We start from the raw sequence: 57671 nt of genomic DNA on the forward strand, positions 1-57671 counted from the left end.
TAGCGTGACGGAAGCGGCAAAGTTGATGGCGGTGACGCAACCGGCCGTAAGCCGATTGCTGCGCGACTTCCAGGCGCTGCTGAAAATGGAGCTGTTCGAAAAGCGCGGCACCGGACTGGTGCCGATGGCTGCCGCGATGGCACTCTACATGGAGGTCGAGCGGTCCTTCGTCGGTCTCGAACGGATCACAGCGGCAGCCGAAGAAATCCGCAGCCGCCGGACAGGAACGCTGCGGATAGCAGCCCTGCCGGCGCTGTCCAACGGCTACCTGCCGAGGCTCTCCGGGCGATTCCTGATGGAGCGGCCGAACCTCAATCTATCGTTCTTTGGCGTGATCTCGCCGATTGTGGTCGACTGGGTGTTGAACAACCAATGTGACATCGGCTTCGCGGAAGTGCCGATCGCCCATGCGGGCCTGCCGAGCGTTCGGCTGCCGGCGCCCGCGCGCGTAGCAATCCTGCCCGCCGGACACCGGCTGGCCGCCAAAGCAATGCTGCAGCCGCGCGATTTCGAAGGAGAGACCTTCGTGTCGCTGACGGCGGGATCGACCGGCCGGCATCTGATCGACCAGGCATTCAACCGCGACGACGTCCGCCGGGTGCTTCGGGTCGAGACCAGCCTATCCGAAATCATGTGCGGATTGGTGTCATCCGGACTCGGCGTGGCGATCTGCGATCCCTTTACGGCGCAGGAGTTCGAGGGCCGTGGCGTCGTGGCGCGCCCTTTCCTGCCGCGGATCGATTTCGAATTCGCCGCCGTTTTTCCACCGCAGCGCAGTCCCTCGCCTGTGGCATTGGATTTGGTCGAGGTCGTGCGGCAGGCGCTATCCGACGGTCATTAGACTAGATGGATCATCTTCTTTTTCCCCTAGGTGCCGAGTTCCTGAATGATTTTATCGGTGGACGCAGTTCAGTTTCGAGAAACAACTTTGCGCCTGCTGGCGTCACCGCATGGTCGACGCCAACATCAAAGTCGAGGGGGGCGCGCTCCCACCTCCGGAGAATTTAAAGCGCGCGCAATCTCGGGCCTGAGTTCCTTGATGATATCAGTGGGCGGCCGTCCTTGTCAGAGAGGCCATTGATAGGATGGCCAGCTACTCGAAGGGCTCCTAATATAATTGACGGGTACCTCCGGCTCTGCCCTCTCCCCCCAACCAAACGATTAGTTGGTTGTTTGGGCATTCATCACTGGCACCGCTGCCAAATTGTTCGCTTGCCTTTGGTGAGGACTCTGCTCAGCCTGGCCCTGCCCTTTGCGGGTGCGCCGGTCCTCAGGATTCCGAGGAGCAGCATCGGACGAGTCCCTCACTCCGTTTGCCCGGCGGACTCGCCGGAAATCCGCATCGCCGTCTAGAATTGCCTCCAGCATAAACGGTACGAGATCGGCTACCTCTTCCCGAACGCCATAGGTTTCAGCGTAAAAATCTGCGTACTCGCGAAGCCGCGCCTCCAGTTGAGGCGGAAGCGTCGTCGTAAGTTTGACCGGCGTCCGATCCGGAAGTTTCCACAGTCTCATCCAATCACTTTGCCTTGCGGGCCGTTTCCATCTCGTACGGCTTCATCACCAAATCCTTGGAAACAATCACACGCAGCGGCCAGCCGGGCCGCACTGTGATGGTAGGCTGTACGTCGAGTTGACGCTCGATGAGCCGCTGACCCGCTCTATTGGTCGTCTGTTGAACGCTTTCGCGCAGCGCCTTGACCAAATCGCTTTCGTCGTTGCCGAACGACAGCTGGGTCCCCACACCAATCAGTGTTGCCAGGCCAATCCCCTTGAGCAACTGCCAGGTATGGAAATCAACCTCGTCCTCCAGACCAGCGTATCCCGCGACGTCTGTCGCCGGCAGATTCTCGATGACGATCGAATTGCCATTCGGCAGGATTAGTCGTGTCCAAACCACAAGCGCTCGCTTCTGGCCGAAAGCCACGACGCTGTCGTATTTTCCGAAGAGCCGCGTCCCCTGTGGGAGGAGGAGATGCTCGCCGGTCACGGTATCGTAGACGTTTTCCGTTACCTGCGCGATCGTCGATCCCGGCAGATCGGAATTTAACCCAGTGATAAGGCTGGCCGGAATGATCGATCCCGCCATGATTGCATAGGGCGACGGCGCAGCCGCCAGTGCGTGCGGATTGGTCGTTTCCTTGTCGGCTTTGGAGCCAACGAAAGCGAGCTTGCGCGCCTGGGACGATGGAATGATTTCACTGGAGCGATCGTTCAAGCCTTGAGCCTTCGCTAGGAGATCAGCCGTCGTGGAAGTGTTATCGGCCTGTGCCGGACGGAATGCCGAAGGCGGTTCATTGGCTGTGACCCCATCCACCGGCTGTTTGCGCCGGTCCTGCTTGTCGGACAGCCGAAACAGCAGGCCCGACTCCTTGGCCTGTTGCGCAATACGGGCCTGACGGATGCGCTCTGCCCGCTCAACATCCCGTTCCGGATCAGCCTGGAACGGAGTTTCAGGCGGACCTCCTCCTATTTTCTTCTCACTCTCGGCGAAAGCGCGACCGATATCGCCGGGCGACGGTGGGCCCAGCTTCGGCGGCAAGTCCTGGTAGGACTTGGGCAGCTTGGCGAGCCCGTCAGCCGTCTGCTTGCGCTCGGTATTGTACAATTCGGTTCGCTCAGTGGGTTTGAACATCCGGGGCGGACTGAGCGCGATGATCGTCGCCCCCGCGACGAACAACGCGGCGACCGCGCAGCCAATCATGAGGGTACGCTTGTTGAGACGGCGGATCGGCCGCGGCCGTGCCCGCAATTCCAGCCGTTCCGGTGGCACCTTATCGGAATCCTCGGTCACGAGGCGCCCCCGGTGCTGAAGATCTGTGAGACCGGGCGCGCATCGGTGCGGATAATCCGGACCGTGCGCTGGGGATTCTCGCCAAGGCGAAGCTCGGCGGCGCCGAACATCCGGTCGACAATGTAGTAGGAACCTCGCACGCGATAATTGACAAGGTTGGGCCGGCCATCGGCGCCGGCGACGAACAGCGGCGGCGCTTCGCCCTGCGAGAGACCCGACGGCATCTGAATGAAAACCTTGTGGCCATCGTCGAAGGCACGAAGCGGCCGCCACGGCGGATCGTCCCCCTCGATGCGATAGCGGAAGTTCAAGCTGTCCAGCCGCACACCGCGATCAGCGACACGTTCCGTGGCTTCCTGCGCCGCCTGGTTTTGCTTGTGAATCGCGACCAGGCTATCGGTCGGATAGGTCCAGGAGATCGAGGCCATGTAGGTTTGTTTGGTGGAGACTAGTTCGAGGTGGTAGGCGCGCCGGTCGGTCAGGACCACAAGATTGGTCTGAATATCCGGCAGCGTCGGCTTGACCAGGATATGAACGCGCCGTGTGCTCCCCTGCCCGCTGATGGTGTCAGCGATGACCCACCGCACGGTGTCGCCGGTCGAAACGTCGATCAGCTCTTCGGCTGGCTGCAGCACGATGGTGGAGACCTTTTCCGGGCTGGCGTAGAGCCGATAGAGTGCACCTTCGGTCCAAGGATAGACCTGAATGGCATTGATATAGCCTGCCCGGGTTGGTTCGATCCGCGCAGCCTTGTTGGCCGTCGAAATGGCTTGCTCCGGCGGAACCTTCTCGCCTTTCTTGCCTTTGGTCGGCCAAGGCTTGAGTTGGCCAGGTAGCGGCAACACCTTGGATACCTCGACAACCTGAACCGGCGCCGGCGGATCAGTCTCCGGAAGAGCCTTCTCGAAGCTCAACTCGTCGTACGGCGCCTCGAGATTCAATTTTGTGGCGCAGCCCCCAAGCGCAATCGCCACCGCGAAGATGCTCACCGACGCGCGGCTCTTTTTGGCAAAAGACATCATTTTGCTTCTCCGATCAGGTCGCGCGACCAGTTGAGGGAATGAACGTAGAGACCGAGCGGATTTTTCCGCAACGTCTCGGCGCTGGTTGGAGGTTTCAGGATGACCGTCACGACGCCGGTGAAACGCTCGGTCTTTGTCACCGCGCCGTTCTCGTAAGAGCTCTCCATCCAGCGAATCTCGAAACTATCGCCGGATGCACGGACGACCGAGATCACGTCGGCGGTCGCGGTTTTGGTCCCGATCTTGGTGAAGGGGTCGGTTTCGCGGGCATACTCGTTGAGCGCCTGTGCGCCGCGATCGGTGACAAAGTCATACGCCCGAAGCCAGTTCATTCGCACGATGACCGGGTCGATCGACAGCGAGCGGACGTTTTCGATGAAGCGCGCCAGGAAGTGCGCGATCTGCGCATCGGACGGCCGGTAGGTCTCGAATGCCGGACCAACCGCGCGCACCTCGCCGAGGCGATCAACCTCGACCACGTACGGCACGACGCTGGACCGGCCGATCAACGCCGACAGCGTGAGACCCAACACCGTTGAAAGCGCCGTGGCCGCCAGCGCAGCAAGCCGCCAGTTGCTGGCCTGGACGCGGGCCGAGCCCATCCGCTCGTCCCAGACCTGCTGCGCCTTCTGGTAGGGCGTAACAGGTTCCGGCGTATTGCCGTAGCGCACGGACGGACGCTGGAAGGGGTGGAACGCCATGCTGTCAGTCCCCTCTCAGCTTGGGACCGGAGGACTGGCTGCCTTTGTCACCTTCTTTCAGGCTCTGGCTGACGACTCGCGCCGCTTCCTTGACGTGCTGCGCCCGCCGGAACTGGCTAGCAAGACCCGACGGCCTTCCACTGGTTGAGGCGGAGCCGTCACCGCCCGGCCCGCCCGAATTCGCTGGCTGAGAACCCTGGCGGGCGGCATCTGCCACCGAACCAGCCCCACTTGCCGACGTGCCGGCAAGCGAAGCCGCGGAACGCAGCGCGCCCATTGATCCGCCCGCCGCCATCCGCAAACCGCCGAGCGCCAGCGCACCGCCACCGATCGCGACCGCTGCGGCCCCCGCCACTGTGCCGGCAGCTGCACCCGCCCCAAGTTGAGGCGCGCCCGACACCAGACCTGCGGCAATGCCTGGCCCAAAGATGCCGAGCCCGAACAAGGAAAGCGCGGCGAGCAGCAGGCTCATGGCGGAAACAATATCGACCGGCCGGGTCAGCGTCGTGGAAAGCTCGCCGAAGATGGTCGATCCGATGCCGATGATGATCGCAAGCACCATCACCTTGACGCCGGATGCAATCACATTGCCGAGCGTCTTTTCCGCCAGAAAAGACGTCTTCCCCCAGAGCGCAAACGGCACCAGGATGAAGCTTGCAAGCGTCGTCAGCTTGAACTCGATCAAGGTGACGAACAACTGGACCGAGAGGACGAAGAATGCGAGGACGACAACGATCCAGCAAAACAACAGGATCAGGATCGTGGGCAGATTGGTCAGCATGTCGAAGCCGGAGAACTGGCCGGTTTCCTCCAGCAGCGGATGCGCTGCGGTGAATCCCGTCGAGGCCACGAAGCCTGGCCGCATCAGATCCGCCGCGCTCAGCGACCCGCCGCTTGCTTTCAGCCCGATACTAGAGAACGAGCTGAAGACGATGCCGGCAAGCGACTTGAAGTTGCCAATGATGAAGGCGAAGGCCCCGACATAAAGCACCTTCTTGGCAAGCGTCACCATGATGTGATCGTCGGCGCGCAGGCTCCACGCAAGGCCGGCAAGCGTCAAATCGATGACAACCAGCGTCGAGCTCAGAAACGCAACGTCGCCGCCGAGAATTCCGAACCCGGAATCGATATAGCGCGAGAACGTATCGGTGAAACGGTCGATGACCGCGAGATCCGCCATGGCCCCCTCCTCTAGCGTCCGGTGTAAGCGCGGCCGTCTCCGATAAAGCGGGTAAAGCGTTCGCGCCCGGCCGCCGCTGAAGCCTGCTGCTCAACCGCTCGCAAGGCTTCGGCCCGGGCTTGGGTCGCGACCAATGCCTGGGCCTGCAACGACTGCTTGACCTGGAGCGCCAGCAACTCGTTGCCGGACTGCTGGGCCTGCAGCGACCCGACGGCGCCCGAAGAATTCGCCATCAGGATCCGGAGCGTCTGCCCGTCCTGGTCCAGCGCGGAGGCAATCGCGGCCTGTGTCACCAGCGTTTGCTTCAGCGCCTGATAGGTGTTGTCCCAGCGGGCTGTTGCGTCCTGCACCATCCGATCTGAAGACACGGCGGCGGTATACTGGCGAGGATAAAACCGTTGAAAGTCGCCCTGGGTTTTCTGAACGTCGAACGAGATGCCCTTGGCCTGGGCGATCAGGCTGTTGATCTCGTTAATCTTCGAGGTGAGTTGGCCGACGACGCTGCCTGGCAGGCTCGTCAGGTTCCTGGCGCCGTTGATCAGCATCTGCGCCTCGTTTTCGAGGCTCCTGATCTGATTATTGATCTGATCCAACGCCCGCGCGGCGGTCAGAATATTCTGGCTATAGTTCGAGGGATCGAACACGACGATCTGCGCTCCGGGTCGTCGTGACCCACTCACCGTAACCATCAGTGCCAGTCCGATTGCGACGACGCTGGTCGCCAGTTTTCGTGGAGCGGTTTTGCCGAACAGCTTTTCCAGCATCAGATGGACTCCGGACTTGAGGATAAGGATTGCAGGCAGCGCGTGGGATCACGCGTCTCTGACCTGTTCGAAGGTGCTGATCAGATTGGCTGCCCACTGCAGATCGCGGGCAGCGAGGTAGCTTTTCGCAAACTGGCTGGGGCCGAATTTTGCGAATAATGCTTCAATCAGGCGCTGATCTTCGGGCGATGAAGCCGCCGCAAAGGCAAGCGCAACTGGACCGAGCCCAAGCTCAAACAGGCGATTGCCGGCGCGCGATTGCAGGTAATAGTCCCGCTTCGGGAAGGCTTCAGCGATCAGGCGTACTTGCGCATCGTTAAGACCGAAACGGCGGTAGGTTTCCGACTGGGCGGGCTCAAGCGCCCGGGGGTTCGGCAGGAAGATCCGGGTTGGGCAGGATTCAATGATCGCCGGCGCGATCTTACTGTCGGCAATGTCGCTGAGCGACTGGGTCGCGAAGACAACAGCGACATTCTTCTTGCGGAGCGTTTTCAGCCATTCACGGATGCGATCGGCGAACAAGGGATCGTCCAGGAACAACCACGCCTCATCCAGGACCAGAAGCGTCGGCCGGCCATCAAATCGCGCCTCGAGTGCATGAAACAGATAGGTCAGCACGGGCGCCACCAGCCCCGGCAGCGCCATCAGTTCCTCCATCTCGAACGTCAGCACATCGGCGCCGGACAGTTTGTCCGCGTCGGCATCAAGAAAGCGTCCGTAAGGCCCTTCAAGCGTGTAAGGCGTCAGCGCCTGGCGCAGGGCGTCGCGTGCCAGCAGCGCCACCAGGCCGGTCATGGTGCGCTCGGCAATGGGCGCCGAGCCAAGGCTCTTCAAGGCCGACCAGATCGTCTCCTTGACCTCGGGCGTGATGAGAACCCGTTCATGGGCAAGGACGCCACACAACCAGTCAAGCGTCCAGAGCCGCGCTCCCTCGTCGTCGACATCCCGGAGTGGCTGGAACGCCAGCCCACCCTTCACGCCCAGCTCATACCAGGCGCCGCCGAGCCCAAGCGTCGCCGCGCGAGCCGAGCGACCCTTGTCGAAGATCGCAAGCTGGGATCTTTGGTAGCGGCGGAATTGAAGCGCCAGCACCGACAGAAGGACGGATTTACCCGCACCCGTCGGGCCAACGATCAGGCTGTGGCCGACATCGCCGACATGCAGTGTCAGGCGAAACGGCGTTGCACCCTTGGTCTTGGCCAAGAGAAGCGGCGGTCCATCCAAGTGTTCGCAGCGCGCCTCGCCTGCCCAAACGGCAGACAAAGGACACATATGAGCCAGGTTGAGGGTGTGGACAATCGGCTGACGCAGGTTGGCGTAGGCCTGCCCGGGCAGGCTGCCGAGCCAGGCTTCCACCGCGTTGACGTTCTCCCGAATGGTCGTGAAACCGCGGCTGTTGATGACGCGTTCCACCGCGCGGATCTTTTCGTCGGCTGCGTAGGAGTCTTCATCGTGAACGGTGACTGATGTCGTGATGTAGCCGAACGCCACGAGGTCATCGCCGAGTTCCTGGAGCGCCGCTTCCGCGTCCACTGCCTTGTTATCCGCATCCGTGTCCAGCAAGGCAGCCTGCTCGTTGAACATCACCTCCTTCAGGATGGCGCCCAAGGATTTGCGCTTGGCGAACCATTGCCGCCGGTAGCGGGAAAGGGCGGCCTGCGCTTGCGTACGGTCGAGTGGCAGGAAGCGCGTGGCCCACCGATAGGCGACGCCAAGCCGGTTCAAATCGTCTAGCACCCCCGGAAACGTAACGGCCGGAAAGCCCAGAACGGTTACGGTGCGCAGATGGCTACGCCCGATCGCTGGCGAGAGACCGCCGGTCAGCGGCTCATCGCAAAGGAATGCGTCAAGATAGGCCGGAATTCCCGGAACTTTGACGGGATGCCGCTTCGTCGACACGCAGCTGTGCAGATAGGTCAGCGTGTCCTGGTCGTCGAGCGGGGCAATTTCCGGCAGAACCGACGAGAGCAGATCGACGGCTCTGTCGGTCTCCTGAATGAAGCGCTGGAGATGCTCCTGGTAGCCGCTCTTCCGTGCGCCGGGTTGCGGCGGTTGACCGTCGCTTGAGTGATCACTTCCCGGCAGATTGTGATCAGCCCCGTGGCGCGAGCGATGGGTCCATTTCCCAAATAGGCGAGACAGCGGGCTCAAGCCGACCGTTTGGTTGCCCGGACTTTCCAGAAACATAGCTTCCAGCCGTGAGACCCGCTCCACCGGCGGCAGGTACATGAATGTAAGATGCGCGGTGCTCTCAAAATGTTGGCCTTTGTGGTGCGAAGGGTCGTCCCATGCCGCGTCGACTGTTCCTTCAAAGGATGCGCGTCGCTCCTCGTCGACCAGCCAGGACACCGCATCGGGAAATTGCGACCGCGGATATTCCGAGGCCGGCACCCGGGTGGCATCAAAGAACAGGGCCCAGCCCGAGCCAAACCTTTTCAGGACATTGTTGACGCGGGATACGGCGCTCATCAATTCCGCTTCGGTCGCGCTATCGAGATCTGGACCGCGGTAACGAACCGTTCGCTGGAAACTGCCATCCTTGTTCAGGACAATTCCAGGCGCAATGAGACAGGCCCAGGGCAACCAGTCGGCCAGCCGATGGGCGTGGGAGCGGAATTCGCGCAAATTCAGCATGCAAGCCAACCCTTGTGCTTGGTGTGGCGGACAGCGACGTCGACAAAGGCTGGATCGCGCTTGCCTAACCAAACTGCGATGCCGTGCCCGACGATCCAGAGCACCAGGCCCGCGAGCCAGAGCCTCAAGCCGAGGGCAAGTACGGCCGAAATCGTGCCAAGCAGGATTGCGGCGGCGCGCGGCGCGCCGCCGATCAAAATCGGCTCGGTCAGCGAGCGGTGAAGAACAAGCTCAAAGCCGTCGGGCCGCATCAGATCAGCGCTCCACCGCCGAACGAGAAGAACGACAGAAAGAACGAGCTGGCCGCAAAGGCGATCGACAGACCGAACACGACCTGAACCATCTTCCGAAACCCGCCGGACGTATCGCCAAAGGCAAGCGATATCCCCGTCACCGTGATGATGATGACAGCTACGATCTTGGCGACCGGCCCTTGCACGGATTCCAGAATGCGCTCGAGCGGCGCTTCCCACGGCATGCCAGAGCCCGCCGCCCATGCGGTCGATGCCGTAAGCAGGCTGACGATGGCGCCGGCGCCGAAGTCGACGATGACAGGTTGGACAGCATGGCCAAGCCGTCCAGAGCAACCAAGCGTGGCTGAGACCTGAAGTCTGAATGTCATGAACTTTCTCCGGATCCTGTTCAGGGGTGATTGACGAGGTTCGGCAGGCCGGGCGGTATCTCCAGGACATAGTCGCCGGAAAGATCGAGACCTCTGACCTCAACGGCTGTCTCGATGCGGCGTCCTGGACCCCGCCCCTTGATGAAGACCACGAGATCGATCGCCTCGGCGACCAGGCGGCGTGGAACGGTCGTTACCGCTTCCTGGACCAGTTGCTCGATCCGATAGAGCGCCGCGCGCGCGGAGTTCGCGTGTACGGTTGCGATCCCACCGGGGTGGCCGGTGTTCCAGGCTTTCAGCATGTCGAGGGCTTCCGCTCCCCGGACCTCACCCACGACAATCCGGTCGGGGCGCAGCCGCAGGGTGGAGCGCACGAGATCAGCAAGCGATGCAACGCCGGGCTTAGTCCTCAGCGCGACCGCGTCCCTGGCGTCGCACCTGAGTTCGCGGGTGTCCTCGATGATGATGACGCGCTGGTCGAGACCTGCGAGCTCGGCCAGCAGCGCATTGGCGAGCGTGGTCTTGCCCGAGCCGGTCCCGCCAGCGACCAGGATATTTCGCCCCTGTGCAATCGCCTCGCTGAGTATCCTGGCCATCGCGGGCGACGCGATCTGCGCTTTGACATAGTCCGACAGACGGAACGTCGTGGTGGCGGGCTTGCGAATGGCAAAGCAGGCCGCAAGCGCCACCGGTGGCAACAGCCCCTCGAACCGCTCGCCGGTTTCGGGCAGTTCAGCCGAGACGATCGGAAACGACCCGCTGGCCTCGGCGCGGACGTGACTTGCAACGAGACGGATGATCCGCTCGGCCTCGCTGGGTGTCAGGACCACTCCGGTGTCGGCCCGCCCGGAACCATGGCGATCGAGCCATAGCCGGCCATCGGGATTGACCAGAACTTCAACCACGTCCGGTTCATCGAGCGCCAAAGCGATTGCCGGCCCCATGGCGGTCCGCAGCATGTTGCGGCGACGCTGTCGGGTCTCGGACGAGAGGAGATCAGACATTGCCGATCCCCTCTCGTCCTTCCGGAGAATGCTCCGGCGGCTCACCCGTTGCCTTAACGGCACGGGAATCGGCTTGGGTTGCGGCTGTCGCCTGGCCCAGCGGCGCCCCCTCCTCCAGATTCCGCATGAACAGATCAGGATTGAAGCTGTTGACCCGCTCCATCACGTCGGCCACGAGCCGGCCACCCGCGGCGACGCGTTTGCCGATCTGTGCGACGAACATCTCGAAGCGTTCGCGCCCCAGGGCCCGCGCGGCGTCCTGGTCGCCCGACGGCAATGGCGGCGTAATCGTGAGGTAGTAGCGGACAAAAAGCGCAATGGTTTCAGCCGTGATCGAGAGATCGCGCTCGATCTGGCCGAACTGCCGGCTCATGCGGTCGAGACGCCGCACCAGGGCTGCATCGCCGCTTGGATCGCGCTCCGGATTAAGAAAACGATCGAGTGCTGCATCGACGATTGCCGACTTGTTGGTTCCTGGTCGGCTCGCCGCCAGCGCGAGGCGTTCGGCAACATGGTCGGAGAGATAGACGGATAGTTTCGGTTTCATCGCCTGGCCCATCAAAAAGCTGGAAGAAGATCGTCGTCGTCGCGCGTCACCGCATGGGCGCGACGAACCGTGGCCGGACCACTGGCGGCGCGCTGGATTTGGTCGCGATCGGAGGCAGCGTCGGAATCGTCTTCGAAGAGGCGTTCCTCGCCAGAAGAAATCTCGCCTATGCCAGGCGCCGGCTCATCAAAGGGAGTCAGCTGCTGCTTGAGCCCACCCTCCACCTCGGAGTCCTGCGTCAGCTCACGTATCGGAAGCGTTGCCGTCCGAAGATCGACTTGCCTTCGCTGATCCTGCCAATCATGAGGTCTCGTTGGTGGGCAATCGGGATAGAAGCCGCTAGCGAGCCGTGGCGCCGGAAGCACCCGCGTGGCGAAATTTGCGTCCTCATAATGCCTCAGCTTCTGGGCGCGGACAGGCGCAAGCCCTGACACGAGAACGATTTCCTCGCCATGGGGGAGTTGCATCACCTCCCCTGGCGTCAGCAGCGGCCGTGCAGTCTCCTGCCGGCTGACCATGACGTGCCCGAGCCAGGGCGCGAGCCGATGGCCGGCATAGTTTCGCTGCGCCCTGAGCTCCGTGGCGGTTCCGAGTGCATCCGAGATGCGCCTGGCCGTACGTTCATCATTGGCCGCAAACGCGATCCGCACATGGCAATTGTCGAGGATGGCGTTGTTCTCGCCATAGGCCTTGGCGATCTGGTTGAGCGACTGCGCGATCAGGTAGGCACGGATGCCGTAGCCCGCCATGAATGCCAGCGCGCTCTCGAAGAAATCAAGCCGCCCCAACGCGGGGAACTCGTCGAGCATCATCAACAGCTGCCGCCGCCTCGGCGCTCCGCCATCTGTGTTCAAGGTTTCGGTAAGGCGGCGGCCGATCTGATTGAGGATCAGCCTGATCAAGGGCTTGGTGCGGCTGATGTCGGAGGGCGGCACCACGAGATAGAGCGTGACTGGCCTGTCGGCGGTAACGAGGTCGGCAATCCGCCAGTCGCAGGCCTCCGTATTGCGGCCGATGGTCGGATCCCGATAGAGGCCGAGGAAACTTACCGCAGTCGACAGCACGCCGGAGCGTTCATTCTCGGACTTGTTAAGCAATTCCCGCGCGGTTGCCGCGACCACGGGATGAACCTTCGGTGCCTCCTTCGTGCCAAGATGGTTGGTCGCCATCATGAGCCGCAATGTCTTCTCGAACGACCGGGCGGGGTCGGCAAGGATTTCGGTGACGCGGGTGAGTGTCTTGTTCTCCTCGACGTAGAGAACGTGAAGGATCACCCCGACAAGCAACGCGTGGCTGGTTTTTTCCCAATGGGTACGACGCTCAAGCGCGCCTTCCGGATCGACCAGAATGTCGGCGATGTTCTGAACGTCCCGGACTTCAACAGCCCCCTTGCGTACCTCAAGCAGCGGATTGTACCGGGCGCTCCTGGTGTCTGTCGGGTCGAACAACAGGCAATGCGAAAACCGCGACCGCCAACCGGCGGTCAGGTGCCAGTTCTCGCCCTTGATGTCGTGAACCACGGCTGACGAGGTCCAGCAAAGCAAAGTCGGCAGCACCAGACCAACGCCCTTGCCCGAGCGCGTTGGCGCAAAGCACATCACATGTTCCGGACCGTCATGACGGAGATATTCGCCATCGATGCGACCAAGGAAAACGCCTTTGGCTTGGAATAGGCCGGCGGCCGCGATCTCCTTATGTGTCGCCCAACGGGCCGACCCGTAAGTCGTGACCAGCTGATTTTGGCGGGCGCGCCACACGGAATTGACGACCGCAAACAGCGCACCTGCGATTCCTCCACCGGCAGACATAGCGCCGGCGCGTTCGAAGATCTCGGGCGCGTACGCTTCGTACGCGTACCACCACTCGAACAGCCGCCACGGCAGATAAACCGGATAGCCCGACAGCGTGAACCAGGACGAGCCTAGACCGTCCTGATAGCCGAGCGCGCTGGCCGTCCACTGCGTCGCGCTCCATGTAGAGGCAACGACGAGGCCGAAGACGACGGCGATCTGTCCCACGTAGATTTTTGCCGGAAACATTCTTGGTCCCATTCACAGCGCGACGTGAACGGCGCAATGAAGAGGGCGAGAACGCTGCACATTCAATCGAAATAAAATTTGCGCTTCGCAACGAAATCCACGCTGATCAAACGCGACCTGACGTGATCATGCGCACTACGTTTTCAGCCTATGTCAGGAAACACTTCAACAGCTTGTCAATGGTGTGACGACGTTGGCTCACGCTTCCAGCATTGAACTGGCACGCACGATGACTCACAGAGCATTCCGATCGGAACATCGCGACTCGGCGATCTCCATGCCCCGGTGTTCCTCCGATTCTAGCACGGCAATCCTGGATCTTGAGCCTATTTGAAAGGTGCTGGCAGCTCGCGGAATACTCGGGACCATACCCCCGCGTCATTTTGGGCGGAGCGTCGCGGCATCGGTTTGCTTGTCGGCAAGATCGTAATCGGCAAGCTTAGAGCCGAGTTCGGTTACGCCCTTGGCAAGTTCAGCTCGAAGCAAATTCTGGAAGTCATCGTCGTAGATCGCGATGCTTGTGCGGATTGCGGCTCTCCATTGATCGCCGCGGTCCCAAGCTTCTGTAAAAGCAGAAGCAAGATCGGCATGCTGCCGGTTCGCGATCATCGCTTCGATCATTGACCGGGCCTGAAGCCGGTCCTTCGAGCTCTTGGCGGTTGCGTCGCGATCCTCCTTCCGGCGGGATCCGACAATGAGTTTATGAATGGCGTACCGCTCCGGTGACGGGATGAGGACTGGCACACCGGGACCGTGCAGCAGCACAGCGCGGATGGGCTCGTAGATCAGGTAGTCGAGAAAACGCAGCGGGAATGCGGCCGCTCCGCCCAGCGATGGCATCGGAACGGGCTTGCCTGCCTGGTCGTCGGACCACTGATTGGGCGTCAGGAATTCCACCTTGAATTTGTCCCTTGAGACGAACTGGGTGGAGACCCTGCCGTCGACCCGGCTCGGAATCTCGCGAAAGGTCGGATCGACCTGTCTAAGCACGTCGAGAATGGGTGGTATGGAATCCTTGATGGCCACCGAGATTTCGTGGAATTGCGCAAAGTCGGCATCGCCAGTCTGCATGGCGGTCGCGTCAAGGCGCGTCCCGAGAACGGCCGAGTAACATTGGTAGGCAACGGTGCCGACGAGCACGCCCCTCATGCGGAAGAAGCCGGCCTTTCCCAGGCCTTCCACGACCTGACCTGCCATCGGCAGCGGACGCGGCAGGTAAGCCTCGCGCGTCAGCGTGGAGACGAGACGGCGGCGCCCTCTCAGGTCGGCCTTCAAATCCTTGAACGCCTCGACCCTTTTGGTGATTTCGGGATCGTCAACCGGACCGACGTAGCGGCGGTCCTGCGGGCCGCCCTCGGGCTTGGGAGAATCGAAGTACCAGTATTTCTTGCCCTTGACCTCCACGGCCACAAACCGGCCGTTGGAGGAAAACTCCGAGGTGAAGCTCTCGTCGAGGCTGCGCTGGACCAATTCGGAATAGAGCGTCTGGTAGGTGACATCGAGGCGCTTTGCAGTAGCCATGTCGGACAGTCCGATATACTATTTTCGCAAGAATAGTATAACTCCTGGAACCCTATTGCAAGCTACGTTATACTAATATCGCTAAAATAGTATAATCCCTTAAATATCAACACCTTGCCCGTATTAATTATCACGGCAGCGAATTATAAGCCCAAGCCGCGCTTCACTCCGATCGACCAGGAGATCCCTTCGCCGCCGACGACGCCGGTGACCGCCTGCCCCTTGGCCCGCTCAAGCACTGGCCGCCAGGGCACGAGATTGAAATCACGCGCGCGCTCAATCAGCGCGAAGCGACCGCTGCTGAGGGTCAGCATGCGGCGATAGGTGCCGGTGACCCGATCGCCCGGCTTGGTCTCGGTGTAATCAAGACCGGTCTCGCGCGTCATGCGCACCGCGACCTCGGCCAGCTCCCGCCGCTCCAGCGTTTGGAGCAGATTGCGCGCGTACGCAATCCGTCCGCCCTGCTCGCGCGCAAGGCCCTGCTCCAGCAACCATTGCCGTCGCAAACGAAGCGCCCCCTCAAACTCCGATCCCGGCCCGGTCGACGCGATCACCTCCGGCGACCTGGCAACGAGTTGCCGATCGAGCCAGGTCGCGCCAGACGCGCCGGGCAGTTCGCCAAGGCTCTGCCAGGACAGCACGTTGATCCGCGCGGGGTTGCGCGATCGCTGCGCGGCCTCGAACCGGGTTGCGCGCTCAAGATGGTCCGCACCAACGGACCAGTCCTCGCTCGCAGAGCGCTCGACCAGACCTTGCCGCCGCATGGCTTCCAGCCGGCGAACATGCGCCTGAATATATTCCCGGGAAGCCTTCGGATCGAAGGCTAGATGCAGTTCCGTACTATAGACGCCGTGGTTGCGGCGAGCGACGTCAGCGATGGTTCGATCGACGTTGCGTGGGCTGACGTCGCGCGCGCGAACCTCGACGATCGTATTTCGGATCAGGGGTTCGTCGGCGGCTTGCCGTACGCCGAGATCGGCGTAATGCGTTCGCCCGTCGATCCCATCCACGATCACATACCGGCGGTCGTGCAACTCGTCAGAGATCCCTTCCGCGACCAGCCGCCCGGTTATCCGCGCGACGCCGGCTTGTCCGTCGAAGATCACATGGTCAGCGGCCGCGCGGTGAATTCCTGCGGCGGCGAGATCGCGATGCATCGTCTTGATGATGTCGCCCCGCTCGCCCATCCGCCGCAGCGTCGGCTCCATCTCCGGCATGACCCGCCAGACGCCGGGCGCGGTCTCCTCGGCCAGGCCCATCTGCTCCAGCGTTCGCAACCGCCCCATGCGCATGGCGTCCTGTCGCGGATCACTCTGCAGTCTGGCGGTGAGTCGGAAGGTTTCACCATCCACCTCCCGCAGTATGGCGCGATCAAGCCGGGTGAACCGCTCGGCGCCGACTTCGTTTTCGAGCTTTCGCAATGCGCCCAGTTCGCTCTCCGGGCCCAGCTCGCGGGTAACAAGTTCGCTGGCGCGCGCGCGCATGCCATGGGCGATGTAGTCGCGTGCGATCACAAGATCCTTGCCCCCCTCGTCCTTGCCGCGCACCACGATATGGCTGTGGGGGTGACCCGTGTTGAAGTGATCGACCGCCACCCAATCCAGCCGGGTGCCGAGGTCGGCCTCCATCTGTCGCATCAGGTCCCGCACGAAAGGCCTGAGCTCGGTCATCTCAGCACTGTCTTCGGGAGCGACGATGAACCGGAACTGGTGGCGATCCTGCTCACCTCGCTGCGCGAATGCCCCGCCATCGGCCTGGCTACTGCCGGCATCATACAGCTCGCCCGGCTTGCCTTCACGGGTCACGCCGTCGCGCTGCACATAGCGCAGATGAGCCCTGACGGCGCCGCCTTCGCCGGACTTGATACGGACAATGCGCGCCTTGACGACCACGCGGCGTGCCCCCGCCGGACGTCGGCTCGCGGAAACCGTTCCTTGGGCATGACCGCGGCCGATCCGCGAGCCGCTGAAGTCCGCGCTACGACGCGGCCGCGCGGCGCCAGCCTTCGCCGCGAGCTTGCGCACACGTCCGAGGTAGCCAACGGCCTTGCGTTCGCGGCGGTTGCCGATGCGCCCGAGCCTGACCCTGAGTTCATCGTCGGTGTCCGACACTGCCGCCCTCCAAGATCGTGCTTGAGCATGTGCGTACTCTCTCACCGTGCCGCAAGACGCAGACATATTTCGCTATTTGCGCCAATGCACAGCGGCTCCGTTAGCGGCAATCAACCGGCGGTTTGCACACAAACTCCTGTGCCATCTCCGAGGCTGCCATCCGGACTGGGCTTCCCGGTATGCGTCATAGGCGCCATTCTCGCGCAACCGCGACTAGATCACCGTGAAGCCGTCTCCTCGTCATTGAACAGGCTCGCGTAGACAGGAGAGCCAGCGATGGGCTTCCAGCACGAGCACTAGAACATGCGCGGGCCGTGCGAGGCAGGCATGCGCTGGGACAACGATCCCGCGGCTACGTCAAGACCCAGGATCCACGCGGCACCTTCATCACGGACGCGAACGGGCGCCGGCCGGGTATCTATATTTACTTGTCAGGGTTTCCGAATTTCTGAAATAAGCACCGCTCGATGAGCGATAGCGAAAAAGCCACGCATGCTAAGCGGCTTGTCTGCTTATGCCACGATGGTGGACCACCGTCTTATGGCCGGACGCCGTCAGCTTTGACCCAGGGCAGGCAGCAAGCCGCGGTCGTATGATGTAGAAAATCGGCAGTTCAGCCGACAGGCTCCAGTGTCCAAGCTCGTGCGCGAGCTGCGGTCAAGGTCTGCCGGCGACCTGCGACGCTTTAAGCCGTGCGTAGCTCTCCGATGCCACGCAACAAAGGATCGCGGCCGTCTCTGATCCGATCTATGCGAACACCGCGAGCGACGTCGAAAAGGGACAGTACCGTCGCCCGTTTCAGTACACTCTCGAAACGGAGCCTTCGCCAAACCTGCGCTGGCAATGCGCGATAGGGGCCGGCTGCATTTCATCGACGGGCATCATCGGCTCGCCGCGCTCACGGATTTGACCACGGCACCGAGCCCGCCGAGTTGCCCGGCTCGACGCGCCCCCGAACACTTCACATGAGCGCCAGCCGGGGCAGTAGTCCCTTCCCTCTCGCGACCTCGACCATGTTAGCCACTCGCGCATGCCCCCCGAAAACGTATAGTGCACATTGAGGGGTGTTAGCCGGGCCAAGCGGTTGATTTTGCTCAACCGTTGTAAATCTGCTGGGATCGCCAACTATAGATCATTCAATACAGATACTTAGCGCAAAATCGTTTTGTTCTCTTACTGGAATTCGTGCTGCCGCATGCTGCGAACCGCTACCAACAATTTCAAGCGGTTACCCCAGGGTGCCAACAGTTCCGAGCAGCACGGAAACAGCATGAACCTTCTGGATTCGTTCTGTGCTCCGGTTGCTATCCATTCAACCCGGCCACCTGAGCGGATAAGTATAACCCCGCCAAAGCCGTGAAATCGTGGCGACGAGCGGGACCGACATTGACGGGCAGAACCATCCGCGCACCTCAAGTGCGGCGGTGCGCGGCTCGCGATATCAGTTTTGGTGCTACATCCACGGCGCTTGCGTCGCGATCCACCACACCAAAGAGTAACGCCTTAACTCCGTCATGCCGGTTGAGCGCATCGTCATTGTGTTGGTCTGACGTTGCTGTATGGCAGCGGCACACGATCACCGTCCGCGAGGCCAAGCTCATGGATTTCCAGATCGAGTCGCCACGCCATAGTGCCTCGGACTTTTGGTGAAAGATTGGGAATGTTGTCTATGGCCGCATGCATGGCCGAGCGCATCTCGGAGATCGAGCAATCGGTACGACCGGCTCTCCGCTGTGCCATCGCCCATTGCTTCCAGTGATTATCGAACGCGCGGTGAGTCGACGCGTTAAGCAGCAGCGTCGGCGCGGCCGACCGGCTATAGCCCGGCGCTGTTCGGACGAAAGCAGTTGCATTGATGTGTGCTGATTGGCGCTGCGCGCCCGTAACTCCATACTGGCCGCGCACGTCCGACGCTGAGCCGTGCGCCTGGAAAGCTACGTCGACGGTGCCCGGCGCGCCTTGGTGTCCGATGAGCCCGGCCGCTGCCGCATCCGCCACGGCGCCTCGCACGCCGGGTAGCGTGCTTTGCGCGGGAGTGCCGAGACCTAATTCAGCCGAAATTTCTGCAAACACTTCCGGCCCAGCGATCCGGGCAGTGGACGACGGTTGCGTTGCCTGCGAGGCGGCCGTCTGTTCGGCATGTGTCGTGGGTTGGGTTGTTTGCGTGGCAGTCTGCCCCCGGTCTGCTGCTGCGTTAGAGCCAGCCTGCGCGACCTCTGCGGCCTTGACAGGCCCCTCATTCGTTGACGTCACAGGCCTTGTCGGCGCTTCGGTGATCATGCGACCGCCGGATAGGGGCTGGCCGATCACCGCGCCAGGAGCGGCACCAGTTCCGCGCAAAGCCGGAACGTCAGCCATTCCGAGCATCGCAGAAGCAGCAAGGTTGACGGCCTCACGTTTGGCTGACTTACCGACGTCGGCAGCCCACCTTTCGCCGGTGCTGGTTCCAGTTGGATGCTGGCGGGCGGCCGCCACGCCACCGGAGACCGCGATCGAGTTGGCACCGGCCAGCGCGGCTTCGCGCAGGCTGCCGGTCTCGGCATAGGCGACACCAGCATTCAACCCGACGTCGCCGCCGATGGCGGCGGTCTGCCGCAGAACCGGATTGGATATCGTCGAACTGGCGCCGCCGATCGATCCACCAGCGCCGCCCAGCACGAGTCCTTCGCCGGTCCTCTTGAGGATATCGACCACACCGCGTTGTTCAATTATCCCGCGCGCCAGCTCGCTGCTGCCGCCGCCGCCGCTTCCAGCCGCCATACTGCGCGCGACGGTCTGTGCGCGGCTGAGCTGTTGGGCACCGAGCCCCAGCGCGCGGCCGGTCGACAGTCCGACCCCGCCGCCCACCCCACTGACAAAGCCTTCTTTCGCACCCCGCTTGCCTTCCTGCCAGCCGACAGAAAGGGCTTGCTCGCGCGAATGTCCGGCCGCCAGCTCCCCTACTGCCGCCGAGCTGCCGCGCAAAGCAAAACCTCCTGCACCAACCACGGTGCCGGTTCCTACGCCAGTAGCGGCGACAGCGCCCGCACCGGTCAAGCCAAGTCCGCCAGCGCCGACGCCCGCGGCCACGACCGGCGCTGCCACGACGGCGCCGATGCTCAGCGAGACCGCGAATGAGAGGTCGCGTGTGACCTTCAGTCCGGTCACGATGTCGCCGGCGGCGCCCACAGCCCGATCGACACCTTTATCCAGCGTGACGCGCGCATGCTCGGCGCCCTCGACACCCTCCAGCAGTATGGCGGCGCGACTGGCCAGCGGCGCGCCTGCTTCGGATTGCTGGCGATATCTCGTCAGCGTCGAGTTCGACGTCGCAACCATCGGCTGGACACGGTCGTACAGTTCGACAGGCTCCTCGCCGCAGACGACGCTGACGGCAAAGCCGACGTAAGGTTGCTCCTCGTAGTTCAATTTCATGTGGTCGTTGAGCCGTCCGAACGTCGTCTCGTTGAGGCCGCGTGCTTGCTTCGCCGCGGTGTCCAGCGACTTCCCAGCGTTGGTGCGCAGCTGGGCGACTTCTTGACTCGTCAGCACGATCTGCTCGCTGCCCCGCATAAGGGCGAAGTATCCTGGTCGATCCGGCAGAGCAACGATGCCATCGATGCGGCGGAGCGAGTCCAACACCTGCGCCTTGGCATCAGAGAGGCCGGACGACGGCGCCAAGGCCTGCGTGATGACTTGGGTGCGCCGTTCCTCAGCTTGCTGCTGGCGCCCCTGTTCGAACTGCGGTGCCAGATTATCGAGTTCGGTCTGCAGCAGGCGTCGGTCGGAAGGACTGACATCGCTGCGTTGCAGCCAGGCGGCGATGCGGTCTAGCTCAGCCCGTGCCTCATTGGGGCTCCCGTACTGGATGCTGGTGCGCTCGCGCAGCATACGTGGCATTGCGTCCGACGACGCCTGTTCCCGAGCAGGGCCCTTGCTCGTTGCCTTGCCCTTTGGCGCGCTGCCTGCCTTGCGCATGCCGTCCTGGCGCTTCGTCAGCTCCGACTGCAACTCCTGCAGCCTCTCGGTATTCCGGTCCATCTCGGGCGAGGAGGTTGTCTGGCGCGATATCCACTCCTTGGTTTTGTCAATGTCTTCCACCAGCTGGCTGAAGCCGAGCTGGCCGGCGGGCAGATCGCGCGGCGGAGACCCGTCTCCAGCGGTGCTGACCGCCTCATTGAGAGCATTGCCAAACGCCGATTGTGCTGCAGTGGCAGCAGAAGACGGGTTTTTGGACGTCTGATTGACGGAGGCGTTCGTTGAGCTGGTTAGTTCCACTCCCAAATGCGTCTCCCTTCATGGTGTTGTCGTCGGTCGGTTGTCCTGTCGCGAGACGTGGCAAACAACCGGACAAATCGAACAGAGCTATTTGCAATGGTGCCCGCGCCGGCTTCATGCCGAAGCTTGGGCCTTATGGCGCGATGTTGTGCCGATCCAACGAAATGAATTCAGTAATGTAGATCACAGACGGTTGGCGAAGAACGTACCGACGCTCCCAATATCCAGTGCTCGAGCGGCTGGTGCCGTCCCCGAATGGTCGACGTCCGGTCAGACACCCTGCACCAGGATCAGCCGTGGACGGCGGCCAGCCGGCCTCTGGTCTGCAGCAATGGGGCACGACCGGTTCAGTGAACAGCGTGCCGAATTGGCACACTTGAAGAATGCGCGAGTCCCATTCAGCAACAACTCGAACCCATGAGGCTTGCTCTCGCTCTGCGGTTGCGATTGAATATCGTCAAGGTCACCGGATGCGCGTCATGACGCCAGATCAAAAAGCGGCCTACGAAGCGCTGACAGGGCTCGTGCACCGCACGGCAATGAAGATTGCAGAACTTCCCAAAGATCAACGCGGCGCCGCGTTGCAGCTTGCGTCCAACTCAATTGCAAGGGGCATCGCAAATCTAGGCATTGCGGAACCGAAGCTTGTCGAAGTTTGCGCTGACGGCATCGCGGCGGTTCTTCGTGAGATAGAAGCCTCGGGCAAGCCCTCCGGGGGGCACGCTTAAAGACGAAACGTCCCGGCTGCATTGCGGAGCGTTGATCATGGTCAATGCACTCGTTATTCGCCGCAACACACAACTGGCAAAACCCGAGAAGGCGCTTCGAGCGGCGCAGTATGTGCGCATGTCGACGGAGCTTCAACGCTACTCGACGCAGAACCAGGCTGCCGCGATCGCGGAATACGCGCAGCAGCGAAATCTCAAGATCGTGCGGACTTATGCAGATCTGGGACGCAGCGGAGTACGGATCAATCGACGGCCGGGTCTAACCGAACTCATCAAGGATGTACAATCGGGAAACGCGGACTTCGACCACGTTCTCGTCTACGACATCAGCCGATGGGGACGCTTCCAAGATGTCGACGAAAGTGCGCACTACGAGTTTATTTGCAAGCGCAACGGCGTAAAGGTCGCCTACTGCGCTGAGCAATTCGAAAATGACGGCAGTCTTCTTTCAAGCATAATAAAAAACATCAAGCGAGTGATGGCGGCCGAGTTCAGCAGGGAGCTCGGCGTTAAGGTTCATACTGGCCACTGCCGAATGGCCGGCCTCGGCTATCGTGTCGGGGGCCCGCTCACGTTTGGACTCAGCCGGGAGATGGTCGATGAGGAGCAACACTCGAAAGGCCGCTTGAGAAAGGGCGAGTACAAGGCATTGAAAACCGATCGTGTGCGGCTCCGGCTCGGGTCAGACGAGGAAATGGCGGTCGTCAGGTCGATATTCCGGCAGTTCGTCATTGAGAGAAAAACCGACGTTGAGATTGCACGGCAACTCAATCGAACGAACATTCCCAATCACCATGGGCGTCCTTGGTCCTATCTCATGGTCCACCACATCCTTAAGAACGAAAACTATATCGGCAACCTAGTCTACAACCGCACGTCCCGGCGCCTCGGACAGAAGCAAGTGAACAACCCTCACGATTTGTGGATTCGAACTTCTTCGGCAGTGGCTCCAGTTGTTGATGCCGACCTCTTTGAGCGCGCTCAAAACATCATGGCCGAGCGATACATCTCGATCCCGGACGACCAGATGTTGCGCAGACTCCGCCTTGCCCTTGCCCGCAACGGTAAGCTTAGCTCCAGCATTATCAAGAGCACGTCCGGGCTTCCCTCACCCGCATGCTACGTCAAGCGTTTTGGTTCGATCAGAAACGCCTACAAGCTCATCGGCTATGCAGGTTCGCGAGACTGCGGATGGTTTGACGCGCGCGAGCAATGGTGCAAGGTTTTGTCAAAGCTCGCTTCCGAGGTGGCCGAGGCGTTGCACACAGATCTCGGGCTTCGGTTGATGCTCACCGACGACGGTACAGCGCTGCGGAAGAATGGAAGAAGCAAGGTCGTCTCATTTCAGGTGGTCCGAAAACTAGCGAAGAGAACGCCAGGCCACGCTTCGCGGTGGAGAGCCCACCTGCGGAAGGAACGACCCGGACTCTGCGTCTACTTGCGGCTGAACGATCCCAACGATGCCATACAAGACTATGTGTTGTTGGCCTCAGCGGAGGCGGCCGCACCGTACCTTACGCTCTCAGATAATCTCCTAGCGCAGCACAACGCCGTGCGCGTCGACACTGTGGGCGAGCTAATCCGAGCCATCAAAGTGAGAATGACACATTCCAGCCAAACCGCGTCAGCCAAGCGCGGGCGACCGAACAAGCAAGGGAGACCGGGCCTGTCAAAATCCAAGAACGGCAGCGCGAGGCGCTGATGGAACGCAGATAGAGAGATCGTGCGCCGCCCGATGGCAGCTTCAGTCTCGCGATAGGGAGCATCCGTTGTCCGGGTCGAGCCGCGATGCAGTTTCTCGGGAATCGATCGGCCCGCCCGCTCGACGCGGTCCAGGAGCGACATGTCGGGTGCTGCGGCAAAAGTCGAGCCGGGCACGTAGTGATAACTCGCATCACTTGCCCAATACCCTCAACGTGTCGTTCGTCGGCAGGATTGGCGCCGACATATTGAGCCAGTTGCGCAATGTGGCGACATCGACGGGCTCAGCGCCATTCGGGCCAGATCGAGCTGTCGTCCGTACACGCGGCAATGAAGGCGCCGAGAGGGTTGGAATGGGAGCCTTCCGCTTCAGCCTAGGAAGGTAAACCACAGATGACGAGATCGACGAAGTCGTTGCACGTCTGTCCATGTTCGCGGCGGTCTGATTGCTTCCGTAATATGGACCCGCTGTCCGCTAACTCGCGCTGCCGATACCTCGGCAGCTCGAGACCGCGATCCATCCCGTCCGGCACACCAACGCAACTGTTGCCACGACGAAAGTCATTGGTTTTCCGGGTAGCATGCGCTCGACTACATTGAGGACGTTGAAGCCGGCCGCACGGACCAACTCGACGACCTCGGCCTGGGGCCGGATGCGATAGACTTCGGTCGGAAATGTCTGCTGGAAGCGGGGATCTTCGGCGGGTCGGAAGCCGAGGACGAAACGACCGGCGGGCCGCAGGACGCGGCACGTCTCGCGCAAATGATCGAGCGGCGCGGTCCAGAGACGTAGATCGTATGGACGGCATAAGCTTCGTTGAAGCTCGCGTCGGCGAACGGCAGCTTGTCACTCGATTGGAAGTGGAACTCGAGGCGGCCTTCAGCCACCAAGGCGCGGTGACGGCGGATTGCATGGCGGTGCGTCAGCCACGAGAAGTCGATCCCCGCGAGAACGCCCCCTCGGGCGACACACGCCGCCGCTGTTTTGGAGATCGGCTGCGGTCACGGCGACACGCTGGTGAAGGGCAGTCCCAGACGGCCGCCCGGCTTCAGCACGCGCGCGACCTCGCGCAGCGAGGTCTGGCACGGTCGCAGTCTCGGAGACTTGTCGGTATCCCGCTGATGGTTTCAAAGAACGACCGACGTTCTCCTGGTTGATCAACACCGTGCGCTCTCAATTCAATGCCGGCCCAAGGTCCTCGCTGCTCCGGTACCACCGGGCAGCGACTCGGCTAAATGGCCAAGTCGCGTCCCCAGAGCCGCGACGCCTCGAACATCGCCATCGCCGGAGCCGTAGGCGGCAAAGCCTCGGGAACGATCAGTTTGATCTCCTTGGCGAGTTCGACGCCTTCAATACGAAGCGCGACAAGCTGCGCAGTTGCGACTTCGTCGGCAACAGAGGCTTCCATGACGATCGACGAACCGTAGCCGGCGCGGACCGCCCGCTTGACAGCCTCGGTATTGCCGAAACCGTCGACGATCGCGAGAGATTTCGCCAGCGGTCCGAGTTGCCGGCGCAGAAGATAACCAGTGCCGGTACCGGATTCACCGCCGAGAAGTGGCTCGCCTTGCAGCGCAGTCACAGACACGGACCCAAGTCGGGCCCAGCGGTGACCGGGTCCGACAATGACAACGAGCGGCTCCCGCCTCCAGGTGCGCGTGGTGAAGCCCGGCCTTCCATCCCACCATTCCATGGCGGCTAGGTCAGCCTCGCCTCGTTCGAGCCGGGCGACGACATCCGAGTTCGAGCCAATCCATTGTTCGACCGGAATGCGAGCACTTTGCCGAAAGGCTGCGATGTGAGGCTGCAGCAAATAGGTGCCGACGTTGCTAGATGCGGCCACGCGTAGTGCGGGAAGATGAATCAGGCTGCGCACTCGTCCGGCCGTCTCTACCAGCGAGCGCGCTAGCGGAAGGAAACGCGCGCCTTGATCCGTCGGCAAGGCGCCGCCACGCCGGCGTACCACCAGAGGTGCAGCCAGAACCTCCTCCAGCTGGCGGATGTGCTCCACGATGGTGGAAGGCGCCAGATCAAGTTGGCGCGCGGCCGCCCGAACGCCCCGCGTTGCGATCACGGTCACGAACGAACGGGCATGGGTCAGATTCAGCATTTCATTTGGTCAATGCAGGAATACTTGTTTGGCGCGTGGGTCTGTTGACGGCCCCGGCAGGCACCTTGCCGGCCAGGGCCTCGGTGATGCTGGTAGCCGCGGACAACTCGATCTCGCGCCGCACCGACATCACCGCCGATCCGATATGGGGCGTCAACACGGTTCGAGCACCGGGCCTGGTCAATCTTGCGTCGATTGCTCCGGGCCGGCCCGGCCGCGCCCAGTCCTCGCATTCGAAAACATCGGCGGCATATCCGCCGAGATGGCCGCTATCGAGCGCGTCGGCCACGGCGGCTTCATCGACCAGAGAGCCCCGCGCGGGGTTGACGAGCAGCGCGCCGTGGCGCATCCGGCCGATCGCTTCTGCGTCGATCAAGCCGGTCGTGGCTTCGGTCAGCGGCAGGCCCAGCACGACGATGTCGGCCAGCTTCAGCACGTTCTCGAACGAAGCCGCCTCGATACCGGGAGCTTCGAACGGATTTGCATCGAACGCGACGATGCGGCAGCCGAACCCGGAGAGCAGGCGCGCGATGGCGCGACCGACCAGGCCGAAGCCGACGATCCCTACCGTCGAATTGCGGATACCGGTTCCGTAAAGCTGAGGTCGCCAGCCCGCAAAGCCCGATGCCCGAATGCCGGCATCGCCGGCAGGAACGTGCCGCCCGAGCGCAATCATCAACCCGATTGCCAGCTCGGCCGTCGGCTCGGTGAGCAGGTCCGGCACGATCGTCACCTGGATGCCGCGCTCGCTTGCGGCCTCGACATCGATGTTGTCGTAGCCCTTCAGGGCGGCGCCGATCACTTTCAGGTTTGGGCATTGATCGAGAAAGTCGCGATCGACGCAATCGGTCATGAACGCCATGAGCCCGGCCGCTTCGCGGCAGCGCTCGATTACCTGATCGTGGCTCCATGGCTCTGACTGCTCGTTTGCGACGACACGCGCGACGCCCTCGAAGGCGGCGCGCGTCTGCGGGAAAACCCGATTGGTCAGGACGACGAGAGGCAATTCTGTCATCGCGGCACGGTCACTTGAGCGATTTTCGCAAGTAAGCGCCGACGCTATCGACGATCACGACGCAGGCGAGGATCGAAAGCAAGATGGCCGAAACCTGATCATAGTTCAGCAGCCGAAGCGCCGAGATCAATTCAAAACCGATACCGCCCGCGCCGACGATGCCGAGCACGGCGGACGCCCGGAAATGATATTCCCAGCGATAGATCGTGACGTCGGTAAGCTGCGGCAGCACCTGCGGCAGAACCGCATGCTGGATGACCTGCATCGGGGTGGCGCCGGCCGCACGCGCCGCTTCCAGCGGCTTTGGATCGACGTGCTCGATCGCCTCCGCGTAAAATTTTCCGACCATGCCGACCGAATGCAGCGCCAGTGCAAGCACGCCGGGCAGTGCGCCGAAGCCCACCGCGGCGACAAAGAGAACGCCAAGGATGATCTCCGGCACCGAGCGCAGAAAGGCGAGCAGTGTCCGTACCGCCAGATAAACGGCCGGATGCGGGCTGGTGTTGGGAGCAGCCAACAGCGCGAGCGGAAGGGAGAACACCACGGCGAGCGCGGTCCCCGCGATCGACATCGCGAGCGTATCCAGCAGCGGGCGCAGCCAGGACTGCCACCGGCTGAAATCGGGCGGCACCATTTCGGAGGCCAGCGTGGCGATCGCAGGCCCGCTCTCTAGAAAGCGCTGCGCATCGAAGAAGCCGGTGGCCGCCAGCGCCACGACGCAGGCGGCAACGATCAGGCCGACGAGGCCGGTCCCGCGCAGGGCGGCCCGGCGCTGATCGGCGAGAATGGTGTCAAATGGGGGTGAAGCGGATCTCATTTTCAGAGCTTGGCGACGTCGAGCTGGAGCACATTGGCCATGTCGCGCAGCACGTCGTAGTCCTTATCCGTTGCCGCCGCGATGGCTTCGACGCGGAAAAGCTTGAGGATGACCGGATCCTTCAGGTCCAGAAATGCCCGTTTGATAGCGTCCTTGAGCTCGGGTTTCAAAAAGCCTTGCACCGTCATTGGATAATTCGGAATCGGTTCGGACAATGCGAGCTGCCTGAGTTTGGCCGGATCGATCTTCCTGGTTTCGACGAGGACCCGATAGATGGATTCGGACAACGCCCCCGCGGGCACCTGCCCGGCAGCGACGGCACGCGCCACCGCATCGTGCTGACCGAGATGGACGACCTTGTAATCGGAATCGCCGATCAGCCCCTGTTTGGCGAGAAGGGCGCGGGGTGCCAGATGGCTCGACGTCGAAGCCCGATCGCCGAAGGCGAACGGCTTGCCCTTGATATCTGGCAATTCCTTTACCGGACCATCGGCGTTGGCGATCAGGATCGACTGGTAGTTGGGCTTGCCCTTCTCGACGCCGACACCGAACGGTTCGATCTCCGGCGCTTTCGACTTGGCGAGCACGTAGGAGAACGGGCCGAAATAGCCGACCTCGATGCGTCCGAACCGCATCGCCTCGATCATCGACGAATAGTCCGTGGTGACAATGATCTCGACGGGCTTTTTGAGCACCTCCTCGAGGTATTTCTTGAGCGGCTGGGCGTTCTGAATGATCGTCGACGCGTTCTCGTCCGGAAGCAGCGCGATCCGCAGCTTGTCGGGGTTGGTCTTGTCGGCGGCAAATGCGGGGCCGGCGAACGCGCAGAAGCCGGTCGCGGCCGATGCGGCGAGGAAATTGCGGCGGTTGATCATCTCATTTCTCCGTTCTTATTGGGTCAGGCTGCGGCGGCGAGGCCCTCGCGTTCCGTCGCATAGATGCGATCGAGCGTGGCGGGTCCAAGTTGATCCGGCGGGCCTTCGAAAACGATGCGTCCCTGAGCGAGGCCAATGACGTGATCGGCGAACCGGCACGCCAGATCGACCTGATGCAGGCTGACGACGGCGGTGATGCCGTCCTCGCGGCAGATCCGGTGAAGATCCTCCAGCACCCGGACCGAGGTGGCGGGATCGAGGCTCGCCACCGGTTCATCGGCGAGCACGATCTCGGGCTTCTGCGCCATGGCGCGCGCGATACCGACGCGTTGCTGTTGCCCCCCGGAAAGCTGGTCGGCGCGGTGCAGGGCCCTGTCGGCAAGACCGACCCGGTCGAGCGCCTCCAGCGCCAGCAGACGATCGGCGCGCGGCAGCGGAAAAATCGAGCGCAAGACACTGTGTGCCGCGAGCCGTCCCGTCAAAACGTTTTCGAGCGCCGACAGCCGCCCGATCAGATGATGCTGCTGGAACACCATGCCGGTCCGTCGCCGGTGCGCCCGCAACTGGGCCCGGCTGGCGAAGATCGATCCTCGACCCTCGACGCAAACTTCCCCCGAAGTCGGCCGCACGAGCCCGTTGAGGCTGCGCAGCAACGTCGATTTTCCCGCACCCGAAGTGCCAAGCAGGACCGTGAACTTCCCTCGCTCGAACACCGCGCTGGTCGGCCGCAGCGCCACGACGCCGTTCCGGTATGTAACTGCAACGTTCTGGAGTGTTAACATGTAGCATCTCGCAGCGGTGTTCGCTGTTGCCGAACAAACTCGGTCCTTGTTCGGTTCGACTATCAAGCGTCCATGACGTGGGGATGACTAATCGGCCCAGGGCAATCCGGCGTGCGGGCGGAACTGGTAAACAAGTTCAACTCAGAATCGAATTCCGCGAGGAGTGCTGTTTCGATTCCGGCCGGGGACAGATCGCCACGCCGCAAGCACCAGAGTTCCAGCAGCTGGTTTGCATCAAATCCGACCGGACTCGAACCGCGGACGCGGCGGGTATTGAAAGGGTGCGCCTCGTTTGACATCGCTTCTCCGTCGCCTGGAGCGTTCGGTGGGCTTGGTCGAGGAAGCTATCGCGCGAATGCCAACGGCCCCTGAGGTCGCATCGATTGACGGCGTTCCCCTCCTAAAAAGGGGAGACGTCTAGAAAGCGATTCTCGAAGGTCCAAGCTACGGCCCGGCTTTCTTGGGCACCTGCGAACCTGCTCCCGTTATAACCGCGACACCAGCCTTCGCTCGCTCCCCGTTCAATTATTATGGCGCTGCGCGCATCCAGACCGGATGTTGCGTCTTGGCAGGGATGACAGCAGCCGCCGGCTGCTACGTTCGCGGGTCTGGACACGACTTCAGCTCCGCCATGGCAGCTGAACGAGGTAGCGACACGATACATACAGTAGCAACTAATCTTGGATGTGCAGACAACGACTTAGGCGCGCTCAGGCGCCCGTGCTTTTATCTTGCCTTCCTAATCGGGCGGACAAAGTCAACTCCCTCCTGCAGATTTTCTCGACTCCTCGCAGAACAAGCATCGCTGCTTCCCTCCATCTACACGCACAAGTCTCGCCACAGCCGCGCTTGCGACGGGCATTCACCAGGCGGGGTCCATGCGTTCCTTCGCGTTCAGCACCAGGGCCGTCGCATGCTCTTCATCAGGTTGGTAAACAGGGCTGTCCAAGCACTTTAGCGCTCTCATCCCCGAGGGGCGGCAGCAGGCAAGAGATAGCGGACATTCCCCGTTTCGCGGCCCCGCCAGGGGACGCTCACCGCGCGCGCGGATCTCTAATTCCCTTCCCTCCTCAGCATGCTGGGGAGTCGCCCCAGCGGCCTTCCGATGCTCGTCTTTCCAGTCGTTACTGCGCCGGCTTCAGGCGCAGCCGTTGCGTGACCTTGGCACCAAATCCGACGTGGAAGTCGGTCTCGCTCACCCACATCCGGTGGAGAATGCTCGCGAGCTTTCGCGCTACTGCCGTAATCGCACACAGCATGCTCGACCGCTTGGCAATCCGCAGACCCCACGCCCGCAACGCCGACCATTTCCTGACCCGCAGCAGCAGACTCGCAGCTGCCTCACAGAGCGCCTCCCGCACGGAGATATCGCCCTGTTTACTGATATGACCCTCAAAATCGATCGATGTACCGGACTGGTGGCGCCGCGGCGTCAGGCCAAAATGGGCGCCCACCGTACGCGAGCGGGTAAAACGATGAGGGTCATCGACGCCAACCTTGAATGACAACGCCACCACCGGACCGACGCCCGGAACCGTCATCAGACGCCGGCAAACAGGATCATGCTGGACCACCTGCAGCAGCACGCGATGCAGCCGATCATAACCTTCGAGGATGGCGCGGCGCACGTCGAGCATGACCTGGATGGACATCACAAAAATCGGATCGCTGTGCTCGATCAGCTCGCGGATGCGGTCCTCAAAGGACCCTCGGGCGACGGCCCCGACGAGCAAACCATAGGCCCGCAAAGCGCCCCGAACATGGTTCTCGAGGTCAACCAGCTTGCGCTTCAACAGCTTCCGGTTGGTCAACAATGTGCGCATTCTCTGCATGTCGATATTCTTGACATGCACGGCGCGGTACCAGCCCAACCGCATCATCTGCGCGATGCCGCGAGCATCGTTTCGGTCGGTCTTATTGCGCATCGTCGATAGCGAAACGCGCATGTGGCGTGCCTCCACGACAACGATCGGCACCCCAGTGGGCTGCAACTCACGGTACAGCCAGATGCCCAGCGATGACGCCTCGACCCCTACTCTATCGAGGCGATCCGCGTAGCCCTCAACAGCGGAGCGGATCGCCGCTGGCTCCGTGCTGACCTTGACTTCGCGGACCGTGAGACCTTCGCCATCGACGATGCAAACGCTGGTTTCTTCAAGGCCGACGTCCAATCCAACGTACAGTTTCATCGGAGCTCTCCCTTTTGGCAACGACCTTCCAAGTCGTTGCACCAGGCTCCGGATTCGGCCACCACCTTCCTATCCCCGTGCACCGGTATCTCGAAGCCCGATTTGAAGAGCCCTCCTCGCCTGCTCAGTCGCTGGTTCCGAGAGCCCACCTTCCAAGCCAGCAGACTCTCGGTACTCGCGGCGATTTGCGACAAAATGCAACACGGGTCACTTTGGTGGATCATCCAATAGCGCCTGCCCGAACACATCGGCTGGTGGCCGATTCATTGCGAAGAGCCGCCGCGACTTTGGCAGCTGACTTGCGAGCCCCCCCACTGTTTGCGAGCGCTTGCGATAGCGATCGTTACCCGGAGGGCCGAGACACCCGTAGGGTGGCTCGGTGAGGAGCGAAGCGACGAGTAGAGCGCGGGCCGAAGGCATCGCCCATCAGCACGTCAATATCGCGCTCCTCCGCGAACTCTTGCCGCGTGAGCGAGGGTCCTTCAGCAGCAAACCGAAAGTCTTAGCGTCATCGTGTTGCAGCGTGACGAATGCAAACCGGATGTTGGTCACGGTGCGCCCACCCGCCCAACAACCGGGCAGCCTCCCGCAAAGCAAGTGCCCGGCTGCCGTCGACTGCGGCATGTTCACCCGGCTCGTTGTTAAGCAATGGTGTGACCGCCGCGCGTCGAGAAAATCGGCAGTCCACAGGCCGCCGATCGGACTCAAAGTGTGACGACTTAACCCGGGCCCGCCCCCCCAGTATCGGCCCGAACACCTCCCAGCGTTTGCCGTTGAACTTCGTCATTTGAAGCTGCTTGCGGACGCGGTAGCCGGTTGGCGACGTGTTGATGGCCATCCCGTGTAGCGTGTTGTCGTCCGGGACATCCTCGAGCGAGGTCGCCTGTTTCATGACATTCTCGCGCGTTAGGCCCTCACCGCATCGCTCGATGCACGTGGACCAGAAGCTGCGCGACTTTCTCCGCTTCTCGAGTACAGAGTTTATGCAACAGTTTGCGAAGAGCCCCCCTCGTCATCGATCACGAAGCCTATTGATCCGGATTCCAGGTCCATATCGGCCGGGCGACGCCCAGAATGTCGCATCTCTGTACCGGCCCGAAATACCTGGAATCGAACGAATGAGGATGCGGCTGCAGCAGGAAGAACTCGCCATCGACCAACCGGATGCAGCCATCCCACGACGGCAGGGGCCGCCCTTCCCGATCCTTGTCCAGTACTTCGGCGACGACCCTGCCGTTCACGGCGAGAGTGCCTGCACTCTCCCTGGAGCGGCAGACTTCATCGCCCCCGGCGGCCATGACCTGTTTCACCAGCGGCACTTTAGCCGGCAGGATCCCACGCGCCGCCATCAAGGCTTCAAGCACCGGCGGCGGTCTGATGACCGCGACCTCTCCCCGGCCTGGCAGGCGGTTCTCAAGGTAATAGAAGCCGAGCGGCGCACTGCCTGAGGCATTGTAGATGACGAGTGGTGCATGAACACCGAGGCCGACGAGCATCGCAACATTGGCCGCCGAAATCGCCGCCAGCGCGGCGATGCGTAAACGCAGACGCCGATCAATTGGCATCGGATGTCGACCTCCGCAGGCTGGCCTTCGAATAATCGACGAGGTCTTCGATGTGATAGCGGACATAGCGTCCGTGTTTGCGGTAGACCGGGCCCCTGCCCTGCACCCGCATTTTCTCCAGGGTATTCTTGGTGAGCCGCAGCCAGGCTGCGGCCTCCACGGTATTCAGGAACGGTGGGTCCTGATCTTTCCTTGCGTCATCTGCCATATCCGACGTTCCCGTCTGGCGCCTCGCCAAGGTGCGGGTGCGACAGCAAGCGTCGTCCGATTGCCGTGTCGGCGGCAGTGGCGAAGAGAGGGAAAAGTGAAATCGCCACCCGGACCGGCCGGAGCAGTCAGGCGATCAAAAGACGCGAACGCCTAGAGCAGCAAATCCCGGTAGCCGCCCTTCATCAACTCGGTGCCCTTGGCGACCAGCCGCCGCGTGCGGTCCTTGAGGAACAGGCTCGGTCCCTGCCATTCCTCGGCTACGCGTTTCTCGCCATAGATGGTGATTGCGATCTGCCGATAGGTCTTGCCGGCCAGACTTTCATCGAGCGCAATCAACGCATGATGCAGCCGCTCGTCGATCCCAAATGTCGATCGACTGCCGGGATTCGGCGCCTGTTCGGCAAAGCGATGGAGGCGCTTCAGCAATTCGGTTTGAGCATTCAAGTCGGCGAAGCCACCGATTTCGAACACCGGCGCAAACGGCAACGACAACGCGGCCAGGCCGGAAATTTCGACAGGCACATGGCTTCCCGGGCCCTTCATCAGAACCAGCGGGACGCTATCGACGCCGATGGCAGCGACCCGATCGACCCTGAAATCCGACAGCGCAAGCAACTCGCTGCCTTTAGGATCTTTGGCGGGTTCGGCAGGAAGCTCCGCGCGAAGCCGGACAGTCCGCTGCAACGCATCGAGGTGCCAGAACGCAGGCCCCCGGCGAGCCGAAACCGAGGGATCCCCAAACGCATACAACCCCCACCGTTCGGCGCGGGGATAGCGCCGCCGTAACCGCAACAGCCGGGTGCCGTCCGTCAAGGTGACATGCGCCAGACGCCTCGGAACGGAGGCTTGCCAGTCAGCACGGTAATCCGGATTTCGCCGCAGAAATTCCCAGGCCCAGTCGCTGGGATCGAACGCTGCGGGGCCATCATGGCTGGCGGTGGCACTTGATGTAGCGGCTGTGGCGTATTTCACGAGAAATGCCCCAACGAATCTCCGACGAGTCGCTATCGTAAGGGCAAAAAATGGCGTGCTGCGCCATTTTTGTTTCTATCCAGCCTAATTTCTGATCTCCGCGAAGCCGCGATCATCCTCGCAACGTGCCTCCCCAGCGTCCGGATCGGACCACAAGCAGTGACGCGGCTACTGGCCAGACGACAGTCACACGAACAGCGACCTAACGCAGTATCGATCGGCGGTCCGGATCAGACCGATGACCTGATCGTGCTTGGCAAAAGTGCCGCCGCAAAGCCCGCGCCCACATCGTCGATGCGTGATGAGACGGTGCGACGTTGAGGCCAGCAAATCGCAGAGCCGTTTACCTTCTTCAAAACCGCCAGTATCGAATCTGCAATTGTCGTGTATTCTTCAATCATGCATGTCGGCACTCGACTTGCATTGAACCAAATTGGGGCTACGGAGGGCAACATGGCCAAGAAAGCGAAGAAGGCAAAGAAGGTACCGGCGAAGAAGGCTGCAAAGAAGAAGACTGCAAAGAAGAAGTAGGTCCTTCTCGACACACGATCTCTTCTGAGACACATCAAGGCGCGCACAGTCCTGTCGCCAGGAAACCAATTGCGCGGCTTGATGTGGTTCGAGAAAGCCTCACAATCGCGAAGCCGGATCTCCAGGCGCCTATGCGCTGAACGGTCCGGCTTTTTTCTTTGATCGAGCCATATGTGGGCCTAAAACAGCCACACCAACGGGCTGTAGACCGATGAGGAATTTGGATTCCGGTCGCTACCCGGCCAGCATTGTTGGCAACAGCTGGGCCAACAGGATAGCCGTTGAAGCGAGCGCCGAGAGGCTCACAATCAGCTGGCTCAGGCAGTTGCGTTTGATCACCGCCTGTGGATCGGTGAAAAAGCAGAATGGGCTTCTCATTGGCCCCTCCTTATGGTTCAGCCGACAAATCTCCCAATATCTGTAGAACGAGTCGCGCAGCGCTGATCGGCGCAAATTTGACTGGCTGCGATTGACTCCTTCGCGACTCAGGGACTCGCGTATTCCGCTTCGAACCCGGATTGCAGCCGAATCGGCGAGCACGTCGATCGCGCAAACAATGGTTTGATAAACCGGCCGCCTGCCCCGATTTTACAAGGGCCGTTTCATTCGGCCCAAACCCGCAACCGAATGCCCGTCTAAGTAACACCGGCCTTTTGCGGCCCCCCCTCCGCCGACAGACGACTTCGCACGAAACTCTCTCGCCATCACCGAGGCATGACTTCGGCGGCCGGTCATTGCGGCAGCTTCAGCGCGCGGCGCTGCAGGCTGATCGCTGAGCGCGAAAAGCCCCGCCCGGCGAACCGGACGGGGTTTCCCGAAAGAGCGCGTCAGTCGTTGCTCTTGCGTGCCCGCGACCAAATCACCGTGAAGCCGTCTCCTTCTTCGTCGTTGAACATGTTCGCGTAGATCGGCGCATTGAACGAAGGGTCGTCGAGCTTGAGCGAGAGGTAGTCGCGGCCTTCCTCGGAGCGCCTGGACCAGCCGGCCCCGATTTCCGCCCGACCCACATAGATGCGGTGGCTGGGAGCGTTCTCCGAAGAACGGTTGTCTTCGGCGACGATGCGAACGCCCTTCGCCTTCAGGCTGAGGGTGGCAATTTCACCCTGGAAATCGTTGCCGACCTTCCTGAATGAACCGATGGTAGCCATGTCACTTCTCCTGTTGTGGTTCGAGCCCGCGACCACCGCGGCCTCGATGGCGATCTACAGGCCGAAGACGATCGACGACGCACCCGCCAGCGGGCCGGAGCACAGCGAAGGACACCGGGGCTGCGACTTTCTTGTCTCGCGAGGAATGGGCTTCAGCCCAGGGGAAGAAAGTCGCAGCGACGGTGTTGCGGCACAGGCGATCGAGGCGCAGCCGGTCTTCGGCCAGATCGAGCCATCAGAGAGGTCCGGTGCGTCCGCGCGCTGAACCATAACCTGACGGACAAGACGTGGCATTGGCGTCGTTGCAGACAAGAAGGTTGGCAGGGTCCGCAGCGGAAGCAACGATGTGCGGCATCAGCGGCATCGTCGCCGAAATAGAACCGGCCGGTCCAACCAGAGGGCTACCGGCTCTGGCGCGGGTCGGCTTGGAGACAGGTGCGGGTTCGGCGAGTAATTCGGGGAAACCCGAAACTCATCTTGCGCAAGCTCGACGAGCCTCCGTTCAATGCGCCGATGCGTGCGCGCCTTCTCGGCGACGAAGGCGCGGATGGATTATCCCTTCTGCGTGGATGCCGTGAGCGATGCGGAGCGAGATAAGGGCCAGTCCAGGGGCGATGGTGAAGGCCCCGTTTGCATGAATAACGGCCGCGCCTTTCGTCACCATCACGGCGCAAGTTACTGTAGAACTTTACCGCATCGCGATATGCCCTACCGCAGCCAATCGAGGATTGCTCGAGCAGAAACGCAAAGCTCAGTTGCGGGTCGCACGTCAACGAGTAGAGCGGCGCTCACGCGCCGCCAAACTCCCAGACGGGTATGCCAAGCTTTCTCGCCTTGTCGCGCAAATTATGCTGGATGCCGTTGCCCGGGAAGACCATCACGCCGATCGGCAACTCATCAAGGATGGCGTCATTGCGCTTGAACGGGGCTGCCTTGCCGTGCCTGGTCCAGTCCGGCTTGAATGCGATCTGCGGGACCTTGCGGTGGGCAGCCCATTTAGCGGCGATCAGCTCGGCGCCCTTCGGCGAGCCGCCGAGCAGCAGTACCATATCCGAATGCCTGGCGTGAACCTTGTCGAGACGGTCCCAGATCAGGGACACGTCGTTGAAGTCCAATCCGCCCGTCAGGGCGATTTTGGGGCCTGGCGGCATCATCGTCTCGGTTTCGCTGCGACGCCTGGCGGCGAGAAAATCGCGGCTGTCGATGACGGCGGATGTCAGCGTGCGATGGTTGACCAGTGACCCGGAACGCGGACGCCAGGGAGAACCGGTGTGCATCTCGAAGTGCTCGGTGGCCAGGTCGCGGAACAGCTCCATGGTATTTCGGCGTTCGATCAGGGTGATGCCTTCGGCCGTGAGACGCTCCAGTTCGACCGATCGCACCTCCGAGCCGTTCTGCTCGCGCTGGCTCTTCTGCTGCGACTGTTCGTTGCCATCGAGCTCCCGCTCAATGCGGCCTGTCGCGCGGTGGAACAGGTTGACGGTCGACCAGAGCAGATCCTCCAGGTCGGGCTCGAGCCTTGTGTCTCTCAGCGTTGCAACGAAGGCGTCGAAGATATCGGCGACGGCAGCGGTGATGGCCTTGCCTTCGGGTAGCGGCCTCGGGTCGGGCTCATCCTGGAAAGGACGGTGGCCATAGAGCTGAAGCTCGTTGAGGACATGGTCGGTCGGGGATGATTCATGCGGTCGTTCGAAATGGGTATCGTCGTCGTCGGTCGTCATGGAGAGGTCCTTTCGCCGGATCGGCCGCGCCCATCGCGTCCTTCGTGGCGATCACCTGACGGCGGGCGGACCGGACCAGAACCCGGCGCGTCTCGTCCGCTGAAGTCCCAAAAGGGCGTGCCGGAAGCGCAGGGCCGGAGCGGAGCGGAGGATGGCGCAGGTTGCGGCTATTTTGCTTCGCGATGCAAAGGCCCGCAGGGCCGGCGGAAAATAGCCGTGACCGCAGCCGTTGCCGGGCCGGACCGCCTGCCGTCCGATCGCCCTCCAGAAGGCCATGGGCGCAGCTCTATCCGGCCAAAGCTGAGCGCCCAAGGCTGACCGCACCGGGACAGACGATGGCGATACCGGGTTCAAGCCGGCTGCCCTATCCCGCGATAGTGGTCTCAAGAAAGGAAGCGTGCAACGTCATGCGGCGGGAGCTGTGCACATACCGCTGCCCGAAGTTCCTCAAGGCCCAACGCGCGCAAGTCTTCATTGAAGTCGCCGAGCCTGGGCGACAAGACACAGGCCTCGATGCCGGCTTCGTCGGCGCGCGACGTCAAGGCCGCCGCCGCGCCCATGCCGGCCGCATCCGCATCGCAGGCGATGTAGAGCCGTCGCAGCGTCGGCGGGAACTGCAGCGCGGCGAGGTGGCTGGCGGAGAGTGCCACCGCCATCGGCATGGTCGGCAGCACGCAACGAAGCGAGAGCACGGTCTCCAGGCCCTCGCCCGCAACGAGCACGTCATTCGCCACGCCAAGGCGGACGGCATTGCCAAGCAGATCACCCATTGCCCGTCGCGGCGTATCGATCGGCGCCTTGCCGAGCAGGTTCGGACCAAAGCCCTCGGGATCGAGCCAGGTGCGATGCACCCCGGTGATCACGCCATCGACATCAGTGACGCAGGCGATCATCGCCGGCCAAATTTCCGGAGGACATACGTCGTCAGGCCCGTAATAGTAGCAACGCGGCTGATGACGCAGACTGTCGCCATGATGCACATCCGCAATTCCACGGCGCTGCAGATAGTGCTCCGTGAGAGTTCCCTCGATCGGTCGCGATATCGCAAAGAGGCGCCGTGCCGCTGCGCGTGACCCACGCCGCACCGCCGGACGAACGGGTTTTGGGTCAGGCTCAGCGGCGGTGCGAGGCAGATTCAGAAACCGCCTCGCTTCGTCGGCAACATCGCGGAAATCGCGCAGCGCAAGGCGCTCGCGGATGATATCCAGCAAGTCACCGTGTTCGCCGGTCGCAGCATCCGTCCACTTGCCCGCCGGTCCCTTCGGCGACTCGTAGAGCCGTACGAACAAGGAGCGACCCGGGGTATTCTGGACGTCGCCGACCGTCCAGTAGCGCCCCTCGCGCTTGCCGTTGGAAAGATACTGACGACACACCGCCTCGGCCTCGCGCGCGAGACGGCGTGCCAGTTCGGAAGCGTCGCGCGACATCACACGGCCTCCCGTTCGACAATGCGCTCCACCGGATACCGTTCGAGCACCCTGGCAAGGACGCCAACGCCGCCGGCATCGGTCGGCACGAACATGCGCAGTTTCCAGGAGATGATCTCCGCGAACAGTCCATAGGCCCGCAAGCGCTCCCGCATACCGTCAGAGAAGCCAGACAGCTCGATACGGTGTGCCCCCATGACGCGGACCCGCCGGAGTTTCAGTCCTTCGGCAAGATCGAGAACCGTGCGACCTTCGAGCAGCGCGGCAAAGGCGTCCCCGGGCGTCAAGGTCGGTTGTTCCCCCGGAAGCGCGCCGGCGACCCAGGCCGATGAAACCTTCCTCCCGATGATGCGCTCACCGGCATCGGTCTGAAGACGGTAGACACGCGTCGACTCGTTCGGCAGCCGCTTCCAGATCGGAAGAAGGAGTCCGGCAACGACGTGGATCGTGCTTTCTGTAAATTCCGGCACTTCGGCAAGCTCAGCCTGCCAGGCTGCACCGAACCTATCGCGATCGGTCTCCAGCCAATGGCTTTCCAACATGGCATTCAACGAAACATGATGGCTTTCCATCGGCCGCAGCAAACGCACGCGTTGCTCGACCTCGCCGTCATCCAGCATCAGGCTCGGCGCCGGCACCTGCACGGCGGCACGGCCGGAGCGTTCGTTGACCAGCAGGACGGCGCGGCGGTCCAGGAGACGATCAAGGGCGTCGTCCAAGGTCAGGGGCCGGTTGCGCTCGCGCTGGGCAATCGTAACCAGCCGGGTCTCCGCGCCGCTGGCAGGATGGCGATAGATCGCACAGCGGTCCGTGACGACGAAGCTTTCCGCCCGGAGCGTTTCCAAACCGATGTCATAGACGCCTGAGGCGATGGCGCCTTCGACCCGCGCGGTCAGCAACTGCTCGAATGCCGTGAACAGGACGTTCTGCAGGCGGATCGTCAGTGCCAGCAGGCGGTTGAGGAAGGTGGTGATCGGCGGCAGATCATCCTTGATACCGTTCGCGTCGACCAGCTTCAGCCCGGTGGCATCCTCGAAGGCCTCGAGGGAGCAGCCGTCGACCTTGCCGCGGACCAGAAGCATGTAGAGCTGACGAAGCGCATCGCGGGCGTAACTGCTCTCGAGATTGTCTTCGGGCCGAAACAGCCCCTGCCCGCCGGTCTGGCGCTGACCGCGGGTGATGGCGCCGAGCGTATCGAGCCGGCGCGCGATGGTGGAGAGAAAGCGCTTTTCGGCTTTCACGTTGGTTGCAATGGGACGAAACAGCGGCGGCTGAGCCTGGTTGGTTCTGTTGGTGCGGCCGAGCCCCTGGATCGCGGCATCGGCCTTCCAGCCGGGTTCAAGCAGATAGTGCACGCGCAGACGCCGGTTCCGGGCTGACAGCTCGGCATGGTAGCTGCGTCCCGTACCACCGGCGTCCGAGAACACCAGAATGCGCTTGACGTCATCCATGAACGCTGCGGTTTCAACAAGGTTGGCCGAGCCGGCCCGGTTCTCGACCATGAGACGGTCACCCTTGCGAATAATCCGTCGCGAGCGTCCGGTGACTTCAGCGACGATTTCGGTTCCGAAACGCTGAACGATCTGGTCGAGCGCGCCGGGCACCGGCGGAAGCGAAGCCAATTTCTCGATCAGGCGGTCGCGTCGCGCGACGGCATCGCTGCTCTCGACCGGTTGGCCGTCGCGACAGACCGGGCGGGAGAGAAGATTGCCTTCGGAATCGGTGAAGGGCTCGTAGAGCTGAACCGGAAAGGAATGCGCGAGATAGTCGAGCACGTATTCCCGGGGGGTGATGTCGACCTGGACGTCGCCCCACTCCTCGGTGGGTATCTCCGCAAGCCGGCGCTCCATCAGCGCTTCGCCGGTCGAGACGATCTGGATGACGGCGGCATGACCCTGCGCGAGATCCCGTTCGATCGAGCCGATCAGCGAAGGCGTCTTCATCGAGGTGAGCAGATGCCCGAAAAAGCGCTGCTTGGCGGACTCGAACGCCGAGCGGGCCGCGGACTTCGCCTGCGCGTTCAGCGTGCCGGTCTCGCCAGTGATGTTGGCCGCGCGCATCGCGGCGTCGAGATTGTTGTGAATGATCCTGAATGCGCCGGCATAGGCGTCGTAAATCCGGATCTGCTCGGGCGTGAGCTCGTGCTCGACCAACTGGTACTCGACGCCATCGTAGGAAAGCGAGCGCGCCGCATACAGCCCGAGCGCCTTGAGGTCGCGCGCCAGGACTTCCATCGCCGCGACGCCGCCCTGCTCGATCGCCTCGACGAACTCGGCGCGCGTCGAAAACGGAAAGTCTTCGCTTCCCCACAGACCGAGCCGCTGGGCATAGGCGAGGTTGTGAACGGTGGTTGCCCCGGTGGCGGACACGTAGACCACCCGTGCATTGGGTAGCGCGTGCTGGAGCCGCAACCCTGCGCGTCCCTGCTGCGAGGCGGCCTTGTCGCCGCGCTCGCCCTTTCCGCCTGCGGCATTCTGCATCACGTGGCTCTCGTCGAAAACCACCACCCCATCGAAGCCGGAACCCAGCCACTCGACGATCTGCCGGACGCGCGAAAGCTTCTCCCCCCGCTCATCGGTCCGCAGCGTCGCGTAGGTCGTAAACAGGATGCCTTCCGACAGCGGGATTGGCGTACCCTGACGGAAGCGCGACAACGGCGTCACCAGAAGCCGCTCCATGCCAAGCGCGGACCAGTCCCGCTGTGCATCCTCGATCAGCTTGTCGCTCCTGGAAATCCAGACCGCGCGCCGGCGCCCCTTGAGCCAGTTATCGAGCAGAATGCCGGCGGCCTGACGGCCCTTGCCGGCGCCGGTGCCGTCACCCAAAAACCAGCCCCGACGAAAGCGAACGGCGTTTGAATCGTCGTCACGTGCTGCGGCCACGGCGTCAAAAGTTGCATCGACTGTCCAGTGACCGGCGAGGAAGGCCGAGTGCGCCTCACCGGCGTAAATGACACTTTCAAGCTGGGCGCCCGACAACAGGCCGTTTGCAACAACGTTCGCCGGAAGATGCGGCCGATATGCCGGCTTGGGTGGTGCGACCGAGGCCATTGCGGCGGACTGGACGAGTTTGGTGGGATGGGGCTGCGATCCGGAAATCCGGATCGATTGCAGGACATACTCTTCGTAAAGCGCATCCGTGAGCCGGGTGTCCTCCGGCGGCGCCCAGTCCACCGTCTCGTAGGCAAGCTCCAGAGATTCAGAACCAGCGACCGTTTGGGCAGGAAGGCCGCCTTTGGAGGAACCGCCGAGTGGCCGTGGACGCGATCGGGATGGGCCGACAGAGGCCGCAACAGGTTCGGCGAGAGGAAGCCGCGGCGGGACATCATCGAGGACCCATGCCAGCAGCGCGGCAACGTCCGGCGCCGTACCGCGAGATGGAAGAAACACCGTCCTGTCTTCGGCGGGTTGCTTGTCGATGACGGTGAGCCGCGTATCGGTCGTCGTGCCATGCCTGGCGAAACCCGCCCCGGCGATAGCCGCCGAGAAGACGATGCGGCCACGCTCCTGCAAGCGGCTGAAGGCAGCTGTCCAGGCGGAGTTGTCGGGTGTTACGTTGGCGCCGGTGATCGCCACCAGACGGCCGCCATCACGAAGCCGGGCCAGGGCCGACGCAATATGGCGAAGCGCTGCGTCAGCCATGCGCCGATCGACGTTTGCCAGCGCCGAAAACGGCGGGTTGGTCAGAACGACGCTCGGTGCGACACCTCTATCCAGGAAGTCGTCGATCTGCGCCGCGTCAAAGCGCGTGACGGCAAGGCGTGGAAACAGAATATCCAGCAGCCCGGCCCGGCCTTCGGCGAGCTCGTTCAAAACCAGCGAGCCGCCGGATAGCTCGGCCAGTATGGCCAGCAGCCCGGTGCCGGCACAGGGCTCCAGCACGACGTCAGTATGGGTGACACCCGCGGCCCTGCAAGCGACGAAGCCAAGCGGTATCGGTGTCGAGAACTGCTGAAGCTCGACGCTTTCTTCCGAGCGACGCGTGTGGGTGGGAAGAAGACTGGCGACCTTGGCCAACATCCGCAGCAAGGAAGCCGGCGACTGCGCGCTCGCAAGCATCGAATGGCCATGCTTGCGCAGGAACAGAACCGTCGCGGCCTCACAGGCCTCATAGGCAGCTTTCCAATGCCAGGCCCCGGCAGCATCCGAGGCGCCGACGGCCCGTTCCATGGCGGAGCGCAGGATTCCCGCGGCATCTATTCGCCGTCCACGTTCGAGATCGGACAGAAGAAGCTGCGCGGCACGGGCGATAGTGGACGCCGCCGCGGCGGTGGCGGAGCATGGGAGGTTCAACATGGGGGTAATGCCTCTGAAGAGAGCGGGATCGATTGAGCCGACCGGCGCTCTCTCGACCCGGACGGCTCAAACCGTTCCGGCCGCCCCCTCACTCTCATCAACCGCTGGGCTCACAGGCGATGCGCGGCCGAGGTGACCGCAAAAACCGAAGCCCGGCGCGATGCCGGGCTTTTGCAGATGGCGTGAAAACATGGATGCGGGCGTGCCTCGCCCGCGCCGCGTCTTATTCGGCTGTCACACTATGTCGCTGAACCTCGTCTTCCGGGCTCTCGTCCCGATCTCCTGCGAGGAATTCGGGCAAGTGACCCGCCTCCGCCTCTTGCCCCGACGAATGCACTTGGGCGCCGGCGAGGCGCAGCGGTTCGGGCAGCCATCCCGTGCCGTCGAGGAGACGCTCGGCTTCCCGCGCCATATCGGGCTTTTTCAGGTGGTCGATCAGCTGTGCTGACGCCTCACCTTTTGCTTCCCTGACCGCATCCAGAATACGCGACTTGGGAATGCGACCGAGATAATTATCGATCGTTGGCCTCCAACCGGCCTGCACCATGTCGAGCCCGACCGCGCGCGCCAGCACGCTGGCCTGTTCGAGCCTGGAGGCTACGCCATGAGCCGATACCCGGCCCTGATTGTAGCGGCTTGCGGGCTCATGGACGGCGTTGACGGCGAATGATGCACAATGGGCAAACAGCGCCGATTGCGCGTGACCGTCCAATGCGGCGAGCGTGTCCCAAAGGTCTTTCTCGTCGTTCGGGAGCCGTGCCTTCCAGGTCTCATGCCTGGTATCGATTGCCCTGGCCGAGGCACTCTCCTTCAATCCGGGGGCCTGCGCGGGAAATGCCAGCGTGTGAATCGCAATATCGAGGCAGCTGGCCGAAGACGCGAACCGATAGAACGTCGCAAGCACGAAGTTGTGCAGTACTGCGAGGAACGCGTTTGACGGATGTTGCGCCAGCGCATCCCGTAACGCCAGCGTCCGATGGGCCGTCAGTTCGGTAATCAACCGGTCCGGCAGGGATTTTGCCGCTTCGTCCTCCTCTCCGGCCGCTTCGGATGACACGCCAGCAACCGTAATGGCCGTGCGGTGTGCCGGGTCAGATGCCGTATCCGCGCCTGAGGTCTGGCCGCCCTCGGCGGCGTCGGACCCGACCACCGGCATTTCATCTTCCGCCCGGACATAGCCGCGATCCGGGGATAGCCGGCCTTCGGCATCGATGCTGATAAAGACGCCGGCACGGGCGATATCCGCCGGATCGTAGATCATCGATCGATCTTCAAGCGTGAGCAGTAACGCCTCGATCTCGCCAAGCCGCTGATCGACTTCGCCGGGCAGCTCATCCGCATCCTGATACTCGGTCTCGAGCCTGTCGCGTTCGGCGTTGAGCGTATCGATCGCAGTCTGCTGATCGACGGTGAGCGCCGCCGGCGTTCCTTCCAGTTTCCGCAGGCCGTTGGCATGACCGAATGGGAAATCGACCGCCACCGAAATCCACTTCCAGCCCTCCACAGCGATTTCGTCCGCGCCGGCTTTGAGTTTGTCGGCAACCAGACAATCGAGCAGAGCAATATCCTGCAACCAGCCACCGTCGTCATCCGCGAACAGATCCCGCAGAACCGGCCCTCCCGCCTGTTCATAGGCTGCGAGGCCGACAAACCTCGCGCGACGATCGGACGCGCGGGCTGCGTTCTCGGTCAGCATGCGGCGGATCTGGTAAGGCTCGTCATAGCCGGAGCGGCTGACATTATCCCAGACCTGCTCCTGGCGGGCGTGATCGCCGTTGACCGAGAATGCCATCAGTTGCTCGAGCGTCATGACGTCCTCGGCGTAGACCTCGTGCAGCTTCGGCGAGACCGCTGCCAGCCGCAGGCGCTGCTTGACGATAGCCGGCGTCACAAAATGCCGCGCCGCGATGTCCTCTTCGCTCATGCCGAGATCGCGCAGCGTCAGGAAGGCCCGAAACTGATCCAGCGGATGCAGGCCGACCCGCTCGTCGTTCTCCGCGATCGAATCATCTTCGGCGATGCCCCCTTCGCGAACGACGCAGGGGACCGCCTGTGTCTTCGACATCCGCTTCTGTTTTACCAGAAGCTCGAGTGCACGATAACGCCTTCCGCCCGCCGGAACCTCGAACATTCCGGTCTCGTTACCCTCGGCGTCGACGACGGCCCGGACGTTGAGGCTCTGCAGCAAGGTTCGCTGGGCGATGCTTTCGGCGAGCTGCTCGACCGAGACGCCCGCCTTGATCCGACGCACGTTGGACTGGCTCAGCACCAGCTTGTTGAAAGGAATATCTCGCGAAGGCGATAGCGTGATCTTCTGGACGGTCTTTGACATCTGGGTGCTCCACGACGGGCGGCCGAAAGCCTCTCTCTCGGCCTCCATCCCGTCGCGGCGCCCGCACAGCCCTCTAACTCTCTCCAGAGCCATCCGCGGATGCTCGACCGCATACGACGCCCAAGCGCAGTTCGCGCTCAAGCTCCTGCGTCATTCTAAATAATGACGAACGGCATCGTACGCAGCGATCTCCTCACCGACAAATCGTTATGCCGATAGCGCCGCAACTTTCGTCATGACGGCCCGCAAGACGTCATCCATGGTGGGGCATCGATAGGTCGCGAACCGTGAGCGAAGCGTCCTCGTGAGATTGATCCGCTCTTTCGCCATTTCGTTCAACGGCAACAGGAAATAGTCAGCGACCGTCCTGTTTGTTTGCTCATCCAGTCTGAGCGCCAGAATGTGTCCGGCCGGCTCGACGATCCGCCGATGAAGCAGCCAAGCGGGCGCGTGGCGCGGCGCAGTATAGTAGCGCGCCATGCGCAGCGAGATGGCGAGCCTTCCATCAATCGTCATGACTTTCGTTTCGGTATCGAAAATAGCCGCTGCCCCGAGCGCTCGAATGCGCGTGGCAAAGATCGATGCCTGTCTGAACAACTCTGCATCGGATTGTGGGCGCGCGTCGAGATAATCGAAATCGCGCTCGGAGTTGACATAGCCAATACGACGAAAGGCTTCTCGAAGGCTGCCGAACCGATACGCATACAAGGCCGGGCTCGGCATCCCGTCCATCGCGGTCATGATCGAGACGCTCAGCTTTCCCTTCAATGCGAGCGCTTCGCGGAGCTTCTTCAGCATGTGCTCATCCGATAGCCTGACATACTGCTCCTTCAGCAATTGTTGCGCTTTAGTGAAAATGCTCCTGTCAACAATTGGCTCGAACAGGCCTGTCGCTCTGACCCATAGCTCAGGCGGGTTATTCTTCATTACCTGCTTGAGCCGAAACGACTTGCGATTATAGACATTGTTGCCGATGTAAGCCTCATTACTCAGGATGTTGCGGATCATCGCGTCCGACCAGACCGTTCCACGATGGTTGGGCACTTGTTCATTGTTGAGCAAGCGAGCGATTGATGCTTGTGATCTGCGATGAACCACATACTCCCGAAAAATCTGAGCCACGATTCGTTGCTCTTGCTCGGGTCCAGGTTTGACCAGAACGCGATCGGCCTGCAGATGCTTGCGCTGGCCTTTGCTCAAGATGATTCCTCTCGGACATCGATCTTCGTCCACCAGCTCGCGCTGGAGACCATAGCCGACGGCGCCACCCTGCTTGAATCCGAGAGCGGCCACCCGGCAGGCACCAGCGTGGACCTTGACCGAAAGTTCTCTTGAGAACTCGGCAGCCATCACCCTTTTGAGGTTCTTTACGATGCTCGCAATGACGCTGCCATCATTGTCAAATTCTTCGGCGCAGTAGCAAACCTTGACGCCCGCCTGACGGCAGATAAATTCGTAATAGGCGCTTTCATCCGTGTCCTGGAATCTTCCCCACCGACTGACGTCGTAAACAAGGATGTGATCAAAGTCCGCCCGGACGTCGCGAACGTCTTCGATTAGTTCAATCAGACCCTGGCGGCGGTGAATGCGAAGGCCGCTCCGGCCTTCGTCCGCATAGGTACGAACGATCACAAGATCATGCTGCGCTGCATAGACCGCGATGGCAGCAGCCTGGTTTTGCGTCGAGTAGCGCTGATGGTCCGTTGACATCCGGACGTACTGAGCAGCTCGCCCGGCGCTGGTCGGCAACACCAGGTCGGATCGCGGACGAACGATCAGTGCATTGACCATGTCGTGCCTCCGCCGTACCAGCTCGCATCAGCGGCGCAAAACGGGGCTGCCGGGCAACCTAGCACAATATCTAGACGGGGAAAGGTGGAGTATACTGACCTAAGGTGACAGCGGCGAAGCGGAGCGAGTGCCTGCTGTTCGGTAAGCAGCTCTACCGGGTCGACGGCACTTCGAGGAGCTGGCCGATGTCAGGGTCTTTATGCCCGTCAGCGCTGACGTATTCGCACGGCATGCCCGCCCCACACTGACACCCAGCTCTTCGCTCCACGCCCGCTTCGGATGATTTTCACATACACAGCCTAGTCCGAAAAAGAAGGCACGATCAGAATTGATCCTTGCGCGAAAGTCCCTTGAATGAGCTGGCCCGTAGCAGGCCTTCCGATGTGACGTCTCGATACTCGACGTCGGCAAAGAATTTCGGTTCAACCCAAATTGCCTTCGGTTTCCTGATCGGTCTGGTCAGCTTCGATTTCGGGCTGACAACGGTATCGAGCTGCTTCCTCACCTGGCTTGAGACGGTGCGCGACCAGCCTGTCCCGACCTTGCCCACATAGACAAGGTCCTTGCCTTCCTGCCTGCCGAGATAAAGTGCGGCTACGCCGCTCGGGTCTTTGACAAAGCCGACAATGGGGAACTTCCCCTTCTGCACGGCCTTGATCTTCAGCCAGTTCTCATTTCGCTCTGACCGATATGGAGCGTCCGCCCGCTTGCAGATGATGCCTTCCCAATTCAGCTTGGCGGCGTGCTCGAACATCCGCTGGCCATCGCCGATAAGATGCTCAGAATAGAGCACGGGCAGCTCGATATCGTTTTTACCGAAAAGATCCAGCAGCATCTGCTTGCGCTCGATTTGCTGCAGCTTGCGGAGGTCGCCATTCCTCCAGAGGAGGTCGAAGGCGTAGTAGACCAGCCGGCCCTGCCTGCCCGCAGCCAGCTCTGCCTGCAGCTCAGAGAAGTTGGTGCGCCCCTCATGGACGACCACCACCTCGCCATCGATGATGGCTTCACCCGAAATGGCCAGCGCGCCGGCGATCTCGGTGAATCGCTTGGACCAGTCGAGCCCGTTGCGGGTAAATACCTTCTTGCGTCCCCGGTTGAGATGGACCTGCATGCGGTAGCCATCATACTTGATCTCATGGAGCCACTGCTCGCCCTGGGGCGCTTTGGTACGCAGGCTGGCGAGCTGGGGTTTAATGAACCCCGGCATCTCAATACGCTTTGGCACTCTGAAAACTCACAAATGCCCGCCGTGTATCGGTGGGCAATGGCGGCATTTTACTTAATTCCTGAAGTTCCCGAACAATCGGGAGGCGTACCTGGTGCTCGGTGCAATTATCCAGAACGACAATCCAACGCGGTTCCGGCAGCCTTCCCTACCAGCCATAGTGCTATTTGCGTTGAGCCCCATGACTCGCTTTGATAGGCAATGCCTACCAAGTCTCGCGAAAGCATTTATGGCGCGTCAATTCGTGCCGCCGCAGAACGAGCGGCGGAAGCCCGTACGGCGGCCGATCGTTTGGCGTGCGAGGCGTGGAACAAGCGGATGCTTGGCTTTCAGGGGCCCGCGCAGCCTTCTCCCGCGCTGGGTGACGCCCTCAATGCCGGCTACTTTTACCTTGAGGTGAAGTGCCTTGGCTGCAGCACGCATCAGACAGTGCCGCTGAACATCGTCCGGCGACCCAAGACGACGCCAATCCACGAGCTGGAGCGTTACATGCGATGCAAGGATTGTTCGCGGCTGCAAGGGCGACCCTACAAGCGAAGCCATCTGGTCGCCCTGCGGGCGACGAAGATTTCCGTCAACGATCCGGCGTCAACATGGTGGCCGGGCGAAAGGTGAAACTGGAAGGGTATGAATGGCAAACTTGATCATTACCGGCATGCACCACGACATCACCCGCAAACGTTCGATTGTGACGGTGCGATGGGATGGCGATGACGAGAAGACTCTCGGACTCGTGGTACCGTTCGGTTGCAGCATGGACAATGCGATCGAAGAGGCGATGAAGGCCGTGAGAGCGCTTTCAGAAGAACTCTCGTTAATCAGCGTAAAACTGCCTGACTACGATGTGTAACCTCTACAGCATCACGACGAACCAGGCAGCGATTGCCGCACTGTTTCGCGTGGTCAACCGTTACGTTGGCAACCTGGCGCCGATGTCGGGCGTGTTTCCTGACTACCCTGCTCCCGTTATCCGCAACACCGATGCCGGCACCGAGATAACCCTGATGCGCTGGGGCATGCCACCGCCACCGCGCACAGGTGGACCACCGGTGACCAACATCCGCAACACCTCGTCGCCACACTGGCGCGGCTGGTTAAAGCCTGAGAATCGATGTTTGGTCCCCTTCAACAGTTTTGCTGAATACGCGCCCGAACGGAATCCGGAGACCAAGAGGAAGGACGTGGTCTGGTTCGCGGTGAATGAGGAACGACCGCTGGCGTCCTTTGCGGGTATCTGGACCGAGTTCAAAGGCGACCGAGGTACGAAGTCCAGGCCGGTGCCAGGGCCGCACCTCGTCTACGGCTTTCTGACCACGACGCCGAACGCAGTTGTCGAACCGATCCATCCCAAGGCGATGCCGGTCATCTTGCTGACCGATGAGGAACGGGATGTTTGGATGCGGGCGCCCTGGGAGGAAGCCAAGGCGTTGCAGAGGCCGTTGCCGGATGATGCGCTCACGATCGTGATGCGGGGGCCGGAGAAGGAAGACGTGATTGTTGCATGAAACATACCCCGCAGCCAGAAATCCAGCTATGCCGCGCCATGGCCATGCACGATCCCTACGGTCACTCCCTGCGCGGCCTCTTCGCGAAGCGCAATTACATGCATGCCTTGATCTGCTCTTCATCGGGCGTGCGCCGCAGGCGCATCGCCCAACCGAAATAGCGTGTCAGACGAAGCGCAGCGCAGTGAACCCGCGGACGCCGAGACCGGTTAACAGCGGCACCCGGCGACGGGGCAGTGATAGCGACCTGTCAAGCGCCAGCGCTTGACAGGGGCCCCTTCGACGAGTGCCCCCGGCGAGGCGTTCTCCATCTCTTGCGCGAGGGATTGTTACCCGAAGGGCCGAGACGAACCGGCTCGGCGTGCGCAGCGTATAAGCCCGGTCCGCATCGCGGACGCGCCAAATCGTCAGAATCGAAAACCCATCTGTTGTGGTCATCCGGACCAATCACATCGAAAACCATCGCTACGCTGCCCGACGTGCAGCTCCAACAGTGTCGTCGTTTTGACCGCGCAATCCGGTCGCTGAGCGCGCCGAGAAGAATGGCCGAGAAGAATGTTCGCGCTGATTTACACCTGCGGCAGCCTAATTTCCTCCCGGACATCTGCCTCGGCGTCATAGATTCTTATGCAAAGGAGAGGAAAGCGCTTCTTCAATTCTACTGCACCTGCCCTGGCGCCAGCGCTGGTCGCAAAGGTGGTCTTCATGAGGCCATCCACCTCGATGGCGTAACCCGAAGCTGGCAATTCGCGGACAGCAGCAACCATTTTGTTCCTTCCGGACAGCAAGGCAGATCGACACAAATTGCTTAGCGCGAGTCGCCCGGATCGCGCCAGCGCCGCGCTTTGCTCGACAAAGGCGTCGCGCACGAGACGCCAGCTCGAAGCGATTCGCTCCGGACCATTCAAGGATGCGCGTTCGCGTCATCTGAACAGTTCGTAGGACTGCCCTGTGCGCGAAGACACGCGCGGTACAGCCATGGGGCGACGTAGCTACCCGACCAGACCCCTCGCCCCGCCCGGTCAGCCTCGCGCTGAACAACCGCGTACCGGCCTTTTGAATATTGCGGCCAATCGAGCGCAAGCCCGTTTCTCACCAGCCATTCCCCCAGATCAATTCCATTCACGGAACAGGAAGCAACCGTGCGGCCATGCTGATCCTGGGAGAGCGGCGCGCACGACACCGGTCGGCCCGCAATGAAGGCGTCGAGCTCATTGGCGGCCTTCGCACCGCAGCGGTACGGTCGACTATCGTCAGCACGGCAAAGCTGGGTGCTCTCAGGCGTGTCTATTCCCCAAAGGCGAATCCGCTGCCCTCGAATTTCCAGAGTATCGCCATCGATGACGCTCGCCTGCCCCGACAACTCGCCCGACAACGTGACACTGGGCATGACGAGAAAGAGCAGAAAGGCGAGACCGACGGCCGCGCTTGCTCGGAGGCCGGGTACGTCGTTCGCCGCGATGCGACGACAGGGCCTGCAGCCCGACAGCTCCCAAAACTTGCATTGAAAAAATTCAATTAAAACATTGTAATTACTATACAAACATAGCCTTCCAAAAAATGCTGCAGCCATGATCGCGCCATCAAGCCTGGTCGTTTGTTCTTTATATGTTCTATCGTGATCGCAAGCGCTCGTCCAGCGATTTAGCGTTTGTCGCGCTGCCCTCGGTCTTTTTCTGCAGTGAGAAGACCGACGACGATGGGCCCGTCTCGCGCCTGCGGGTAACAATTCTGTCACGACAGGAGCTTGACGACCCTTTGCGTGGAAATGGCATCGTCCAGACACACCGCCCACTCCAACAAGGCCTGCCGAACAGTCGTGGTGAGCACGCCGTGGAGCGCCAGGCGATCAAGAACCAGCGAGCGGTCCGCCTCGCTGCGCGCCACAGCCAGGTCGGCGAGCAAGCGCACATCGTAGCCAAGCCTCACCGCCTCCAACGCGGCAATAAAGACCTCTTCTTCCAGGAAGGCGCCGCCGAGAAAGATCACGCTCACATTCGATGTCGCGATTGACGTCCTGAATTGCTCGTTTCGCCACAACGATAGACCATCCCCCTCCAGCGACGTCATCGAACGAGCCAACTCGGCAGGCAATAGCGCTGCATCGAAATCTCCGATGGCATGCACGCCGACCCCAAGGATTTCAAAGACCGCCGGAAGCAAGGCCAGACTTTCACGCCACCGGGCGATGAACTCGCCCGAAGCGGCGTGAGATCCAGCACGTGCGGGATTGATTAGAACGAGCAGGCTTTGACGTGGGTCCGCCAGCATCTGGTCGACCTATCGTTTGCGAGGTCTGAAAACATGAGCGCTACGCTGCGGTCTGAAGGGTTTCCAGCTGACTGAGAACCGGGCCTTCAACGCCAGCGTGACGATACATGCTTGAGAGCGTCTCCTCGGATCCATGCAAGAAACCAGCGAGCGCCATGGTCTGGCCGATGCGCTGCGGAGGTGCCAGACGCTCTAACGGCCATCCCGCGCGCCGCAGAATACGTTCCATTCTGGTATCGGTGACAGTAACGATACTGTCTGCGTCCGACATGCCGAGGCTCTCGATCATCGCGGCAAACAGCATGAAGGTCGCACGATTAAGTCCGTGTTCTGCGGGCTCCGCGGCGAGCCTGGTGTCAACGCAAAATCGCGAACTTTCAAGGATCCGGTCATTTCGAGGCGGACTAAGCCCCGCCAGCAGCTGAGGGAACGTGTCAGCGAGCATCGTTGGCCCAGTTGTGGGTAGCAGCCTGACACAACCAACAACCTCGCGTCTGGCGGACACCAGCATGAGATAGGTTGGATTCAAGGCGTCGTAGACGTCGAGTTCAAGATCGCCCGTGACGGACACGGTCCAATCCAGACGATCCCTGAACACGCGTCGGCGAAGGCGAAACATCGCGGCCAGCAGATCGAGGTTCAGCCCGAACTGGTGTTGCGACAGAGCGATAACATTCATGGAAATCTCCCGTTTAACGAAGGCGGCACACAACCAGAGATCGACGCCCGCGACACCTGTCGTATTTTGCAGGTGGGTTCGACCTTCGAGGACGCGCGGAAAGTCCGTTTCACGATGCCGAAAACCCAGGGAAGCCCGAACCAGATTCCCGCCAGGATCTGGAGGCCCAGGTTGATCGCAAACGCAGTCTGGTAGGCGATTTCCGGATAACGCCCGGCGTCCTGCGACCAGTGCTGCAGCACCAGGCCGGTTGCGATCTGCACAGCGAACGCCGCACCGATATGAAAGAAGTTGAGAAGCGCGTTGGCTCGCCCGGCAAGCGCTTTTGGAAACTGCTCGGCGAGAATTGCGTAACCAAGAATAGTGCCAGCGCCGACGGCAGCGATGATCGCCCACAGCAAGTATGACGACAATGGCCATCGCAGGATAAGCGCGAGCTGAGCTGCGACAAAGACTGCCGCGACAACTCCCAGCACGGCTTGCGGACCGATATCCCGCCGCCGAAGTCCGTCGGCCGCTACGCCCCACAGAAGCGCGCCGAGGCTGACCGCGACCGCCATGACGAACAGATGCCACACCATCGCGGTCCGGTTGAGACCTTCGACGTCGGTGAGCCACTGCGCCGCCCATAGTCCATGCAATGCCCAGGCCGTTCCGATGGTCGCCGCCGACAGCGGCACGACGCGCCAAAAGCGGGGATCGGTATAAACCTCCTTCAGGGAGGCAGCGGCCGGGCCCGTCGTAACCTTCGCGGTCTCGGGCACGACGACATAGATCAGAATCGCGCAGCCGACTGTCACGGCAGCGAACAGGACGAAAAGGGCGCGCCATCCGATCGAGGCAAGCAACCAATCGGCTGGCAACGTCGCCGTTACGGCCCCCAGCGCGCCCAGCATGACCATGAAGCCATTGAGAAGTGGCAGCTGATCGTTGGGAAACCACACAACGAGCGCCTTCAATCCGGCGTTGAGGGCTCCGGCGACACCGAGGCCCATCAACGCCCTTGCTGCCAGCAGCAGAAAAAAATCGTCCGAAACAGCGAACAGCGCAGCACCAGCGGCGGCCGCCGACAGCAATGCGCTCTGGACCCGGCGCGGACCGTATCGGTCCAGGAGCACCCCGACCGGTATCTGCGCCGCCGCAAAGGTCAAAAAGAAAGCCGACGTCAGGAGACCGAGATCGCCGGCCGCAAGTCCCAAATCCGATGTCAGCGGAGCAGCGACAAGGGCGTTGATGGTGCGAAACAGATAGGAAAGGTAGAAGCCCGCCGCGAACGGCAGAAACACCCGCGTGATCAGCATACGATTTCCCGACAGAAATCTCCTTCCTTCGCGGAACGCCCTAAGCGGCGTCAGCGCGGCTCGTCGCGGTGAAGGCCGCAGCTCATCACCCTGAATATCGCTGCCGGTGGCTGCGTCAGTGCACAGGGCGTCTCGGGCGGACCGGAAAGTTGTCGGTGCTGCCGTCCTCCTGGACGGCAGCAGCGTTTTGCGCATCGTGAACCCAGGTCGACGCAGCGAGACCAGTCCCGCACGCGGCGGGCACGCCGCCAACAGAATCCCGATCTCCCGTTGCTGTGACGGCAGCTGCCGTCGTGTCGAGCCGGTTCATCGTCTCCCGCATCAGGGGCGCTCCGAGCTGAACACGCCGTTCCACTTGGGCCGCGAACTCGTCGAAACGCGCGGAGCCGACCCGGCACGGGGCGGGCTGTGTCGCTGCGGGCAACTCCGGGACAACCGCCAGATGGAACCGGGCGTGAAGAGAGACGATCTCGCTTACGATGCCGAGATTCCTGTCGAGCTGATCAACCTGGCCGCTCAAATCGGCGAGCTGACCCGTCAGTACGACAGCATCAGATGTGCCGTCGGAAGCGAGAAACCGATCGATCGCGGCTTCGACGAGCGCAGATTTTGTGATTTCGCGTCGCTTGGCGGCCATCGTCAACCGCGCAGCTGTTCGTTTGGAGAGATAGACGCCGACCCTGGGTTTCATTGCGGAAGCTCGCTTAACGTTTGATTGATGAGTGGCCGGCCTGTCCGCCAACACAGGACATTCGTGATATTTTATCACGCTGCGCACGCGGAGCCGGGGCTGCCGGATTATTTCAAGCCAAAGCCATGTGTTGATCCGACACGCAATTGCGCCGCCTGCAAACGAGGCTTCCGCAGCGGAAGCGAGCAGACGTCACGTCAGTCCTGTGATGAAATTCGATACAAGAAGTGCCGTGGCTGTCGATCGGAGCGCGGCCGACCAGCCTCGATCCGAAGCGATTGACGTGATCGATACAACGGTATCGGAGAACACGTTTGAACACCGGTGGTAACAGCCAGTGGACATTGGAGCGCATGGACTTCAGCATCCGTACAGTATCGACATCAGGCATCGCTTCTCTCTCTCCTTTTCGAAACATTGCGTGTTGACACCGCGGTGCCAAAGAATGGTGATCGAAACCGGTCGAAGGACCTGCAATCGGGCTCGCCCCCGATTGCGATGACTATGTCGCAACGCCTGTCCGTCCGGAGGTGTCGATCGTGACCGCTTGAGCTTTCGACACCCCCACATTCACCGGGTGGCGGCGAACCTGGCGGGCCAGCATCGCGCGATACGTGGCTTCGACCGATACGGCTTGCAGCCAGGCAGCCTGCCGGCTCTCCGAAGCTGACGCCGTCAGAGAAAACGGCGATCAGTTTGCGAGAGCAACGGCTACGGTTTGGCCCGTCGACAGGACGCAGTGTCTGATATGTCCATCGCGATTTTCAGGTTTGCGCGGTATTCCTGCATCGTCGTCCTCGACGACTATGCTGGAGATCAACTCCCGTCCGGCCAGCAATATCAAGGCCAGAGCGCCAATCAGATCGTCGTTTGCTCGAGCAAGAAACGGCCGCGTCGTACGCGGAACAGATAAGTTGTGAGTCGTCCCCTTGCGAGGCAACGGCAGCACTGAATCACAGTTGATGCGACGCCACGCGCCATCGTGAGGGGCTGCTCGATCTGGGTCGGCCGCCTAGCGCCCGCGCGCAGCACGACGACGTTGTCGCCGGAAGGAGTTACCGGGTCCGAGGCGCTGCTGCGCGCCCAGGAGCGGCTGAAGTCCTCAGGTAATTCGCTCTTCGTCTTATTCCGGATGAGGTAGCCGAGAGCGGCTCGGGCTCGAGCCGCTTGCCTTACACCGGACAGTCTGAGTTCGAAAGAGACTGCGCCATCCGGCGCTTCCTCATTGCACTTGTGTCGAGCGAAGGTCTGCAGCCCGTATTTCGCCAGTAAATATGCCCGGATACTTGGGCTCCTCTTTCACTCCAGCGCCCGCTTGGCCTCCCGCGGCAGGTGCGTCGCCCTGTCCTGGCCTGGAACATCCCTTCGACGTCGCCCGATGTTCAAGCTTTCACGTGAGCGAACCGATCCTTTAGCCCCACGCTCTAGATTTTGTGGTCAATCGCGGAACCGACGCCGCGCTTGGGTTGACTTCACTTTCATGCAACGCGGTCCCCCTTCTTGGCTGTAGCCGCACGATTGTCGACCCCGGGCAGCATCTTGGCCGGATCGCGCGTGACGACCACATCGACTACCGTCGGTCCTTTCAAGGAAATCGCGCGCTGTAGTGCGGCGGCGATTTCGGCAGGGTGCTCTACCCGAATTCCGTTGCAGCCGAGAACTTTCGCCACTTCGGCATAGTTCGTCTCGGCGAGATCGGAGGCGTGATAGGAGCCTGCGCCGTACACCAGGTGCTGAAGCGCCTTGACATATCCGGACGCTGCATTGTTGACGATAATGACTACGAAGGTGAGGCCAAGCCGCCGAGCCGTCTCGATCTCGCCGAGCATCATATTGAAGCCGCCGTCCCCGGTGAGGCTGAACACCGTCTTGCCCGGAGCGGCCATTGCCACGCCCATAGCGCCCGGCAAGCCGTATCCGATCGACGCAAATCCGCGGTCCGGGACGAAGCTGCGTCCGGCTTGCTTGGTATCGAACAGCAATCCGCCCCAATGAGCCGCGAAGCCGCCGTCGGCGACGAGGTAGCCATCGGCCGGGAGGATCGCGTTGATCTCGGTCATCAGGCGCGCCATGCTGACCGGCACCTCATTCGAGTGAAGCCGCGCCGAGACGTCTTGACGCCACCGCTGCATTCGTTGCGGGATTTCCGCAGCGTAGCCTGCGAGCCTTTCCTTTACTGAGGCCGCCTGCCCCTCGAGCGAATCCTGAAAATCCTGGATTCCCAGCAGGGCATCCCCCCATAGCGTTAGTTCTGGCTCAAGTGTGCGTCCGAATTCCTCCGCAAGGATGTCAAGATGGATCACCCGATGTCCCGGACCGGGCACGGAGAACCGTTTTGTCGCTATCTCGCCGAGCTTGCAGCCGATGACAACCAGCAGATCCGACTCCTCGATCAAGCTGTTTGCAATCCGATCATAGCGCCCGAACAAGCCCGCACTCAGCGGATCGCTGCATGGAATCGCGCCCTTTCCGGTCATTGTGTGCGCAACCGGAATATTCAGCGTCCTCGCAAACGAGGTCAGCGCGTGAGCTGCGCCACTAAGGTGAACTCCGCCGCCCGCCAGGATGATCGGGCGTCTTGCTTCCCTAATGA

The 57671-nt window shown here is 61.8% G+C and carries 48 protein-coding genes and 1 pseudogene (2 of these 49 cut by a window edge); 8 read left to right on the plus strand and 41 right to left on the minus strand.

The annotated features are described in order from the left end of the window. Positions 1 to 841: the 3' portion of a LysR substrate-binding domain-containing protein gene (locus tag QUH67_RS22895; RefSeq protein WP_300941458.1), read on the plus strand. Its footprint begins 56 nt before the window's first position; 841 of the gene's 897 nt are visible here — the last part of the coding sequence; its start codon lies off the left edge, out of view; its stop codon occupies positions 839 to 841. A gap of 320 nt (positions 842 to 1161) precedes the next feature. Here QUH67_RS22895 and QUH67_RS22900 read toward each other — a convergent pair whose 3' ends face one another. The 15 genes from QUH67_RS22900 to QUH67_RS22970 form a co-directional block, all read right to left on the minus strand. Beyond that, positions 1162 to 1515 carry a DUF2274 domain-containing protein gene (locus QUH67_RS22900; protein ID WP_300941460.1) on the minus strand — a complete coding sequence of 118 codons (354 nt, stop codon included), beginning with the start codon at positions 1513 to 1515 and terminating at the stop codon, positions 1162 to 1164. A gap of 4 nt (positions 1516 to 1519) precedes the next feature. Continuing rightward, entirely contained in the window at positions 1520 to 2794 is a 1275-nt protein-coding gene (locus QUH67_RS22905) for a TrbI/VirB10 family protein (protein ID WP_300941462.1), read from the minus strand. Next, positions 2791 to 3816: a P-type conjugative transfer protein TrbG gene (trbG, locus tag QUH67_RS22910; protein WP_300941464.1), complete on the minus strand. Its 1026-nt coding sequence runs from the start codon at positions 3814 to 3816 to the stop codon at positions 2791 to 2793. Before trbG ends, QUH67_RS22905 begins: the two co-directional genes overlap by 4 nt. After that, a complete protein-coding gene (gene trbF / locus QUH67_RS22915; RefSeq protein WP_300941466.1) occupies positions 3813 to 4517 on the minus strand; it encodes a conjugal transfer protein TrbF in 705 nt (234 codons plus the stop codon). The genes trbG and trbF overlap by 4 nt, the downstream gene beginning before the upstream one ends. A 4-nt stretch (positions 4518 to 4521) precedes the next feature. Then, on the minus strand, positions 4522 to 5697 hold the full coding sequence (gene trbL, locus QUH67_RS22920) for a P-type conjugative transfer protein TrbL (RefSeq protein WP_300941467.1): 1176 nt from the start codon (positions 5695 to 5697) through the stop codon (positions 4522 to 4524). 11 nt (positions 5698 to 5708) lie between these two features. Further along, entirely contained in the window at positions 5709 to 6461 is a 753-nt protein-coding gene (trbJ, locus tag QUH67_RS22925; RefSeq protein ID WP_300941468.1) for a P-type conjugative transfer protein TrbJ, read from the minus strand. 48 nt (positions 6462 to 6509) lie between these two features. Then, the gene (gene trbE / locus QUH67_RS22930; RefSeq protein ID WP_300941470.1) at positions 6510 to 9095 is read right to left on the minus strand and encodes a conjugal transfer protein TrbE; all 2586 of its coding nucleotides are present in this window, start codon (positions 9093 to 9095) and stop codon (positions 6510 to 6512) included. Further along, on the minus strand, positions 9089 to 9346 hold the full coding sequence (locus QUH67_RS22935) for a VirB3 family type IV secretion system protein (RefSeq protein ID WP_300941472.1): 258 nt from the start codon (positions 9344 to 9346) through the stop codon (positions 9089 to 9091). The genes trbE and QUH67_RS22935 overlap by 7 nt, the downstream gene beginning before the upstream one ends. Beyond that, complete coding sequence (locus QUH67_RS22940; protein WP_300941473.1) at positions 9346 to 9717, minus strand: TrbC/VirB2 family protein; 372 nt, start codon at positions 9715 to 9717, stop codon at positions 9346 to 9348. Before QUH67_RS22940 ends, QUH67_RS22935 begins: the two co-directional genes overlap by 1 nt. A gap of 20 nt (positions 9718 to 9737) precedes the next feature. Beyond that, positions 9738 to 10721, minus strand: a complete 984-nt coding sequence (trbB, locus tag QUH67_RS22945) for a P-type conjugative transfer ATPase TrbB (protein WP_300941474.1) — start codon at positions 10719 to 10721, stop codon at positions 9738 to 9740. Then, the gene (locus tag QUH67_RS22950) at positions 10714 to 11280 is read right to left on the minus strand and encodes a CopG family transcriptional regulator (protein ID WP_300941476.1); all 567 of its coding nucleotides are present in this window, start codon (positions 11278 to 11280) and stop codon (positions 10714 to 10716) included. Before QUH67_RS22950 ends, trbB begins: the two co-directional genes overlap by 8 nt. After that, entirely contained in the window at positions 11280 to 13307 is a 2028-nt protein-coding gene (locus QUH67_RS22955; RefSeq protein WP_300941478.1) for a conjugal transfer protein TraG, read from the minus strand. The genes QUH67_RS22950 and QUH67_RS22955 overlap by 1 nt, the downstream gene beginning before the upstream one ends. Before the next feature lie 378 nt (positions 13308 to 13685). Continuing rightward, positions 13686 to 14828: a nucleotidyltransferase family protein gene (locus QUH67_RS22960; RefSeq protein ID WP_300941480.1), complete on the minus strand. Its 1143-nt coding sequence runs from the start codon at positions 14826 to 14828 to the stop codon at positions 13686 to 13688. A 143-nt stretch (positions 14829 to 14971) separates the two neighbouring features. Then, positions 14972 to 16939 (minus strand): relaxase/mobilization nuclease RlxS, encoded by a 1968-nt coding sequence (gene rlxS, locus QUH67_RS22965; RefSeq protein WP_300941482.1) that lies wholly within the window; start codon positions 16937 to 16939, stop codon positions 14972 to 14974. 1533 nt (positions 16940 to 18472) lie between these two features. Then, the gene (locus tag QUH67_RS22970; protein WP_300941484.1) at positions 18473 to 21196 is read right to left on the minus strand and encodes a hypothetical protein; all 2724 of its coding nucleotides are present in this window, start codon (positions 21194 to 21196) and stop codon (positions 18473 to 18475) included. Between the two features lie 479 nt (positions 21197 to 21675). On the opposite strand from QUH67_RS22970, the gene QUH67_RS22975 reads away from it, so the two are divergent. Next, positions 21676 to 21924, plus strand: coding sequence for a hypothetical protein (locus QUH67_RS22975; protein WP_300941485.1), 249 nt, complete (start codon positions 21676 to 21678; stop codon positions 21922 to 21924). A 37-nt stretch (positions 21925 to 21961) separates the two neighbouring features. Further along, positions 21962 to 23626, plus strand: a complete 1665-nt coding sequence (locus QUH67_RS22980; protein ID WP_300941486.1) for a recombinase family protein — start codon at positions 21962 to 21964, stop codon at positions 23624 to 23626. Between the two features lie 1231 nt (positions 23627 to 24857). On the opposite strand, the gene QUH67_RS22985 is transcribed toward QUH67_RS22980, so the two are convergent. The 13 genes and pseudogenes from QUH67_RS22985 to QUH67_RS23045 form a co-directional block, all read right to left on the minus strand. Next, the gene (locus QUH67_RS22985; protein ID WP_300941488.1) at positions 24858 to 25736 is read right to left on the minus strand and encodes a LysR family transcriptional regulator; all 879 of its coding nucleotides are present in this window, start codon (positions 25734 to 25736) and stop codon (positions 24858 to 24860) included. Between the two features lies 1 nt (position 25737). Beyond that, positions 25738 to 26751 carry an NAD(P)-dependent oxidoreductase gene (locus QUH67_RS22990; protein WP_300941490.1) on the minus strand — a complete coding sequence of 338 codons (1014 nt, stop codon included), beginning with the start codon at positions 26749 to 26751 and terminating at the stop codon, positions 25738 to 25740. 10 nt (positions 26752 to 26761) lie between these two features. Continuing rightward, positions 26762 to 27568, minus strand: coding sequence for a phosphonate ABC transporter, permease protein PhnE (gene phnE / locus QUH67_RS22995; RefSeq protein WP_300941491.1), 807 nt, complete (start codon positions 27566 to 27568; stop codon positions 26762 to 26764). Positions 27569 to 27570: 2 nt separating this feature from the next. After that, a complete protein-coding gene (phnD, locus tag QUH67_RS23000; RefSeq protein WP_300941493.1) occupies positions 27571 to 28443 on the minus strand; it encodes a phosphate/phosphite/phosphonate ABC transporter substrate-binding protein in 873 nt (290 codons plus the stop codon). A 23-nt stretch (positions 28444 to 28466) separates the two neighbouring features. Beyond that, positions 28467 to 29225, minus strand: a complete 759-nt coding sequence (gene phnC / locus QUH67_RS23005) for a phosphonate ABC transporter ATP-binding protein (protein WP_300941495.1) — start codon at positions 29223 to 29225, stop codon at positions 28467 to 28469. A gap of 1124 nt (positions 29226 to 30349) precedes the next feature. Then, a complete protein-coding gene (locus QUH67_RS23010; protein WP_300948139.1) occupies positions 30350 to 31414 on the minus strand; it encodes an IS110 family RNA-guided transposase in 1065 nt (354 codons plus the stop codon). Positions 31415 to 32153: 739 nt separating this feature from the next. Beyond that, positions 32154 to 32367 (minus strand): annotated as a pseudogene (locus QUH67_RS23015) (ABC transporter substrate-binding protein); the annotation flags it as partial. Positions 32368 to 32442: 75 nt separating this feature from the next. Next, positions 32443 to 32979, minus strand: coding sequence for a S26 family signal peptidase (locus QUH67_RS23020; protein ID WP_300941497.1), 537 nt, complete (start codon positions 32977 to 32979; stop codon positions 32443 to 32445). After that, positions 32969 to 33187 (minus strand): helix-turn-helix domain-containing protein, encoded by a 219-nt coding sequence (locus QUH67_RS23025; RefSeq protein ID WP_300941498.1) that lies wholly within the window; start codon positions 33185 to 33187, stop codon positions 32969 to 32971. The genes QUH67_RS23020 and QUH67_RS23025 overlap by 11 nt, the downstream gene beginning before the upstream one ends. A 152-nt stretch (positions 33188 to 33339) precedes the next feature. Then, positions 33340 to 34161, minus strand: coding sequence for a DUF2285 domain-containing protein (locus QUH67_RS23030; protein ID WP_300941500.1), 822 nt, complete (start codon positions 34159 to 34161; stop codon positions 33340 to 33342). 230 nt (positions 34162 to 34391) lie between these two features. Then, positions 34392 to 34706 carry a hypothetical protein gene (locus QUH67_RS23035; RefSeq protein ID WP_300941501.1) on the minus strand — a complete coding sequence of 105 codons (315 nt, stop codon included), beginning with the start codon at positions 34704 to 34706 and terminating at the stop codon, positions 34392 to 34394. Positions 34707 to 34926: 220 nt separating this feature from the next. Beyond that, positions 34927 to 35070: a hypothetical protein gene (locus QUH67_RS23040; protein ID WP_300941503.1), complete on the minus strand. Its 144-nt coding sequence runs from the start codon at positions 35068 to 35070 to the stop codon at positions 34927 to 34929. 449 nt (positions 35071 to 35519) lie between these two features. After that, positions 35520 to 35840: a DUF736 domain-containing protein gene (locus QUH67_RS23045; protein WP_300941504.1), complete on the minus strand. Its 321-nt coding sequence runs from the start codon at positions 35838 to 35840 to the stop codon at positions 35520 to 35522. On the opposite strand from QUH67_RS23045, the gene QUH67_RS23050 reads away from it, so the two are divergent. Next, a complete protein-coding gene (locus QUH67_RS23050) occupies positions 35839 to 36105 on the plus strand; it encodes a hypothetical protein (protein WP_300941506.1) in 267 nt (88 codons plus the stop codon). The two genes, QUH67_RS23045 and QUH67_RS23050, sit on opposite strands and share 2 nt — an antisense overlap. Before the next feature lie 523 nt (positions 36106 to 36628). On the opposite strand, the gene QUH67_RS23055 is transcribed toward QUH67_RS23050, so the two are convergent. From QUH67_RS23055 to ligD, 6 genes are all read right to left on the minus strand, one after another. Next, positions 36629 to 37561, minus strand: a complete 933-nt coding sequence (locus QUH67_RS23055) for a DUF2493 domain-containing protein (RefSeq protein WP_300941507.1) — start codon at positions 37559 to 37561, stop codon at positions 36629 to 36631. 383 nt (positions 37562 to 37944) lie between these two features. Further along, positions 37945 to 38988 (minus strand): DUF7146 domain-containing protein, encoded by a 1044-nt coding sequence (locus QUH67_RS23060; RefSeq protein ID WP_300941509.1) that lies wholly within the window; start codon positions 38986 to 38988, stop codon positions 37945 to 37947. Beyond that, positions 38988 to 43283: a strawberry notch-like NTP hydrolase domain-containing protein gene (locus QUH67_RS23065; protein ID WP_300941511.1), complete on the minus strand. Its 4296-nt coding sequence runs from the start codon at positions 43281 to 43283 to the stop codon at positions 38988 to 38990. The genes QUH67_RS23060 and QUH67_RS23065 overlap by 1 nt, the downstream gene beginning before the upstream one ends. Before the next feature lie 223 nt (positions 43284 to 43506). Next, positions 43507 to 45615: a ParB/RepB/Spo0J family partition protein gene (locus QUH67_RS23070; RefSeq protein ID WP_300941513.1), complete on the minus strand. Its 2109-nt coding sequence runs from the start codon at positions 45613 to 45615 to the stop codon at positions 43507 to 43509. Positions 45616 to 45822: 207 nt separating this feature from the next. After that, positions 45823 to 47406: a recombinase family protein gene (locus QUH67_RS23075; protein ID WP_300941515.1), complete on the minus strand. Its 1584-nt coding sequence runs from the start codon at positions 47404 to 47406 to the stop codon at positions 45823 to 45825. A gap of 322 nt (positions 47407 to 47728) precedes the next feature. Next, positions 47729 to 48631 (minus strand): non-homologous end-joining DNA ligase, encoded by a 903-nt coding sequence (gene ligD, locus QUH67_RS23080; RefSeq protein ID WP_320416091.1) that lies wholly within the window; start codon positions 48629 to 48631, stop codon positions 47729 to 47731. A gap of 201 nt (positions 48632 to 48832) precedes the next feature. Here ligD and QUH67_RS23085 point away from each other — a divergent pair, with 201 nt between their 5' ends. The 4 genes from QUH67_RS23085 to QUH67_RS23100 are packed head-to-tail and all read left to right on the plus strand — an operon-like array spanning position 48833 to position 50297. Further along, positions 48833 to 49246 (plus strand): hypothetical protein, encoded by a 414-nt coding sequence (locus tag QUH67_RS23085; protein WP_300941517.1) that lies wholly within the window; start codon positions 48833 to 48835, stop codon positions 49244 to 49246. A gap of 16 nt (positions 49247 to 49262) precedes the next feature. Continuing rightward, on the plus strand, positions 49263 to 49481 hold the full coding sequence (locus tag QUH67_RS23090; protein WP_300941519.1) for a hypothetical protein: 219 nt from the start codon (positions 49263 to 49265) through the stop codon (positions 49479 to 49481). Beyond that, a complete protein-coding gene (locus tag QUH67_RS23095) occupies positions 49474 to 50136 on the plus strand; it encodes an SOS response-associated peptidase (protein ID WP_300941521.1) in 663 nt (220 codons plus the stop codon). Before QUH67_RS23090 ends, QUH67_RS23095 begins: the two co-directional genes overlap by 8 nt. Continuing rightward, positions 50133 to 50297, plus strand: coding sequence for a hypothetical protein (locus QUH67_RS23100; protein ID WP_300941523.1), 165 nt, complete (start codon positions 50133 to 50135; stop codon positions 50295 to 50297). The genes QUH67_RS23095 and QUH67_RS23100 overlap by 4 nt, the downstream gene beginning before the upstream one ends. A gap of 408 nt (positions 50298 to 50705) precedes the next feature. Here QUH67_RS23100 and QUH67_RS23105 read toward each other — a convergent pair whose 3' ends face one another. The 7 genes from QUH67_RS23105 to QUH67_RS23135 form a co-directional block, all read right to left on the minus strand. After that, complete coding sequence (locus QUH67_RS23105; protein WP_300941525.1) at positions 50706 to 50903, minus strand: hypothetical protein; 198 nt, start codon at positions 50901 to 50903, stop codon at positions 50706 to 50708. A 137-nt stretch (positions 50904 to 51040) separates the two neighbouring features. After that, positions 51041 to 51709 (minus strand): thermonuclease family protein, encoded by a 669-nt coding sequence (locus QUH67_RS23110; protein WP_320416092.1) that lies wholly within the window; start codon positions 51707 to 51709, stop codon positions 51041 to 51043. 161 nt (positions 51710 to 51870) lie between these two features. Continuing rightward, a complete protein-coding gene (locus QUH67_RS23115; RefSeq protein WP_300941526.1) occupies positions 51871 to 52407 on the minus strand; it encodes a cysteine hydrolase family protein in 537 nt (178 codons plus the stop codon). Between the two features lie 40 nt (positions 52408 to 52447). Then, on the minus strand, positions 52448 to 53086 hold the full coding sequence (locus QUH67_RS23120) for an acyl-homoserine-lactone synthase (RefSeq protein WP_300941528.1): 639 nt from the start codon (positions 53084 to 53086) through the stop codon (positions 52448 to 52450). Beyond that, positions 53083 to 54582, minus strand: coding sequence for an MFS transporter (locus tag QUH67_RS23125; protein ID WP_300941530.1), 1500 nt, complete (start codon positions 54580 to 54582; stop codon positions 53083 to 53085). The genes QUH67_RS23120 and QUH67_RS23125 overlap by 4 nt, the downstream gene beginning before the upstream one ends. Beyond that, positions 54503 to 55078: a ribbon-helix-helix domain-containing protein gene (locus QUH67_RS23130; protein ID WP_300941531.1), complete on the minus strand. Its 576-nt coding sequence runs from the start codon at positions 55076 to 55078 to the stop codon at positions 54503 to 54505. The genes QUH67_RS23125 and QUH67_RS23130 overlap by 80 nt, the downstream gene beginning before the upstream one ends. A 1478-nt stretch (positions 55079 to 56556) precedes the next feature. Next, on the minus strand, positions 56557 to 57671 hold the 3' portion of the coding sequence (locus tag QUH67_RS23135) for a thiamine pyrophosphate-binding protein (protein WP_300941533.1). It continues 613 nt past the right edge of the window; 1115 of the gene's 1728 nt are visible here — the last part of the coding sequence; the start codon falls outside the window, past its right edge — the gene reads right to left on this strand; the stop codon is at positions 56557 to 56559.

It is taken from the genome of Bradyrhizobium roseum, assembly GCF_030413175.1.
Taxonomy (GTDB): domain Bacteria; phylum Pseudomonadota; class Alphaproteobacteria; order Rhizobiales; family Xanthobacteraceae; genus Bradyrhizobium; species Bradyrhizobium roseum.

Bases quoted from the DNA above. Each gene is read 5' to 3' on its own strand.
- trbJ (WP_300941468.1), bottom strand. From the start codon at position 6,461: ATGCTGGAAAAGCTGTTCGGCAAAACCGCTCCACGAAAACTGGCGACC.
- QUH67_RS22940 (WP_300941473.1), bottom strand. From the start codon at position 9,717: ATGACATTCAGACTTCAGGTCTCAGCCACGCTTGGTTGCTCTGGACGG.
- trbB (WP_300941474.1), bottom strand. From the start codon at position 10,721: ATGTCTGATCTCCTCTCGTCCGAGACCCGACAGCGTCGCCGCAACATG.
- QUH67_RS23090 (WP_300941519.1), top strand. From the start codon at position 49,263: ATGGCAAACTTGATCATTACCGGCATGCACCACGACATCACCCGCAAA.
- QUH67_RS22955 (WP_300941478.1), bottom strand. From the start codon at position 13,307: ATGTTTCCGGCAAAAATCTACGTGGGACAGATCGCCGTCGTCTTCGGC.
- QUH67_RS23045 (WP_300941504.1), bottom strand. From the start codon at position 35,840: ATGGCTACCATCGGTTCATTCAGGAAGGTCGGCAACGATTTCCAGGGT.
- QUH67_RS23095 (WP_300941521.1), top strand. From the start codon at position 49,474: ATGTGTAACCTCTACAGCATCACGACGAACCAGGCAGCGATTGCCGCA.
- QUH67_RS23130 (WP_300941531.1), bottom strand. From the start codon at position 55,078: ATGAAACCCAGGGTCGGCGTCTATCTCTCCAAACGAACAGCTGCGCGG.
- trbF (WP_300941466.1), bottom strand. From the start codon at position 4,517: ATGGCGTTCCACCCCTTCCAGCGTCCGTCCGTGCGCTACGGCAATACG.
- QUH67_RS23020 (WP_300941497.1), bottom strand. From the start codon at position 32,979: ATGCCAATTGATCGGCGTCTGCGTTTACGCATCGCCGCGCTGGCGGCG.
- QUH67_RS23120 (WP_300941528.1), bottom strand. From the start codon at position 53,086: ATGAATGTTATCGCTCTGTCGCAACACCAGTTCGGGCTGAACCTCGAT.
- phnC (WP_300941495.1), bottom strand. From the start codon at position 29,225: ATGTTAACACTCCAGAACGTTGCAGTTACATACCGGAACGGCGTCGTG.
- QUH67_RS22975 (WP_300941485.1), top strand. From the start codon at position 21,676: ATGACGCCAGATCAAAAAGCGGCCTACGAAGCGCTGACAGGGCTCGTG.
- QUH67_RS22900 (WP_300941460.1), bottom strand. From the start codon at position 1,515: ATGAGACTGTGGAAACTTCCGGATCGGACGCCGGTCAAACTTACGACG.
- QUH67_RS23115 (WP_300941526.1), bottom strand. From the start codon at position 52,407: ATGCTGGCGGACCCACGTCAAAGCCTGCTCGTTCTAATCAATCCCGCA.
- trbE (WP_300941470.1), bottom strand. From the start codon at position 9,095: ATGCTGAATTTGCGCGAATTCCGCTCCCACGCCCATCGGCTGGCCGAC.
- QUH67_RS22980 (WP_300941486.1), top strand. From the start codon at position 21,962: ATGGTCAATGCACTCGTTATTCGCCGCAACACACAACTGGCAAAACCC.
- QUH67_RS22935 (WP_300941472.1), bottom strand. From the start codon at position 9,346: ATGCGGCCCGACGGCTTTGAGCTTGTTCTTCACCGCTCGCTGACCGAG.
- QUH67_RS22960 (WP_300941480.1), bottom strand. From the start codon at position 14,828: ATGGCTACTGCAAAGCGCCTCGATGTCACCTACCAGACGCTCTATTCC.
- QUH67_RS23050 (WP_300941506.1), top strand. From the start codon at position 35,839: ATGTCACTTCTCCTGTTGTGGTTCGAGCCCGCGACCACCGCGGCCTCG.
- QUH67_RS23100 (WP_300941523.1), top strand. From the start codon at position 50,133: ATGAAACATACCCCGCAGCCAGAAATCCAGCTATGCCGCGCCATGGCC.
- QUH67_RS23085 (WP_300941517.1), top strand. From the start codon at position 48,833: ATGCCTACCAAGTCTCGCGAAAGCATTTATGGCGCGTCAATTCGTGCC.
- QUH67_RS23105 (WP_300941525.1), bottom strand. From the start codon at position 50,903: ATGGTTGCTGCTGTCCGCGAATTGCCAGCTTCGGGTTACGCCATCGAG.
- QUH67_RS23070 (WP_300941513.1), bottom strand. From the start codon at position 45,615: ATGTCAAAGACCGTCCAGAAGATCACGCTATCGCCTTCGCGAGATATT.
- QUH67_RS23075 (WP_300941515.1), bottom strand. From the start codon at position 47,406: ATGGTCAATGCACTGATCGTTCGTCCGCGATCCGACCTGGTGTTGCCG.
- QUH67_RS23025 (WP_300941498.1), bottom strand. From the start codon at position 33,187: ATGGCAGATGACGCAAGGAAAGATCAGGACCCACCGTTCCTGAATACC.
- QUH67_RS23010 (WP_300948139.1), bottom strand. From the start codon at position 31,414: ATGAAACTGTACGTTGGATTGGACGTCGGCCTTGAAGAAACCAGCGTT.
- QUH67_RS23125 (WP_300941530.1), bottom strand. From the start codon at position 54,582: ATGCGCAAAACGCTGCTGCCGTCCAGGAGGACGGCAGCACCGACAACT.
- QUH67_RS23060 (WP_300941509.1), bottom strand. From the start codon at position 38,988: ATGTCGCGCGACGCTTCCGAACTGGCACGCCGTCTCGCGCGCGAGGCC.
- QUH67_RS23110 (WP_320416092.1), bottom strand. From the start codon at position 51,709: ATGGCTGCAGCATTTTTTGGAAGGCTATGTTTGTATAGTAATTACAAT.
- trbL (WP_300941467.1), bottom strand. From the start codon at position 5,697: ATGGCGGATCTCGCGGTCATCGACCGTTTCACCGATACGTTCTCGCGC.
- QUH67_RS23040 (WP_300941503.1), bottom strand. From the start codon at position 35,070: ATGAGAAGCCCATTCTGCTTTTTCACCGATCCACAGGCGGTGATCAAA.
- QUH67_RS22985 (WP_300941488.1), bottom strand. From the start codon at position 25,736: ATGCTGAATCTGACCCATGCCCGTTCGTTCGTGACCGTGATCGCAACG.
- phnE (WP_300941491.1), bottom strand. From the start codon at position 27,568: ATGAGATCCGCTTCACCCCCATTTGACACCATTCTCGCCGATCAGCGC.
- QUH67_RS23065 (WP_300941511.1), bottom strand. From the start codon at position 43,283: ATGTTGAACCTCCCATGCTCCGCCACCGCCGCGGCGGCGTCCACTATC.
- trbG (WP_300941464.1), bottom strand. From the start codon at position 3,816: ATGATGTCTTTTGCCAAAAAGAGCCGCGCGTCGGTGAGCATCTTCGCG.
- QUH67_RS23055 (WP_300941507.1), bottom strand. From the start codon at position 37,561: ATGACGACCGACGACGACGATACCCATTTCGAACGACCGCATGAATCA.
- phnD (WP_300941493.1), bottom strand. From the start codon at position 28,443: ATGATCAACCGCCGCAATTTCCTCGCCGCATCGGCCGCGACCGGCTTC.
- QUH67_RS22990 (WP_300941490.1), bottom strand. From the start codon at position 26,751: ATGACAGAATTGCCTCTCGTCGTCCTGACCAATCGGGTTTTCCCGCAG.
- QUH67_RS22950 (WP_300941476.1), bottom strand. From the start codon at position 11,280: ATGGGCCAGGCGATGAAACCGAAACTATCCGTCTATCTCTCCGACCAT.